Source organism: Gilliamella bombi (assembly GCF_900103255.1).
GTDB lineage: Bacteria > Pseudomonadota > Gammaproteobacteria > Enterobacterales > Orbaceae > Gilliamella > Gilliamella bombi.
This window is the reverse complement of record NZ_FMWS01000048.1, coordinates 815-58,485: the sequence shown is the minus strand read 5'-3', so window position 1 is coordinate 58,485 and position 57,671 is coordinate 815. Positions and strand designations below refer to the sequence as shown.

The window sequence follows — 57,671 nt, the reverse complement described above, 5'->3', positions numbered from 1 at the left end:
AATTATAAATATGTAATTGATAGTTCAAAAGATGAGGTATCAATTCCTGATACTCAAAAAATGACGACAGAAAGTCTAAAAACACTTTATTGTAGTAATAGCTCACAAGTTAAACAACTTAGGGATGCATTCCCAAATGGTGTTAGTCATAATTATTATATAAATGATGAGCAATTATTTAGTGTTAAATTGACGCCAGCTTCTTGTACTGCTAACTAAAGTAGTTTGTTTTAATTTTTGATATAATTTATTAATGTGATATAAAACAGGGTGATTTACCCTGTTTTTTTTGAGTTATTCTAGTTCTTTACCTTTTGTTTCGGGTATTAAAAATACAAATGCAGCCGCTGATAATAAATAAGCAGCAGACAGTAAAGCTAATGCGTAGCTAATTGAATAAACAGTAGCTAAATATGCAATTAAAACTTGCGATATTCCTGCAATTCCTCGACCTACATTGAAAATAATATTTTCAGCACTTGAACGGGCATCTGTTGGGTAATGTTCAGCAAGCAATGCACCATATCCGCCCATCATGCCATTTACAAAAAAGCCAATTGCTGAACCAAATATGATTAATATAAACATATCAGTTTGATGAAAATAAAACCAAATTGAAACTGCCGAAACGAATAAAAATAGGATATAAGAAGGACGGCGACCAAATTTATCACATAACCAACCAAAAATTAAGATCCCTAATGACATACCAATTGTTGTTGAAATGGTCCAGAACATTGTATTTTTGAATGGCAATTTGAGTTCAGTTGCAATCATATTTGGCATCCAAACCATGAGCCCATAAAAACCAAAATTTTGTACTGCACAGGCAATAGTTAACCCTATTGTAGTTGCTACGGTTCGAGGATTTTTAAATAATTTGCCAATGGCTATTTTATTTTTATTTTGGGCTTTTAAATTTTGCCAGATTTCTGGCTCTTTTAGGCCTTTACGTGTCCAAGCAACAAATAGCGCTGGTAGTACTCCCATGGCAAAAGCCCAGCGCCAACCATAAATTTCACCAATAAAATTAACGGTCAATGCGGCTAAAATGATACCTACTTGAAAGCCTAATGCTACAATAGATGTTGCTCTTGAGCGTTTATTTTTAGGCCAGCTTTCAGAAACTAAAGTCATACCAATTCCAAATTCACCACCAAGACCAAGACCACTTAAAAAGCGAAATATTAAAAAGCATTCATAGTTAGGTGAAATTGCACATAACCCAGTGAAAAGAGAAAATATTAAAATAGTCCATGAAAAGACTCTTACTCGACCATATTTATCGGCAAGGATACCAAATAAAATACCGCCTAATACGGCGCCAAGTAAGGTTACTGATGTTAAGGTTCCTAAATCAGCTTTAGTTAGGTTAAAGCTGGTCGAGATTAGACTAAAACATACACCTAAAATCATCATATCCATGCCATCAAGTGCGTAACCGACAGTGGATGCAAAAAGGGTTCTTTTTTGATACGGGGTTGTGTGTTCGTTTTCACTTTCTGCTTGCAAGGCTGTGTTTGCTTCAGTTTTCATGTATACCTCTAGTTTTTAAAAATAGATGTTACTTAAAATTTGCGTTTTATGATGTTTAATTTGTGATTAAACGGAGGGTAAATTAAAGCGGGGCAAGTATATACTTAAAACTAGTAAAAAGCCAAGCTTAATGCCCTAGACAATCGTTTTATCTGCCGATTTTGTTATCGGCAGTTGATTTATTTAATCTTCAGCAAAGTGCCAATAACCTTTGTTGACAAGATCAAGCATGACTTTAAGTGTGTTTTTATCCTGCAACTGTTCGTAATTAAGTGTTTCAGTTTCACAAAGTAGATCAATGATAGGCATTGGTAAGTCAATTTTTTCACCATGAATATAGCCAAAATTGCCTACTTTAAAAATTCGAATGCTTAGTACACGGTTTAGTTCTGCACCAGCTTTTAGTAATAATTCAAATTCTTCATAATTGTATGGTGGTTCAACTGGTACAATATTTAGATCGTGCATTGGTAGAGTAATGTATTTGCCAAACCAATCGTTAAATAATGTAGGTGTTTTGATTAGGTTGATAATTTGATTTTGTACTTTTGTTAGTTCATAAGGTTGAATGCGATGAGGATCATTAGGTAGCTTTAAATCTGGATCTTGATAAAAAACACTAATTGGTAGGTTATCAATGACATAATCAGCAAAGCTACTTAATAGTTGTTGTGATGTTTGTGTCATAAAGCCAACGGAATAACTTAATGATTCTCCAATGGATATACCATTATGCGGACAACCTGTTGGAATGTATAGAATGTCGCCTGTGGTGAGCTCTTCGTCAATGATTGGTTGATATTCTTCGACATGTAATAATGCTTTGTGTGCATTAAATTGTTTATAATTTGGATCGCCATTGCCTACTTGCCAACGCCTGCTACCCATGCCTTGAATAATAAATACATCATAATTATCAATATGAGGTCCAACTCCAGCGCCTTGGGTTGCGTAAGAAATCATTAGATCATCAAATTGCCATTGTGGAAGGCATTTAAACGGCTTAAGTAAGGTCGCTGCTTGTTCATGCCAATGGTCAACAGCTTGTACTAGCAAACTCCAATGATCTTCACCTAAGTTATCGTATTGAGTAAATGGTCCGAATTTAGCATCCCAAACACCATCTTTATTAGAAACAATTCGGCTATCAATTTCTTCTTCCATCGCTAAACCAGCTAATTCGTCTGGTGTTATGGGATCGATAAAATTAACAAATGCTTTGCGTAAGATTACCGGTTTTTTTTGCCAATAGTTTGTTAAAAAATCATCCCAATCAATAGTTAATTTATAATTCATTTAATTTTCCTTGAAGATTGAATAACTGGCAAAAATTATGGGTGGTTTTTTGGGCTATATCCTCTAAAGAAACACCTTTTAAAGCAGATAAATATTGCGCAACTACACGAACATACGCTGGTTGGTTTTCTTTACCTCGATATGGCACGGGGGCAAGATAAGGTGAGTCAGTTTCGACCAAAATACGATCAAGTGGAACATATTTAGCAACTTCGCGTAAGGCCTCGGCATTTTTAAAGGTGATAATCCCTGAAAAGGAAATATAAAAACCAAGATCCAATAGTTGTTTTGCTGTTTCGATATCTTCTGTAAAACAGTGCAAAACACCAGAGTGGACATGCTCTTCTTTTAAAATTCTTAAAGTGTCTTCTTTAGCATTACGTGTATGGACAATAATGGGTTTGCTTAGCTTTCGCCCTAATCGGATATGTTCTTTAAATATAGTTTGTTGTAATTCTAAGTTGTCTTGTTGGTAGTAATAATCAAGTCCTGTTTCACCAAGGGCAATGACATTATCTTCTTGTGCTAAGGTTTGAAAGCGTTCAGCATCGTAGGTTTCGTCATCAAGATTAAGTGGATGAATCCCACATGAGAAAGAGCATTGAGTTTGATAAGGTGTAAGCTTATGTTTCATCGATTCATAGCCAGATAGTGTTGTTGCCACGCTTAGGCAATGTTTAACGCTATTGTTGATAGCTTCTTGTAAAACATCTTTGATGGATTTAGTACTAAAGTCTAAACTATCTAAATGACAGTGAGAATCAATTAAAAACATAAAAATCTCTTCTTTATTTATCTTAATGTTGTTCAAAATCACGAACAGGTTTTATTGTTGACCATGAACGGCAAGCAGGGCATAACCAGTAGAGTGAGTTAACTGTGAATCCACATTTTTGGCATCGATAATTGGGTACCGCTTTTATTTGTTCGCCAACCATGTTGCGTAAAAGTAAAAGGCTTTCTTTAGCTTTACCTTGTTCTGCATCAGCAACATGATAGTTCATTAATCGATAAAAACCTTTTAAATTAGGGTGTTTCAGTAATTCTCGATACATATAGTATTGTGCAGTGTCTAGACCTTTTTCTTTTTCGATAACATCAGCAAGCATTAATTCAGCAACATTACCTGTATCTTGATCGACACATATTTGTAAAAATTCTTGAAATTCATATTGATTATTTAGCTTTAGGTAACACTCTTTTAATGCAGGTAATGCTTCGCCAATAAAAGCTTTGTCCTGCTGTAATATTTGCTGAAAAGATTTGATAGCTTGCTCAGTTTTGTTTTGTACCATAAGAACTTGCCCCAACATGAGTGAAGTACGAGCACATTTAGTGTCTGCCATTGCTGATTTTTGTAATAGACTATTGGCTTTATCGAGATCATCATTATCAATCGCTATTGACGCCAATTCACAATAAAATTGTGCAATATCGGTTTTGTATTTTACATTACCAAGTTTGACCAATTTAGTTGCCATGTTGATGGCATTTATCCATTCACTGGTTGATTGATATATGATGATAAGTTGCTGTAATGCATGCTGTTGAAAGTCTTCTTCATCAATTAATTGTAAAAATGTCTCTTCAGCACGATCGTAAAATCCTGCAACCATGTAATCTCGACCTAGTTGTTGAATAGCTAATAGTCTCTGTTCGAATGTTAAAGATGAACTTTCTAATAGCGCTTGATGAATACGGATAGCACGATCAACTTCGCCTCGAGAGCGAAATAAATTGCCCAATGTTAAATGGGCCTCAAGTGTGCCATCATCTTCTTTTAACATGTCTAAGAAAAGATCGACAGCTTTGTCTTTTTGATTTGATAAAAGAAAATTCAAACCATCAACATATTCACGAGATAGCCGATTAGATTGATTTAGATGTTTCTGTTTTGCATTTCTGTCACCCATATACCAACCGTATGCGGCGGCAATAGGAAGTAACAAAAATAACAGTTCAAACATAGTAACCTATTCTTAATTAGTTTTAGTTGTGTTTATTTGCTGATTATTAGCCATGCCTTCATCATATTTTTTTTGTAATTTATTTAGTTTACGTTTTGTTGATGAGTGCTGTAATTTAGATTTTAGAAAGAAAATACCGGTTAATATCCAACCAACAATAAACCCCGAACCAAATAAAATAGCTAATAAGACTGATAAGCGGGTTTCAGTTTTAGCCACCAAATAATTGAATGTTACTATTTGATCATTAGCCGATCCTATTGCTATTGAGATGGCAAAGATGATAATTATCAATAAAATTGATATAACAAATTTCATAATGTTGACCTTTCTTTTTTTTGTTTTAGTTAAATTTTGTTTTAGTTAAACTCTTTCGTTTATTATACTCTTCTATTCTTATAATTTCTTTTTGCATTTGGTTAATTAGATTATTAACTATATTGCCTAAAAATAATATTGTTTGTTGTAAATGTTACTTTCTCAAAATATTTAATAATCATTTGTCTACTATATGCCATTTTCTAGCATAAAAATAGCAAATTAATGAGATTATCCATGCGATTAATATACTTGTTATTAGATCAATAGGACTATGCATGCCTAATAATAACCGGCTTAATTCAATTAATATTGACCAAATAATGATAGAAGATACTATCACATAATGCTGTCTAAATTTTAGTAATATTAAGGCCAATAGTGCCCAAGTTACAGCTAACAAGGTATGCCCAGAAGGAAAAGCATATCCCGTTTCATTTTGCCAGTGGCCTGATAACCAACTAGGGATTGTTGATGAATTGTTAAATAATTGATGAATAATTTTTTTTCTTTCTGAACCTGATTTCGAATAAAATTGTTGATCACTAATATTATATTCCTGAGCCATCCAAAGTACATAAGGCCGTGATTCAGCGGTTTGTGATTTTAAAAGGCTTTTAATTATTTGCCCACTTAATATTGCACTCACAAGAAGTAACCATAATAATATGATTCTTTTTTTTGTTTTTTGGGGTAATAGCAGACAAAATACAATGAATAAAATTGTTGAGGTGATAATTCCCCAAGGAAAACTTGCTGTTTCAGTTATTAAAAATAAACATTTAGATGTATTATTTAAGGTTGCTGGTTGCCAATGCCAATTTATGGCTATAATAGTAAAAGGAACAGCTAAGAAAATAGCCAATAAGACTATTGTTTTTTTTATTACTAACCTCATTTATAAACTCAATTAAGTATAAATTGCTTTTGCTTAATATTTTAGCATAGAAGATAAATTTATTTTTATAAAATCTTATTTATCGTTATTGAAAACGGAGATAATAATGCAATTAAAACGTGTTGCACAAGCGAAATTGCCGACGCCTTGGGGGTGTTTCATTATTGTTGGATTTGAAGAAATTGCAACAAAAAAGGATCATGCCGCATTAGTATTTGGTGATATATCTGGCGATACACCAGTTCTCACAAGAATTCATTCTGAATGCTTAACAGGCGATGCGCTTTTTAGCTTACGCTGTGATTGTGGTTTTCAGTTAGAAGCAGCCTTAAAACAAATTGCAAAGGAGGGTAAAGGGATTTTAATTTATCACCGGCAAGAAGGACGCAATATTGGTTTATTGAATAAAATCAGAGCTTATGCGCTACAAGATCAAGGCTTGGACACGGTTGAAGCTAATGAGCAATTGGGGTTTGCGGCAGATGAACGAGATTTTACTCTATGCGCAGATATGCTAACTTTATTAGGTGTATCACAAATTCGCTTATTAACCAACAATCCCGAGAAAATACGAGTGCTTGAACAATCAGGAATTAGAATTATACAACGGGTGCCATTGGAAGTTGGTGGAAATCCAAACAATGAGCATTATCTAGAAACAAAAGCAAATAAAATGGGACACTTACTTCATTTGCATCACTATAATTGCAATCACTAAAAATTTAAGTTAACTAAGAGAACTTATTGGTTTGTAATTGAATTTATCCAAAATAGTAAAAATGTTTAAATAAAAACTCAAAATAGAAAATATTATTTTGAGTTTTTATTACTTGATAATAAGAGAAAAATTTCAATTTAGGTTTATGTGATAATTGTCAATTGTTTGGCACCTTTAAAATCAATTTTTATCGCTGCGTAGCACACCACCATTAGCAATCTGATCTTTAGATAATTCGTGCATTATGATTTGTACTGCTTCTGGTTTACAGTTAAGGGTTTCAACGATGGCATTAGTTACCCGTTTTGCCATTTCTCTTTTTTGCTCTACAGTGCGACCTTCTAAAAAGTCTATAACGACATTAGGCATAGATACCTCCTAGTGATTATTAATTTGGGCAAGTTGCTCATCAGTTAATGCAATTTCATCATTATGGCATATGCTAATGCCAGATTTTATAATTTGTTCAGCAATGGCCTTAGCTTCATCTAATGAGTGCATTTTATAGGTACCACATTGATACTCATTCAATTCAGGAATCTGATTTTGTGATTTAACATTTAATACGTTATGCATTGATTTTAGCCATGCATCGACAACTAATGCCTCATTAGGATTACCAATTAAGCTCATATAAAAGCCTGTACGACATCCCATTGGTGAAATATCGATTATTTCAACTTTATCACTGTTAAGATGATCGCGCATAAAACCAGCAAATAAATGTTCTAATGTATGATTTCCTTTTTCTGGAAGGTTGTTTTTATTTGGAATGGTAAAGCGTAGATCAAACACAGTAATGCTGTCACCTTTTGGGGTCACCATTGTTTTTGCAATTCGCACAAAGGGTGCTTTCATTTTTGTGTGATCAACTTTAAAACTGTCTAGTAAAGGCATAATGTCCTCCTTGTTATTTGATAATTGTTATTCTAATCAATTTACTAATAAGTACCAGTAGATTTGATATTTACTGATCAAGTAAATTTATTAATTCTTGCTCATCAATAACTTTTATTCCTAGTTCTTGAGCCTTATTAAGTTTAGAGCCTGCTGCTTCTCCTGCAATGACTAGATCAGTATTTTTCGAAACACTGCCTGTTACTTTGGCTCCTAGTTGCTTTAATTTATCTTTGGCTTCATCTCGTGTTAAAACCGACAATGTACCAGTTAATACTACAGTTTTTCCTGAAAAAGGTGAGTTAATGGCGATCTCTTGTACCTGTGGAATGACATCTTGCCAGTGAATGCCTACTTCATTACTGGTTAGTTGTTCAATTACATTGCGATTATGTGGTTCTTGAAAAAAGTCAATAATGCTTTCTGCAATGACGGCACCAATTTCGTTTACTGATTGTAGTTTTTCTAGTGAGGCATTCTCAATTGCTGATAAACTACCAAGTTGGTTAACAAGATTTTCGGCAGTAACTTCACCAACATTCGGGATTCCAAGCGCAAATATAAAGCGGCTTAATGTAGTATTTTTAGATAATTCTAGTGCATTTAATAAGTTATTGGCAGATTTTTCCCCAATTTTATCTAAACTACATAGTGTTGGTAGATTTAGTTTATATAAATCTGCAGGTGTTTTGACATATTCTTTATCAACCAGTTGTTCAATAATTTTTTCGCCCATACCATCAACATTCATTGCTCGCCGTGAAACAAAATGCTTTAAGGCTTCTTTTCGTTGTGCAGGGCAAATCAAACCTCCAGCACAGCGTGATATCGCTGCACCTTCGTCTCGAACTATTTGCGAGCCACAAATAGGGCAGTGTATCGGGAAGATGATTTCTTTTGTGTCGGCGGGTCTTCTATCTACTATGACGGCTACTATTTTAGGAATAACGTCACCAGCTCGGCGTATTGTTACATAGTCACCCTCACGGATACCTAATCGGATTATTTCATCGCTATTATGTAATGTCGCATTGCTCACAATAACGCCAGCAACTGATACAGGTTCAAGCCTTGCTACAGGAGTAATTGCACCTGTTCGCCCAACTTGAAAGTCTACTTTATTTAATTTTGTAACTTCTTCTTGTGCTGGAAATTTAAATGCTGTGGCCCATCTTGGTGCTCGAGCAACAAAACCAAGCTCGTTTTGTAGTTCAATACTATTAACTTTAATTACTACACCATCGATATCAAAATCTAATGACATACGCTGTTCACCAATTAGTTTAAAATAATCTAGAGCGGCTTGCACCCCTTGGCGTTTTTGTACTTTATTACTAACTGGTAACCCCCAAGCTTTAAATTGCATTAAACGATCGTAATGAGTGTCAGGTAATGTGGTACCTTCGACAATACCAACACCATAACAAAAAAATGCTAATGGTCTTTTTGCTGTAATTTTAGGATCTAATTGTCTTAATGAACCAGCGGCTGCATTACGTGGATTGGCAAATACTCTTTCGTTATGCTTTTCTGCATCTGCGTTGAGTTTTTCGAAGCCTTTATGTGTCATAAAGACTTCTCCTCGAACTTCTAATCTAGAAGGGATGTTATCGCCTCTTAGAACTAGTGGAATTGTTTTGATAGTCTTTACATTGGCTGTTATGTCTTCTCCTGTTGTACCATCTCCTCGCGTTGCTGCTTGTATAAAACGACCATTTTCATAAAGAAGACTGACAGCAAGTCCGTCAAGTTTGAGCTCACAACAATATTCAACCTGTTCAGCATCGTTTAAATGAAGACGATCTTTAACTCGTTTGTTAAATGCAATAAAGCTAGCATCATCAAAGACATTATCTAGTGATAGCATAGGTATTTCATGTTTAATGGATGCAAATTGGGCTAATGGGGAACCACCAACTCGTTGGGTTGGTGAGTCGGGAGTAATAAGATCTGGGTTTTGCTGTTCTAATGTTTGTAGTTGCTTTATTAATTTATCATATTCAACATCGGGAATTTCTGGTGTATCAAGGACATAATAACAGTATTCATGATGTCTAATTAGGTTGCGTAGTGAAGTCAATTGCTTCGCTATGTCTTTATTCAATTCAGGTGTATTTACTGAATTTTTTGTTTCATTATGTAGCGACATGGTTATATGCTCTTATTAAAACGAAGGTTTGGGAAAATATTATAAATAGGTTATATTCATTTTTATCCACCAATCCAAGTTGGTGGAATTTTTTAAAAGATTTGCTGAAAAGACTACGGTTAAATTTCGTTACTGACCTTTTTAATTCGTTCTTTATAACTGTCTATTTTTTGAGGGGTTAGCATATGATGTTCATCATCTAATACTACACCGTTGACATCGTCAGCTATGCGTTGTGCTGTTTGCAACATTAATTTGAAGTTTTGCTGATTGTTACCCTCTGTAGGCGCAACCATAAAAATAGACACACCAGGTGTGGTAAATTCATGCATTGTATCGGGATCCAAATATCCAGGTGTCACCATATTGGCTAAACTAAATAATATTGCTCCATTACCCGCAGGATCTACATGGCGGTGAAAAATTCTCATATCACCGAACTGAAAACCAGATTGCATAATGCTAGCGAGTAACACATCACCTTGTAATAATTTTCCGTTAATGCCTGTGATATTTAATACAATAATTTCGGTTGTGGATTGTTCAGTGTCAATATTTATTTTTTTGGGTTCTTCGTTATGGTTAATTTCATTATTAGTATCTGATGGTTTTTCTTTCGTTGTAAGAATTAAATCAGGTTGTTGTTCATCTTCAAAAAGATCAAGTTCAACATTGATAGCTGGTTCTTTTGTTGTTTCAGCATTAATCTCTTGTTTGTCGTCATTATCAACAAATAAATCTTCTTGTTGAGGTATTTTTTCTTGCTCTTTTGTGAGTTCATTAATAATTACATCGTTTTCAACGGTTTCACTGCTTTTTGTTGTTTTAGGTTTGAGTAAGATAACATCATCATCTTCTTCTATGTCATTCATAGAATAGTTTTGATATTGTTGAGTATTTTTTTCAAATTTTCCTTTTTTATTTGAACTAAAAAGCGAAGAACGTTCTTTTTTATTGATCCAAAACCCATGGATGAGCAATGCAATAATGACCAAGGATGCAACAACAACTAGAACAATACGTAAATTATCCATAATAACCATCTCTGTATTAAATTAAATATAGACTCAAATTATTCAATCATCTTTTGAAAAAGTGATTGCGGAGTACAGTAATGTAAATTTTTTATTCTTTATTAGCAATATGAATTAATATTCATTAAAGCAACCATATTTGATATTTGTAGTATAACATTTTATTTAAGATACTTTATAGCACAAAAAATCAATTACTCTATATTACTTTATTTCTAGCAATAATCCTAATTAGCAATACTTTTTTAGTATCATAATCTAACTAGCTATTTTTTAGAACTCTGTGCTATTAACTTGTAAAGATACTTACAATCTGTGCATATTTTTTGTAAAATCGCCGATTACTTTTAACTAAGATCAATTATTAAAAATTAAAATAATTATTAAGTTTACTGAGGTCATTTTTATATGAGATTTAACAAGCTATTATTAGCCTTGCCTGTGGCGTGTGCTAGCCTACTTTTATTAACAAGTTGTGATAATGGCAATTCAAAAAATGGTAATAATAAATTACCGAAGGTAACTGTATTTAAAGTGGAACCATTGAATTATACATTAAAAATTGGTTTACCAGGTAGGGTTGTTGCATCTCAAATTGCTGAAATTAGGCCTCAAGTAGGTGGTATCGTCTTAAAACGCGAGTTTGATGAAAGTTCGAATGTTAAGGCCGGACAATCTCTTTATCAAATAGATCCAGCTATTTATCAAGCTAATTATGATAGTGCGGTAGCAAGTGTTGCTAGCGCTAAAGCGAATGCAAATATTGCTCAACTTACTCTTAAGCGTTACGCTGGATTATTAAATACTAAATCAATCAGCCAACAAGATTACGATAAAGCAGCTGCAGATGCTAAACAGGCTGAAGCTGCAGTATTAGTTGCACAAGCAGCTGAGCATACAGCTAAAGTCAATTTAGAATATACAAAAGTGTATTCACCAATTGATGGGTATATAGGTAAATCAAGTGTGACTGAAGGGGCATTAGTGTCGGCAGGTCAATCGACACCACTTGCACTAGTTCAACAACTAGACCCAATTTATGTCGATATGACAGAAGCGGCTACCCGTTATAATAAATATATTCAGGATGAAAACGTAATTTATGAACCAGTAAAAGGTAATAATGTCGAATTATACTTTAATGATGGTTCTAAATACGCTTATCCAGGTAGTGTAAAATTTTCTGATATGACTGTAAATGAAACAACGGGTACAGTAACTTTGCGGTCACAATTTACAAATAGTGAAGGGAAAATTTTACCCGGCATGTTTGTTAAGCCTCAGTTGACATTAGGCTATATCAAAAATGCAGTGCTTGTTCCACAGCAAGGAATTACCAGCAATAAGTTAGGGCAATATACTGCAAAAATTTTGAAACCTGATAATACAGTAGAGTATCGACAAGATATTCAAGTATACACAGGAGTTGGTGGTTATTGGGTTGTAACAAAGGGAATTAACATTGGTGAAGAGGTTATTATTACTGGATTACTTAATTTAACTTCTGTTGAAAACCCTCAAAAAGATGATCCACCTATGAAAGTAGAAAAAGTCGGAGATCCTAATACACTTTCACAAGAACAATTAGACAGTATCATAAAAAACAGTATGAAATAAAACAGGAGTAGGTGAATTATGGCTAAGTTTTTTATTGATAGACCTGTTTTTGCATGGGTAATTGCTATCATGATGATGCTAGGAGGTGCTTTATGTATCAAGCTACTAGCTGTTGAGCAGTATCCTGACATTGCCCCTCCTGCTGTAACTGTTAGTGCTGTTTACCCAGGTGCCGATGCACAGACCATCGAAAATACTGTTACTCAGTTGATTGAACAGAATTTAACTGGATTGGATAATCTAATTTATATGAAATCGACCAGTAGTGCACAAGGTGTTGTTCAAACGACGTTAACCTTTGCTCCTGGAACTAATCCCGATTTTGCTCAAGTACAAGTGTTAAATAAAGTAGAGAGTATTAAATCAAGGCTACCAGAAAGTGTGCAAAAAAATGGTGTTTCTGTTGCAAAAAATAACACCAACTTTTTAAAGGTTGTGGGTTTTTATTCAACAAATCCTAAAAAAACACAGGCAGATATTGCTGATTTTGTTTATTCAACTGTGCAAGATCAGATTAGACGTGTACAGGGTGTAGGTGATACTCAATTGTTTGGTTCTGAATATGCAATGCGTATTTGGCTTGATCCAAATAAATTGACCTATTTTAATTTATCAATTGAAGAAATCATTGCGGCTATTCAAGCACAAAATGCACAAGTAACAGCAGGGCAATTAGGTGCCTTACCATCAACAGATGGACAAGAACTCAATGCGACAATTACAGCTCAATCACGTTTAAAAACACCCGAACAATTCCAAAATATTTTAGTGCGTGTGAATACTGATGGTTCTAATCTTTTATTAAAAGATGTTGCAACAGTTGAAATTGGCGCATCTGATTATAATTTTATTTCTTATTATGATGGTAAAGCATCTGCAGGTCTTGGTATTTATTTGGCAACAGGAGCTAACCAATTAGATACGTCAGATAAGGTAGATAAAAAACTAGAAGAATTATCTAAAATCTTTCCAGAAGATATTAAATATGATTTTCCATACGATACAACTCCATTTGTTAAATTGTCGATTAGTAATGTAATTCATACGTTAATTGAAGCAATTATTTTGGTTGTTATTGTAATGTATGTGTTTTTACAAAATCTTCGTTCGACACTTATACCTACGATTACCGTACCTGTGGTATTGCTAGGAACTTTTGCTGTTTTGTATATCTGTGGGTTTACGATTAATACATTATCTATGTTTGCAATGGTGCTTGCCATTGGCTTGTTGGTAGATGACGCCATTGTTGTTATCGAAAACGTTGAGCGTATTATGCATGATGAAGGATTATCGCCTTATAATGCAACCGTTAAGTCGATGGAGCAAATTACTTCGGCATTAATAGGTATTGCGGTTGTATTATCTGCTGTATTTGTGCCGATGGCATTTTATGGTGGTGCTGCAGGTGGAATTTACCGCCAGTTTTCAATTACCATCGTAACAGCAATGGGGTTATCAGTATTGATGGCTATTGTATTAACACCTGCTCTTTGTGTGCAGATTTTGAAAGCTCCATCTAAAAGTAAAATTAGAAAAATTTCATTGGGCGAAAAATTAGAATCAGTACCGCCATTTAGTTGGAGTTCAAAAGGAACTAAAGCTTTCTTTAAATGGTTTAATAGTTTTTATGATAAAAGTTTACGTTCTTATGAAAAGGGTGTTATTAAAGTTATTCGTAACCCAATCATTGCTTTTGTTTGTTATGCTTTAATATTGGTTGCGGTATTATTCGGATTTAATCGTTTACCTACTGGCTTTTTACCAAATGAAGATCAGGGGGTTCTTTTTGTTATTGTTGAATTGCCATCAGGTTCGACATTAGAAGAAACGAAGTCAGTGTTAAATAAGACAGCTGATTATTATACAAAAGAAAAAGCTGATTCTGTTAAAGAAATTTTTACCGTTTCCGGCTATAGCCCTATTGGTCGTGGGCAAAATATGGGGATGGGTTTTATTCGATTAAACGATTGGAATAAGCGTAAACGAGCTGATCAAAAAATTAATTCGTTAGTTAAAAGTGGTAAGGAATTTGCTTCTACTATAACTGAAGGACGAGTAATTATTGCCAATTTGCCTGCGGTACCTGCATTAGGCATGACTGATGGTTTTTCTTATGTACTGAAAGATACGGCTAGTTATGGGCATGATGCTTTGGTTGGTGCATTTTTCCAAATGTTGGGTCAAGCTTCTCATCATCCTAAACTGCAACAAGTTAGACCGGGAAGTATGCTAGATGTTCCGCAGTACAAAATTAATGTTGATTTTGAAGCAGCACAAGCATTAGGCGTTTCGGTAAATTCAGTAAATACTGTATTGTCCACAGCTTTAGGTTCTGCTTATATTGACGATTTTGTTTATAATAACCGAGTTAAAAAAGTATACCTACAATCAGATGCACCATATCGCATGTTGCCAGATGATTTTAGTTACTGGCATGTTAAAAATAAAAATGGTGAAATGGTTCCATATGATGCGTTTGCTACTACGACAAAAACTTATGGATCTCCTTCACTGGTTCGTTATGATGGTGTGGCAGCAATGGAGATAAGTGGTTCAGCTGCTCCAGGTCTGAGTTCTGGGCAAGCAATGGCTGTAATGGAGGAATTATCGAAAAATTTGCCTAAAGGATTTACTTTTGACTGGACTGATATTTCTTATCAAGAACGTCAAACAGGTTCACAAACAACAACTCTTTACATTATTTCGATTATTGTTGTATTTTTATCATTAGCAGCATTGTATGAAAGTTGGACGGTACCGATTTCGATTTTATTCGTTATTCCTCTTGGAATTTTAGGTACAGTATTTGCAACTATGTTTAGAGGGCTTGATAACGATATTTACTTTATTGTAGGACTATTAACGACAATGGGGTTATCTGCTAAAAATGCTATATTGATTGTAGAATTTGCCAAAGATGCCTTGGAAAAAGAGGGTAAATCATTGATTGATGCTACACTTGAAGCTTGTCGTCTGCGCCTACGCCCGATTTTAATGACTTCGTTTGCCTTTATTTTAGGGGTATTACCACTAGCATTAAATAGTGGTGCTGGTTCCGCTAGCCAAAATGCGGTAGGTACTGGTGTAATTGGTGGTATGTTGACAGCAACATTTTTAGCAATATTTTATGTTCCCTTGTTCTTTTTATTTGTAACAAAACTATTTACAAAACATAAAAATAAAGCAGTGTTACCTGTTAACCGTTCTTAAAAGCAATAACTAAATAGCTAGTTTTGGTACATATATGGCCTTGATGTATAGTTCTATAGGTCATATATAACTTAAGCGAGCTATTAAAATAACGAAATGCGCCGTTTTTTGGCGCATTTTTTATTTATATAGTTGCGTATACGTAAATTGAATTTTGTTATATTTACTTGCGATGCTTTAGTAACTGCTGACTTGTATGGGCGTGGGTGATTGCTATAGCTAAGGCATCAGCGGCATCTGCTTGAGGGCTAGCTGGTAACTTTAATAATAATTTTACCATATGTTGCACTTGCTTTTTATCGGCTGCGCCTGTTCCTACTACACTCTGCTTAACTAAACGAGCTGCGTATTCAAAAACAGGTAAATTATTATTTACAGCAGCAACAATTGCAGCTCCCCTTGCTTGACCTAACTTTAATGCGGAATCGGCATTATGAGCCATAAAAACTTGTTCAATAGCAAACATATCAGGTTGGAATTGTAAAATAATTTCACTAACACCGGCGTATACTCGTTTTAGACGAGTAGGTAAATCATCAACAGCAGTACGAATACATCCGCTACCAAGGTAGGTAAGTTGTCGTCCCGTTTGATGGATTACACCGTAACCCGTCAAACGAGATCCAGGATCGATGCCAAGAATAATGGCCATTAGAGTGTTGCAGCAACCTCGTCAGAAACTTCACCATTATGATAAACTTCTTGAACATCATCACAATCTTCAAGCATATCAATTAAACGTAATAATTTTGGTGCAGATTCAATATCAAGATCGACTTTTGTTGCTGGAATCATTGATACTTCAGCGGCTTCGGCAACTAGCCCAGCAGCATCAAGCGCATCTTTTACTTCACCAAATGATTCTGGTGTAGTAAATACATCAATTGCGCCGTCATCATAAGTCACAACGTCGTCTGCCCCTGCTTCAAGCGCTGCATCCATAACTTGGTCTTCATCAGTACCAGTTGGGTATGAAATAACGCCTTTTTTAGTGAACAAATATGAAACTGAACCATCAGTACCTAAGTTACCACCTGTTTTAGTAAATGCATGGCGTACTTCGGACACAGTTCGATTACGATTATCACTCAGGCATTCAACCATTACAGCTGTGCCAGCAGGACCATAACCTTCATAGATGATCGTTTCCATGTTGCTATCATCTTCCCCACCAACACCCCGCGCAACAGCTCGGTTCATGGTATCACGGGTCATATTATTAGATAACGCTTTATCCATTGCAGCTCGTAATCGAGGGTTTGACGCTGGATCGCCACCACCTAATTTTGCCGCAGTTACTAATTCACGAATAATTTTGGTAAAGATTTTACCCCGTTTTGCATCTTGTGCAGCTTTACGGTGTTTCGTATTGGCCCATTTACTATGACCTGCCATAAAATTCTCCAGATAATAATTAAAAAATCGCTATATTTTAGCAAACATTTACTTAAAATTCATTACTAATATACCGATAAGTTTTTATGTTCTGTAAATTATTCTTTATTAGGAATGATTTAATTTTTACTTATATGTAGGAATCGTGTTGTTCACAGTTGTTAGAGAAGCTACTATAATGAATATACATAAAAAAGCACTAACCTTGTATCACAAATATCCGATATGGCTCCTATATCATCAAGAAAAAATAATTGTCACCGATTCAGCAAACATTTAAAAACGGATAAGGCATCTTTCTACATATTAGGTATACTGAACACTTGCATTTTAAGCACTTCGTCACGCCTAACAATTAATTAAAATATCAAATACAGCTAAAAGCAGTTGCTCTTTCAATAAAAGGAAATAGAAAGACGCTATTAAAGATGGTGTTATAATATAATTTTGTCAAAATGCTAATAATAACAATTTGTTATGCTCTGGAGGTTGTTAACAGATAATCACTGAAAAATGAAACATTATTGAATGTAGTAACACGTTACAATAAGTTGGCAAGAAATTATATCAGTATGATTGCATTAGTACATTGCATGATGTGACTAAGAATGTAAAGGATGCTTATGATTAATACAAAAGATCAACAGCTCCTAACCAATGTGGTAATATAAACATTAAATACGATAGATCCCAAACTATAAAAATAACCTAAGAAATTGATTGATTTTTGGGCATCTATTTTCACCAAAAATTAAAGGTAGTTATCAATGAAACAAAAAATTCCTAATACATTTGGTTTAACTGTTTTTGCGCAAAACGTTGTTACTGTAACCAGTCCCGAACAATTACAACAAGTTTGGCAAGATAACTACCAAAATTTACCAATTATGATTATTGGCGAAGGTAGTAACACTCTTTTTACCTGTGATTTTGATGGTATTATTATTGTTAATCGTATCAAAGGTATTACCATTAGCGAAACAGAACAAGCATGGCATTTAAAAGTTGGTGCTGGTGAAACTTGGCATGATCTAGTATCAACAACAATCAAGCAGAACATACCAGGACTTGAAAATCTAGCATTAATTCCTGGATGTGTAGGTTCGGCACCGATTCAAAACATTGGTGCTTATGGTGTTGAGTTTCAAAAAGTTGCTGATTATGTGGAGCTACTTGAACTAGCTACAGGCAAAATCATCACTGTAACTGATGGCCAATATGGATATCGTGAAAGTATCTTCAAAAAAGCGTATTTGCAAGGTTATGCTGTTATCAATGTTGGTATAAAATTACCAAAACAGTGGCAGCCAGTTTTAACTTATGGGGAATTGCGAAACTTTGATCCCAAAATTGTTACTGCAAAAATGATATTTGATAAAGTGTGCGAAATTCGTTGTAGTAAATTGCCAGATCCAAAGGTTTTAGGCAATGGTGGAAGTTTTTTTAAAAACCCTGTGATCGATAAAATTGTGGCGGACAAGCTACTTGAAATTTATCCAAACATGCCAATATATCCACAAGCTAATCATCAAACAAAATTAGCCGCAGGTTGGCTTATTGATCAGTGTGGTCTTAAAGGCTACCAAATAGGCGGAGCGGCTGTGCATCAACAACAAGCATTGGTTTTAGTTAATAAAGACCAAGCAACAGCACAGGATGTGGTTGAATTAGCTCGATATATAAAAAAATGTGTATTACAAAAATTCTCGGTGAATTTATCACCCGAAATCCGATTTATCGGCAACTCAGGCGAAATAGATGCAGACAATTATTTATAATTAGCACCAAATTATAATTGCCCGCAAATTTTAACCCATAATTATACGCGATAACATTATGAAACATTCGTATTCATTCCCTATTTTATTAACGAGTTTGCTCTTTGTAACAATCTCGTTGTCAGCATTAAACACACAGGTACCATTGTGGTTAGTGCGTAATGAGTTTTCGCTTGGGCAAATTGGTCTTGTCGGATCAAGTTATTTTACTGGTAACTTGCTAGGTACCATTTTCGCCAATTGGTTTATTAATAAATTCAATGCTCGGCACACATACACCTATAGTTGCATTATTTTTGCCATCGCAACCATTGGATTAAGTTTTTCAATGAATTTTTATAGCTGGATAATGTGGCGATTTTTTATAGGTATAGCTTGTGCGGTCACTTGGGTGGTTATAGAAAGTTGTATATTACTCACTGGTCCTGTACGCACGCGAGGAAAAATGCTGGCAGTTTATTTAACCACTTATTACCTAGGTACGGTTTTAGGGCAAGCTTTGTTGCAGTATTTTCCGCAAAACATATTATATTTTGGATTAGTTATTATGTTACTGATGGGATTAGCAATTTTATTTATTTTGCTGACCCATTATAAATTACCAAAAAGGAAAAAAAGCAGCTTTAACATCATGCCAATGATATTAAATAAACCCTCTCGACTTGGGTTAACTGGTTGTGTTATTGCAGGTATGTTAATTGGATCGTTATATTCACTTTTACCAGCCTATTACTCACATTTAGGATATAGTGATATTCAGGTGGCTAATTGGATGATTTTACTGATTTTATCAGGAGTGATTGCACAAATGCCTGCTAACTGGTGTGCAGACAAATTTGGACGGCAACTTATATTATTAATTGAATCGTTACTAATGTTAATTGCATGTATTATGCTGATATTCAATTGGTTTAATGCGTTGGCGATTATTTTATTAGGCGCCACTATTTACACCATTTATCCCATATCCATGGCTTGGGCTTGCTCGTGTGTTAGAAAGCAAGATATTGTAGCGATGAATCAAGCAATGCTATTAACCAACACATTAGGGAGTTTAGTTGCTCCTGCGGTGATAGCATTTATTATGGATAAAACAAGTAATACCTATTTATTTGTTAGTTTTGCTATAATTTCGTTATACTTCATTATATTATTAGCCCAAAAAAGAGGAACGGATGCGCAGCTACAAAAATCCGCTTAAATTAATTGAAATACTAGCCGATGGTCAATTCCATTCAGGGGAAGAATTGGCAACAATTTTTGGCATAACTCGTGCTGGCATTAATAAATACATCAAACAACTGCGTGAGTGGGGGATTGAGTTAACCTCAATACAGGGTAAAGGCTATTGCTTGGCAGCGCCTCTTAATTTGCTTAATAAAACCAAAATTAACCAGCATTATCAATCGAATAGTCGATGTGAAATATTACCTATTATTGATTCAACTAACCAATATCTACTGGATCGAATTGATCAACTAACATCGGGCGATTGCTGTGTGGCCGAATTTCAATCCAAAGCACGGGGAAGGCGAGGGCGAAAATGGTTTTCACCTTTTGGCACTAATCTATACTTTTCAATGTATTGGCGACTAGAACAAGGCGTAGCGGCGGCAATGGGATTGAGTTTAGTTGTTGGTATTGTTATTGCTGACACCTTACGTGCATTATCTGGTCAAGACATCAAAGTTAAATGGCCAAACGATCTATATCTTAACGATCAAAAACTAGCTGGTATTTTAGTTGAGCTTGCAGGTAAAACTGGCGACTGTGCTCATGTTGTGATTGGTGTTGGCGTCAATTTAACCATGACAAACCCGGATACCAACATAGTTAACCAAAAATGGGCTAATTTAGGCAATGTTGATCGTAATTTATTAGTTGCGCAGGTTGCCAAAACTTTAAAAAGTCAATTAATAGAATTTGAAAAACATGGTTTAGTGCCATTTATTAATGATTGGAATAGACTAGATAACTTTGTTAACCGTCCTGTAAAACTATTAATTGGCGATAACATTATTCGAGGAATAGCAAAAGGTATAAATGACCAAGGAGCCTTATTGTTAGAACAAAATGGTAAAATTGAAGCTCATATTGGTGGCGAAATCTCATTAAGAAGTGATGAATAATAACCTAACAATCATTTAAAGAACCTATTCCACTTGCTACAAGTGAAATAGGTTAATTAAACCAATTTTAACTTTTATTCTTAAATTTCAAAACTCGAAGCGCATTAGCTGTCACAATCGCAGTCGTACCTGAATCAGCTAGCACAGCCAGCCACAGTCCAGTAAAGCCAAATAAGCTGGTAATTAAAAATACTAACTTAATTCCCAACGCAATTGTAACATTTTGTTTAATATTACGAGAGGCAAAACGAGTTAAACCAATTAGCTTAGGCAAACTTAACAAGCTATTTTTAGTTAATGCGGCATCAGCGGCTTCTAGCGCAACATCAGTACCACTACCCATAGCAATACTTACGGTTGCCGCTTTCATGGCTGGAGAATCGTTAATTCCATCGCCCACCATAGCAATCGTCGTTGAGATACGCATCTTTTCAATTTCTGCTAATTTATCGGCAGGTAACAACTCCGCACGGTAATCCATACCTAATTGCGAGGCAATGGCTTTGGCCGCTCGCGCATTATCGCCTGTCAGCATCAAAGTCTTAACGCCAAGCTTATTAAGCTCATTCATTGTAGTAATTGCATCAGCCCGCAACACATCTTGCAATGCAATAATGCCCATCAATTGTTGACTTGTTACTGCAACTACTACAGTTTTACCAGCGTTTTCAAGCTCCTCAATAATTTTGGTATGTTCATCTTTCAATGGTGATGAAACTGCCACAACCTTACTTGGTGACACAATATAAAAAGTCTGATTATCTACCTCACCTTGAACGCCAACCCCCGCAATCGCTTTACGATTATCGGCCTCATTAATATTTAATTGATTCTGCAATGCATAATCAACAATAGCCTTAGCAATGGGGTGATGCGAACCGCTTTCAATAGCGGCAACTAATGTCAATAATTGCTCTTTTGAAATATCTTGACTAATCACATCGGTGACTTGCGGTTTACCTTCGGTTAACGTACCAGTCTTATCAAATGCAACCACTTTAACTGAACCAATATGTTCTAGCGCCGCACCGCCTTTAATTAGCACGCCTTGTTTTGCCGCATTAGACAAGGCCGACGTTATTACCGCAGGCGTTGAAATAACCAATGCACAAGGGCAACCAATTAACAATAGAGTTAAACCTCGATAAAACCAAGTATACCAATCAGCATTGAACAACAAAGGTGGCGCAATAATCACTAACAGAGCAAATAAAGCAATTGCTGGCGTATAATAACGACTAAATTTATCAATAAATCGTTCAATAGGTGCTTTACGCTCCTCGGCATCTTCAATCAACTGTAAAATACGATCTACCGCATTTTGCCCAACTTCTGATACCACTTTTAATTGGATTGTATTATCAACCACGAGTGAACCAGCCAAAATCTTATCGCCAGAAAGATAATTAACAGGGATCGACTCACCAGTTAGTGCACTTTCATCAATATTGGCTTGCTCACTTATCAAAATCACATCAGCAGGCAAACGACCACCAGACGAAATTTCAATAATATCATTGGGTTTCAAGCTATGACTGGCAACCGTTTTTCGCTCCCCATTAATGATTATCACTGTTTCTTGGGGCATCAGCTCAGCGAGCGACGAAATACCTTTTTTAGCTTTACTTGTAGCAACACTTTCTAGCATTTCGCCTATCATAAATAAAAATAAGACCATGGTTGCTTCTTCGGACGCACCAATAAACAAAGCTCCAATAGCTGACACACTCATTAACGACTCAATTGCAAATGGTGTACCACGGCGCATTAAAATTAACGCTTCTTTTAAAATAGGTATTAACCCAACAATTGCAGTTATCATAAAGGCATATTCGCCAACGGTTTGATTCCATAACAAAAGGATATAACTCACCACAATTAAAGTGCCTAATACCACTAAAGGAATTAGTTCTTTTTTATCAAAACTGTGGGAATGATCATGATGATGAGAATGTTCTGGAGATGATTCAAAAATAGGTTTATAGCCTAGCTCGATAACTTTATTTTCTATTAATTTAATGGTTTTTTCATTATGTTGGGGAACAAATACCACCAACTTTTCGGTAGAAAAAACAATCTTAATTTGGTTAATATTGGGTAACACTTTTAGGCTATTTTCAATTTGTTGAGCACAGTGCGCACAATCCATGCCTTTTATTTTCCAAGTTAATTTAATTTGCTCGTTTAGCCTGTTGGGATCATCAGGGGGATCGTCAAACTCATTTTTAGACGTAGTATGAGTATCGCCCCCACAGCTATGTGTTGATTCTTGATGACAAGTTATATCGTGAGATAAATGAACATGATTATGTGCCATATTTAAACAATTGCCATGACAACACTCATGGTGATGAAGTTCATGATGTATATATTTGTTATTATATAACATAACGTTACCTCTATTTATGGGTGATTTTGATTGTACGCCAAAAAATAAAAAAGAAAATCATTTTTACTTTTAGTAGCAAAAAAAGTAAAAATCACTTCAAAACTGACCTGTAACACTTTTCAAAAAATAAAGAACTAACTAATTAATTCGCTTTAATTATTAGCATGTGCAAGGCACAAAAAACACAGCAAAAACATTGTAATAAAAACAGAAATTAGCTAATAATTACTTAAATTAAGTGAAATAAAAACTTTAATAAAATCAATATTCTACCTGAGCTATTTTAGAGAAAACACACAACACGGCAAGGTCAATCCACCTATCTTTTAACTGTGTTGTAGTGCTTTGCTAACAGAGTGAGGCTGCACGAAAAATTGGACTGCTTGGCGAGTTTGTGCTTTGTTAGGGATGCCAATTTATCAGGAACAATTTGGCACTTCTGAGCAAAGCAAATAGGCTTAAAAAAGGCGAATATCATAATGATTCGAGTAAATCATACCGATGGTTAAGAGCGAGAGCGTTGGGTACCGTAGTTCATATTTTGTATCTCATGTGAGTTGTAAGATGTTACGCTCAAAATTCTTAAATTAAACGTTATCACCAATATCAGTTATTTCGACAAAACTCAAAAGCTATAAAGCTAACAGCATATTTTAATTATAAAATTAACCTATCTATAAAGTCGAATTGTTTTATCTTTACATTTCTTTACAAAAAATCTGCTAAAAAACTAGCCAACTATTTTTTTATGGTTATACTTTTATCGCTATAGGAAAACAAGCTTATTAAATAAGCAAATAATTATAAAAAATCTAAATAAAACAAATCATTACTTGACAGGTAAACCATAATGCATTATCATTTTAGACACCAGCACTGGCTAACCTATGTCTTAAATTTATTAAATAATCCTATTCGACGAGTTTTTACACGAAACTTATTTATATCTTCCAAATTATCTCTCAACGTATTATCGAAATTGTTTCCAAAAAGCCTATTGGTGTTGGGGGTGTTATTACTGTCATCTTCATGGAGTTTACAGGCATTAACTAGTAAAAGTGGTCGTGTAAATAATCATCGTAGTGATGCAATAATGCTACCACAGTCGGTAGTTATCAATTATGCAAGGCCGAATCTGCTATTTGGTAAAAATGGTGTGGATATTAGTGGAGTCAACTTCGCAGGTCCAGCTGATATATGGAATCCTGATGAGGGCTTTTTAGTTCAATCAACCAATCCTGCATCATACGGCCTTAATTTTCCGACTACAGGCGCTGATGGATTATATTTTGATTTAGTTATAGAGGAAATTGATGCACGCCAATTGGTATGGGAGCCAGTTACACATGGGGGAATAACAGCCACAGTGACATGAATATGGGCTGAAGATGATTGGCTTACATCTGGAGGAGAAATTATAGCGCGCGTTACGCTAAAAGGTCCTGAGGCAAGCGCTCAAATAAATAATCATTATCCTAATCGAATTGCTGTGCCAAGGTTACCGCAGATTTTTGAGTTAGTGGGTAGAGATATTAGTACTGGTAATGAGCTGGTAAAATATGGATTTGTATTACAGAAGTGGTTCGTGAACCGTAAAGATAAACAAGATAACTATTCTAATACAGAAGCGTGGTGTAGATATTTAGGCTATCGAGTGCCGCAAGTAAAGGATCTAACGAACGCAATCTGTTTGGGTACATGGGAAGGTGATTGGTGTAAAGGCTCTGTCGGCGCTACGCCATCATCAAGTGGTAATTATTATCAGCGTCGAATAGGAGCAGGATTTTTCACTGAGTGGGGCGGTACGTACCTTTATGCTGGAGCAGGTTTCGTCTATGACTACCAATACTGGACAAGCGACACGGCTGGAAATACTCAGTTTGATGTGGACTCAGATGTTGGTGATGTGTACTTCAACCAATCGAGTAATAGCCCGCGGGGTCTTTGCGTTACTCCTTAGCTTTTAATCTTTGGAATGTGGTTAAGTTTATGGTGCTAATAAGGAACAAGCATTAAAAAAGTTTCCATGTAAGGTAAAGCCCCCTAGTTTGCGTATTTACTATTAGATAGTAAATACGTTTATTTGAAAAAATTCCAATAAAATAAGTTGTCTGTCTGAAATGTTTTAAGGTGAAAATCCTACATATTGTAAAATTAATATGCCTGTCTTTTCACGACGTTAGAATATATCGAAAACTGAAAACTAAGTTATTGGTTTGTTATTTAGTTTTGGGACGGTTTTTGATTATAGTACGGCTTACTACGTCAGGTTATTTTTTACAATATCATGATTTTATTTATAATAATTAATATAAATTACATTCAGTTTAATCTATTTAATCAATTCGTGTTTAATTATTAGGAATCTTCTTGAATAAATCTTTAAAATTTGATAGTTTACAGGAAAGATTTTTAACATTAAAAACACTAAAAAGAAGGTAATTGTTATGACAATCAAAGTAGGTATTAATGGCTTTGGCCGTATTGGCCGTATTGTTTTCCGTGCTGCTCAAAAACGTTCAGACATTGAAATCGTTGCTATCAACGATTTATTAGATGTTGAGTATATGGCTTATATGCTTAAATATGATTCAACACATGGTCGTTTTGACGGTACAGTTGAAGTTAAAGATGGTAAATTAGTCGTTAATGGTAAAGCAATTCGTGTTACTGCTGAACGTGATCCTGCAAACTTAAAATGGAATGAAGTTGGTGTTGATGTTGTCGCTGAAGCAACTGGTTTATTCTTAACTGATGAAACTGCTCGTAAACACATCCAAGCTGGTGCTAAGAAAGTTGTTTTAACTGGCCCTTCTAAAGACAGCACTCCAATGTTTGTTATCGGTGTTAATGATAAAGATTATGCTGGTCAAGATATCGTTTCTAATGCTTCTTGTACAACTAACTGTTTAGCGCCTTTAGCTAAAGTTATCAACGATAACTTTGGTATTGTTGAAGCATTAATGACAACTGTTCATGCAACAACTGCAACTCAAAAAACTGTAGATGGTCCATCTCATAAAGATTGGCGTGGTGGTCGTGGTGCTGCTCAAAACATCATCCCTTCATCAACTGGTGCTGCTAAGGCGGTAGGTAAAGTTATCCCTGAATTAAACGGTAAATTAACTGGTATGGCTTTCCGAGTTCCTACTCCAGATGTTTCTGTTGTTGACTTAACTGCTCGTTTAGAAAAACCAGCTAAATATGAAGATATCTGTAAAGCAATCAAAGCCGCTGCTGAAGGCCCAATGAAAGGCGTTCTTGGCTATACCGAAGATGATGTTGTTTCTACTGATTTCTTAGGTGAAGTTTGTACTTCAGTATTTGATGCTAAAGCTGGTATTCAATTAAGTGATAACTTTGTTAAACTTGTTTCTTGGTATGACAACGAAGTAGGTTATTCAAACAAAGTATTAGATTTAATCGCAGTTATTTCTAAAAAATAATTGATATTTAACTTTGTTTATAAGGCGACCTTAGGGTCGCTTTTTTTATGCTCTCATTTTAGAGAGATTTTTAGTTTTTTTAGAGACAAAAAAAAACGCTCACTTTGTGAGTGAGCGTTTTTCTAATATGAAATTCTAAAGTTTCAATTAGATTACAACGACTTCAGCAGCTGCAGGTCCACGAGGGCTATCTTGGATAGCAAATTCAACTTGTTGTCCTTCAGCTAATGTTTTAAAACCATCACCTGAAATAGCTGAAAAGTGAACAAATACATCTTTACTTCCATCCGCAGGGGTAATAAAACCAAAACCTTTACTTTCATTAAACCATTTTACTTGGCCTGTTTTTTTATTCATTTACTAGACATCCTAACAATAATTAATAATTAGCCATTACGGCCGTATGGGTTTTAACATCGTGTTAATAATGTAACTAAAAGCCAAGATAATGTGCTTAAAAATACATTATTGTGGTTCATTGTTATTCACTATTTTGTACTTTGTTGTTTACCCAGTGATATTACCGCATAAATTATAATCAAAAGCAAGATGTGAATAATAATTTTTTTTTTATAAAAAAAAAGTTTTATTGAATTTTCAGGAAATTATTTTTTAATTGATAAAAGTCAAATTTTGAACGTTGAAATTTTAATTGATTTTTAAAGTCACTAAAAAATTATGAAAAATAAAAAAGCCATAAAATAATATTTATGGCTTTGATAAAAATATTTTTTATTGAACTTTATTTGTTTTTTGCTCGTTCAAATGACTCAATAATTTCTTTACGGGCGGCATCTGCGTTATCCCATCCGTCAACTTTCACCCATTTACCTTTCTCTAATGCTTTGTATTGTTCAAAAAAGTGTTTGATTTGTGATTTGAGTAATTCAGGTAAATCATCAACATCTTTAATGTGATCATATTCTTTTGATAGTTTGCTGTGAGGTACTGCAACTAGTTTTGCATCTTGGCCTGCTTCGTCTGTCATTTTTAATACACCAACTGGGCGGCAACGAATAACTGAGCCTGGTTGTAATGGGTATGGCGTTGGGACTAATACATCAACTGGATCGCCATCTAATGATAATGTGTGATTAATATAACCATAGTTACATGGATAAAACATTGCTGTAGCCATAAAACGGTCAACAAATACAGCGCCAGTGTCTTTATCAACTTCATATTTAATTGGATCTGCATTGGCTGGAATTTCAATCACAACGTAAATATCATCTGGTAATTCTTTACCTGCTGGTACATTTAAAAGTCCCATTTTTGTATCCTCTATCTAAGTTTATATAGTGTTTGTGAATAATAATAAGCGCACCTTATAAAGATTATTCAGTGTCGCTCAATTCTTTTAAATATTGAAAAATTTGTCTTGCCGTTTTGGTTGGCTTGTTTGTTTCTTGCTCTTTTTTTGCTAAACGGGCTAAGGTTCGTAATTGCTGACGATCGGCAGTTGGGTACAAACCGATAATAGTTTCGGCATCGCCAGTTGCAATCAATTCATCACGAAGTTTTTCAAGTTTGTGAAATAGGGCGATTTGCTGATTATGGCGATTTTTAAGTTTATCAAGTGCTTGACTAATTGGGTCAATATCTCGGTTACGCAGCAGTTTACCAATGTATTGAATTTGGCGGCGATACCCTTCTTTTTTTATTTTCTGCGCAAGTCCAATTGCATAAGTGAGATCTTCATCGAGAGGAATTTTTTCAAGTTCGTTTTTGCTTAGCTTGACAAGTTCAATCCCTAATTTTTTTAAAGCTTCAGCATCACGTTTAATTTCACTTTTACTAACGTAGATGATTTCGTCATCTTCAGTGTCAATAGCGAAGTTGGGTTCTAGATTTGTCTCTTGATTGTGATTCATGTTATTTCTTTTGTTAACTATTGTGTAATTCTAGCTTATTATAGCGTATCGCTAGCAGAATTGTAGAAAATAATAAAATGAGTATTGAACAGATTAAAAAAGAAGCTTTAAATCAAAAAGAAACTTTATCGGCAATTGTTGCTAATGCTATTGAGCAAGCAAAGTCACGTGTTGATGAAGTTGAGGTATCGATTAATAAGTCAACAGGTATTAATGTTAGCACTCGCATGGGTGAAACCGAGAATGTTGAATTTAATAGTGATGGTGCGTTATCTATTACTGTTTATCAAAATAAACGTAAAGGGAGTGCTTCTACCAATGATTTGTCTTCTCAGGCTATTTTGCAAACGGTGAATATGGCGATTGATATTATGCAATATACTTCGCCAGATCCTTGTTCAGGTTTGGGTGATGTGAGTCAAATGGCATTTAATCCACCCGATTTAGATTTATTTCATCCTAGTGATTTGAACGTTGATAATGCCATTGAGCAGGCTAAACAAGCCGAATTAACTGCGTTAAATCATTCCAAATTGATTAATTCTGATGGCGGTTATTTTAGTAGTCGCTATGGTGTTTATGTTTATGGTAATAGTTTGGGGATGTTGCAAGGTTATTGCGCAAGTTCACATTCACTTTCATGCTCAGTTATTGCTCAACAAGCAGGGCAGATGGAAAGTAATTATGCTTATACTTCATCACGTGATTATAGTCAGCTCAAGTCCGCTGATTGGGTTGGTGTGCAGGCGGCTGATAGGGCGATCTCACATTTAGGCGCTAAACAGATTTCAACAATGCAAACTCCTGTGTTATTTAGTGCAGAAGTTGCCGTTGGACTCATTAGGCATTTAGTGGGTGCTATAAGTGGTGGTGCCATTTATCGTAAATCTTCTTTTCTTTTAGATAGTGTAGGGAAGGAGATTTTTCCTAATTGGTTAACTATTTATGAGGATCCTTTTATTTTAAAAGGCGTTGGATCATCGCCTTTTGATAGTGAAGGGACAAAAACGGTTAAGCGCAATATTGTTGAGCAAGGTGTGTTGCAAACTTATTTGTTAGGCAATTATTCAGCACGTAAATTGGGCTTAACATCGACTGGGCATGCAGGTGGAATTCATAATTGGTTTGTATCACCAAGCCAAGCAAATGCTAGTTTTGATGAGATGTTAAAGAAATTGAATAAAGGTGTTTTGGTGACTTCGTTAATGGGGCAAGGTGTTAATAGTGTGACTGGTGATTATTCGCGTGGAGCAGCAGGATTTTGGGTTGAGAATGGAAAAATCCAATATCCAGTTAGTGAAATAACCATTGCAGGTAACCTAAAAGATATGTATAAAAATATTGTGGAAATTGGAAATGATATCGAAACAAGAACGAGTATTCAATGCGGCTCGATTTTGATTGATAATATGAGTATAGCCGGAAAATAAGGATTAGTATGGGTCGTTTGTTACACAGTACTTTTTTTCAAAAACTAATTTCATGGATGCCTGGATTAGGCAGTTTATTACAGTATAAACGAGAATATCTTAATTTTGATATTAAGGCTGGTTTATCAGTTGCTGCTGTTTCGTTACCTGTGTCAATTGCTTATGCTGAATTGACTGGTGTTGGCGCTATAGCTGGACTGTATTCGACCATTTTGCCGTTAATTGTGTATGCGCTTTTTGGTTCTTCTAAACAACTGATTGTTGGACCTGATACAGCAACTTGTGCTGTGGTTGCCGCGGTTGTGTTTCCTTTAGCGGCTAATGATCCAATATTGCGCTGGCAATTAGTTATTATATTAACAATAATGATAGGCATTTGGTGTATCATTGCTGGAAAGTTGCATCTTGGTGCTTTAGCCGACTTACTTAGTCAGCCTATTTTAATTGGTTTGCTTAATGGCATATCAATTACCATTATGGTCGATCAGTTAGCCAAAACTTTAGGTTTTAGCTACGATTATTCTTATTTGATTGAGCGAATTGTCTATTTCCCTTTTAAATTGTCTGAAATCCATATAGGCACTGCGCTAGTTTCTTTTTTTACTTTGTCTATTTTAATTGCTTTAAAGCGATTAAAGCCCCTGTATCCTGCTCCTTTATTAGCTGTTATTGTCATGACGTTTTTTTCGTGGGTGTTTAATTTTGAATATTTTAATATTCGTATTATTGGTAATGTTAGCAGTGATTTTATTCCTACCGAGTCATGGCTTGATTTTGATAAAGGATTAATGCGTGATTTAGTTGTTCCTTCACTTAATATTGCTATCATCTGTTTTGTTAGTATGATGATAACTGTACGCAGTTTTGCATCAAAAAATAACTATGAAACCAATGCCGATGTTGAATTTAAAGCGTTAGGTATAGCTAATATTGTAGCAGGGTTATCACAAGGCTTTGTTGTTAGTGGTACATCATCAAGAACGGCTGTAAATGATGCAAATGGAGGTAAAACGCAACTGGTTTCGATTATTGCAGCAATATTAATTGGTATTGTGGTATTGTTTTTCCTTTCGCCTTTACAATATATTCCAACTTGTGTGTTAGGGGTTATTTTAATATATTCTTCAATTTCACTCATTAATTTTCAAACCATCGTTCGCTTTTTTAAATTTGATCGAGATGCTTTTTATTTGAGTTTGATAACACTTATTTCAGTACTTGTTATAGGGATTATTCCTGGTATGGCGTTAGCAGTACTACTGGGGTTATTTTTATTTTTACGTCGAGTATTTAGACCTAAAGATCAGTTATTAGGTGTTGATGAAAGTGGTCGGATTCATTCCATAAGCCAAAATGTGCAACCGATCAGTAATACAATGATTTATCGATTTAATTCTCCGCTAACTTATTTCAATATCGCTTATTTTAAACGAAGAATTATCAGTTATATTGATGAGTCTAGTGATCCAATAAGCTATGTTATTGTCGATGCAATCCCTTGTTTTACTTATAAAGATGTGAGTGTGCTGTCGGGAATTGATGAATTAGTGAAGTCTTTAAAAGTAAGAAATGTTACCCTAATTTTATCTGGTCGACGTAAAACACTTAAAAATTGGTTTAAACAGATGAATATTAAGCTTGATGATGAGTATATCGAGTTTGCTTATGATCTTTATTTTGCAGTTAAGTTAGCTCAAAGTAAGGGCCATATGGATAATAAAACTGATGATGAATCTGAACATTTATCATGACTATTCATCAAATATGTAGGATCTGTTTTAATTATCTGACATTTCTCAATTATTGACAGATAAAGTAATATTAATATAGACAATCGCCTACAAATTTAAGTACAATATTAGATCTTTCAAATAAAGTATTTTAGTAAAAAATTAGAGGTAAAAATGGCACGTGTAACTGTTCAGGATGCAGTAGAAAAAATTGGTAATCGCTTTGATCTCGTTCTTGTAGCAGCGAGACGCGCTCGTCAATTACAAGTGGAAAATAAATCACCACATGTTCCTGAAGAGAACGACAAAGAAACTGTTATTGCTTTACGTGAAATTGAAGATGGTCTTGTTAATAAACAGATTCTTGATATTGCTGATTTTCAAGCTCGTCAAAACAAAGAGGAAGAAACACGAGCAACACTTCATGAGTCGATTCTTCTCGAAAACACACCATCATACGAATAAGCTTTACAGGAATTGCTTATGCAATATTTTGATGGCTTAAAAGAGGTTGTAGCATCTTATCTTCCGTCTAAACAAGTCGAATTGATACAAGATGCTTATCTTTTTGCTAAAAATGCACATGAAGGGCAATTCCGATGTAGTGGTGAACCTTATATTACTCACCCAGTTGCAGTTGCAACATATCTAGCTGAGATGCGGCTTGATTATGAAACAGTTATTGCCGCACTTTTACACGATACTATTGAAGACACTCCTGTCACTTTTCAAGATATTACTGACAAATTTGGTAAACATGTTGCCATTTTAGTCGAAGGTGTCTCTAAACTTGATAAATTAAAATTCCGTAACAGGCAAGAAGCACAAGCTGAAAATTTTCGGAAAATGGTGCTTGCTATGACTGAGGATGTGCGTGTAATTTTAATTAAACTTGCTGATCGTACGCATAACATGCGTACACTTAGTGCTTTAAGACCTGATAAACGTCGTCGCATTGCTAAAGAAACACTTGAAATTTACGCACCTTTGGCTCATCGTTTAGGTATCAATCACATCAAAACAGAACTTGAGATTTTGGGCTTTACAGCAATGCATCCAAATCGAGCTAAAGTGATTGAAAAAGTCGTTAAAACAGCGCGAAATACGCGAAAAGAGCTAATTCAACAAATTTTGTCTGAAATCCGTGGGCGATTACATGACGCTCATATTGATGCAGAAGTTACTGGTATCGAGAAAAATATCTATGTTATTTACCAAAAGATGAAACTACGTGAACAACATTTTCATTCTATCATGGATATTTACACTTTTAGAATTGTGGTAAAAGATGTTGATGGTTGTTATCGTGCTCTTGGACTGGTACATAATTTGTATAAACCACGTCTTAATCGTTTTAAAGATTATATCGCTATTCCCAAAGCAAATGGCTACCAATCATTGCATTCATCGTTAATAGGCCCTCACGGTACACCAGTTGAAGTCCAAATTCGTACCGAAGATATGGATCAAATGGCTGAAATGGGTGTTGCTGCTCATTGGGCGTATAATGCAGTTGATGAATTAAACAATACTACTGCGCAAATTAAAGCTCAGCGCTGGATGCAAAGCCTGTTAGAATTGCAACAAAGCGTAGGGAATTCTTTCGAATTTATCGAAAACGTTAAATCTGATTTGTTTCCTAAAGAGATTTACGTTTTTACTCCCAAAGGACGTATTGTGCAATTACCAGAAGGAGCAACAGCAGTTGATCTTGCTTATGCAGTCCATTCTGATATTGGTTATCAATGCATTGGCGCAATTGTTGATCGTAAACCTTATCCTTTATCACAACCATTAAGCAGTGGGCAAACAGTTGAAATTATTACCTCTCCTGAAGGCCATCCTAATGCTAGTTGGTTAAATTTTGTGGTTAGTGCTAGAGCGAAGTCGCGTATTCGTCAGGCGCTTAAAACTCTTAAGCGTGAAGATGCAATTGAATTGGGTCGACGTTTATTGAATCTTTCGTTAGTTAAATCTGGCGGTATTAATGGACTGTCAGAAAGCCAAAAGGCTAGAGTGGTTGAGTTAGCCAAATTGTCCAATTTTGATGATGTCTTAGTCGAAATCGGATTAGGTAATATTATGAGCCATTTTATTGCCAAAGGTTTAGAACATAAAGCGCTGCTGCAAAATAAATCAGAGTCAAATAAAACTCTTGTTATTACTGGCAGTGAAGGCGTTTCTGTTACATTTTCTAAGTGTTGTCATCCGATTCCTAATGATCCTATTGTTGGGCATGTTAGTCCAGAGAAGGGGTTAATTGTGCATCATGAATCTTGTCGAAATGTTACTGGTTATCAAAATAATCCAGAAAAATATATTTCACTTAAATGGGCTCCGGATATTTCTCAACGTTTTGTTGCTGAAATTTGGCTCGATATTTTAAATACTCAAGGTTCTTTGGCGCATATACTGTCAATTATTAATGATGAAAATACTCGCTTGCAATGGTTAAATACCGAAGAAAAAGATAGGCAGATTTATACTGTTATTCTACAGATAGAAGTAAAAAATACCCAGCAACTTAATGAATTAATTCGTAAAATGTTACTACAACCTGATGTAGTAAGTGTTAAACGAAATATAAATTAGTCATTATGATAAATCGTTTTTTTGACCATTTACCGTTGATAAAACTAACGGGAATTGGTGAAAGTCTAGAAAAAAAGTTCAATACATTAGGTATCTATACCGCTAAAGATCTGTTATTGCATTTCCCTTTACGTTATGAAGATCGTACTTCATCTTGCGCTATTGCTGACGCCAATATTGGTGAATTTACGACAATTGAAGGTGTTATTATTAAAAGCGAAATTGCTTTTGGTCGTAAACAAATGCTAGTTTGTTACGTTCAAGATGATTCTGGTATTGCAATATTACGATTTATGCATTTTACTGCCAGCATGAAGGCTTCGCTAATTAAAGGTAAGTGGATCAGTGCTTATGGTGAAATAAAACGTGGTAAAAATTATCTTGAAATAATTCATCCACAATTTAAATTAAAAACAAGTCGAGACGAAAAATCTACTACGTTAGAAGATGATCAAGAAAGATACACACCTATTTATTCAACTACTTATGGATTAACTCAGGCTGTGATTCGACGGTCAATTATGGCTGCGCTAATTTTGCTGAAAAATAATCCTTCAGAAGAAGTTTTACCTCCACAGCTAGCTTGTCAGTTTTTGTCGGCTTTTGATTCTTTAAATATTATTCACAATCCACCCATTGATACTGAGATTGAACAGTTGGAGTCGGGTGATCACCCAGCTATTAAGCGGTTTATTTTTGAGGAATTGATTGCTTATCATTTGAGTATGTTAATGATAAAAAAACATAATCAAAGACAGCAGGCACACTTGTTTTCCCCGACTCAACACTTGATTAACCCGTTTTTATCATCATTACCTTTCACGCCAACCCATGCTCAACAGCGAGTTGTGCAAGAGATTTATCTCGATATGGCAAAACCAGTACCTATGATGCGATTAATTCAAGGTGATGTTGGTTCTGGTAAAACATTAGTAGCAGCTTTAGCAGCGTTGAATGCAATTGAAAATGGTTGCCAAGTGGTTTTGATGGCACCAACAGAAATATTAGCCGAGCAACATTATAATAATTTTAGTACTTGGTTTGAGCCGTTGGGAATTAGTGTTGATTGGTTGTCAGGAAGATTAACCGCCAAAAATAAGCGACAGCGTTATGAACGCCTTCAAAAGGGTGAAATTACTATGTTAATTGGTACTCATGCAGTATTTGTTGATAAAGTAGAATTCACCTCGTTAGGTCTTGTCATCATTGATGAACAGCATCGATTTGGTGTTCATCAGCGCCTAAGTCTTTGGGAAAAAGGAATTAAAGATCATCTTTATCCGCATCAATTAATTATGACAGCAACGCCTATTCCAAGAACATTAGCCATGACAGTCTATGCTGATTTAGATGTTTCTGTTATTGATGAATTACCTCCAGGAAGAACACCAATTAACACAGTTGTAATACCTAATAATCGCCGAGATGAAATTATTGAACGTGTAAATCAAGCTTGCTTAGCAAACCGCCAAGTTTATTGGGTGTGTACTTTGGTCGAAGAGTCCGAAATACTTGACGCACAAGCGGCTGAAATGCTGGTTGCAGAATTGCAAATGTGTTTGCCGCATTTAAATATTGCGTTAGTGCATGGTAAAATGAAGTCTGATTTAAAACAATCAGTTATGCAAGAGTTTAAAGCAGGAAAAATTCAACTGCTGGTTGCTACAACAGTTATTGAAGTTGGTGTTGATGTTCCTAATGCTAGTTTAATGATTATCGAAAATGCAGAACGTTTAGGTTTAGCTCAGTTACATCAGTTGCGTGGGCGAGTTGGACGTGGCACGGCAGTATCTCATTGTGTATTAATGTATCAAGCTCCTCTAAGTAAAGTTGCTCAAGCACGCATGAAGGTAATGCGTGAAAGTACTGATGGATTTGTTATTGCCCAAAAAGATCTTGAACTTCGTGGTGGTGGTGAAATTTTAGGGACTCGGCAAATGGGTACAGCTAATTTTAAAGTTGTTGATTTGATTCGCGACCAGCATTTGATTAGTGAAATTCAAAATATATCTTATGACATCCAAAAAAACCATCCACAAAGTGCTGAACAATTAGTTGATTGTTGGCTTCCAAATCGTGAAAAATATATTAATGCATAAAACTTAGCTGATTTTTTCTGATAAGTTTTGAAATTATCAATCTGAATCATATTTACAAATTGTGTAACGGTTTATTGCATAGTAACTTGATGTGTAGAATGTAACCTTGTACCTTTAATTTAATATATTTACTTATTGTATATATCTGTTTATGTCCGCATGATGATTTGCGCTTTGCAGCATTGTGCCTATCGTGTAATATAGATAGTATTATAAAAAATGGAAAGAATATGTGAATATTGTATGAAATCAACTATAAAATTGCTCTCTATCTGTTTTGTTACATTGGTATTAGTAGGATGTGGATTAAAAGGTCCGCTTTATCATCCAGTTGAAAAAACAGCAATGCAACAAGCAAAACTAACAACTGCTTCAATTCAATCTGATTTATTTATTTAAATTGCATAATGGAATAAAATGATGGATTTTTTAAATTATCAACAAAATCGTTTATTTGCCAATCAGATAGCGATAGCGGATCTTGCTAAGCAGTATGGTACACCATTATATGTTTATTCGGCCGAATACATAAGTAAACAGTTTTTAGAGTATGAACATGCTTTGGTTAATAATAAACATTTGGTTTGTTATGCGGTTAAAGCTAATAGTAATTTGGCAGTTTTGAGTTTACTTGCAAAACTGGGTGCTGGTTTTGATATTGTTTCACAAGGTGAGTTAGAACGAGTATTAAAAGCAGGAGCAGATCCTAAAAAAATTGTCTTTTCAGGTGTAGCTAAATCAATAGTTGAAATTGAACGTGCGCTTGAAGTTGGTATTAAGTGCTTTAATGTTGAATCTGAGGCTGAATTATACCGAGTTGATGAAGTTGCTAAAAGATTAGGTAAAATTGCACCGATTTCATTGAGAATCAATCCTGATGTGGATGCTAAAACACATCCTTATATTTCAACAGGTCTTCGCGAAAATAAATTTGGTATTAGCTATGAGTTAGCTTTAGATGTTTATCGAAAGGCAAGCTCATTAGCTAACATTAAAATCGTTGGTATTGATTGTCATATTGGCTCTCAATTAACTCAATTGTCACCATTTCTTGATGCTGCCGATCGTATACTCGCTTTAGTTGATAAATTGCAATCTAATAATATTGTAATTGAACATATTGATTTAGGTGGAGGTTTAGGGGTCTGTTATGATAACGAACAACCACCAACAGCATCGCAACTTGTAACCGAACTTAAGAACAAATTAGTTGATTATCCTGATATTGAAATTTTGTTCGAACCAGGGCGTTCGATTGTTGCTAATTCAGGGTTGCTAATTACTAAGGTGGAATATACCAAACACCAAGATAATAACCATTTTGCAATTGTCGATGCAGGTATGAATGACTTAATTCGTCCCGCTCTTTACGATGCTTGGATGAGAGTGTTACCTGAAAAGCAACCACAAACTGGTGATGAATTTTTGGTCTATAATGTTGTGGGACCTATTTGCGAATCTAGCGATGTGTTGGCTTATCAGCGTGAGCTTTCGGTTAAACAAGATGATTTGTTGGTAATTTGTAGTGCTGGTGCTTATGGCTTTAGTATGGCATCAAATTATAATAGCCATTTACGACCAGCAGAAGTGATGCTTATTGATGATAAACAACATAAATTAATTCGCCAGCGTGAATCCTTCGATGATTTATGGCGAGGTGAAGTAGTTTTATAATATTTAACAGGTTATTGAATGCTTAATTATAATAGCATTCCTCTTTTAGTTGATGTTGGTAACCAGTTTAGACTAAAAGTTAAAAATAAAAACATGTTTGACAACAGAAGGTAAACTAGCGATGAACTTTTCAAAAATGCATGGACTCGGAAATGATTTTATGGTTATTGATGCTGTGACGCAAAATGTTCATCTTTCGACAGAAATGATTAAACGTATGGCAGATCGATATACTGGTGTCGGGTTTGATCAACTTCTTATTGTTGAGCCACCTTATGTACCAGATAGTGATTTTCATTATCGTATTTTTAATTCAGATGGTACTGAAGTTGAGCAATGTGGTAATGGGGCTCGCTGTTTTGCACGTTTTGTTCGTTTAAAAGGCCTTAGCCGAAAACGAGTGTTAAAAGTTAGTACCATGAAAGGCAATATTGTTTTAACCGTAAATGATGATAATACTGTGCGTGTTAATATGGGACAGCCTATTTTTGAACCTAACAAAATTCCTTTCAAAGCTATAAAAGAAGAAAAAACTTATATAATCCGAGCACAAGAACAGACTATATTATGTGGTGTTGCATCTATGGGCAATCCTCATTGTGTTGTTCAAGTCGATAATATTCTAACCGCAGAAGTGGCAACACTAGGTCCATTATTAGAGCAGCATGAACGTTTTCCTGAACGTGCCAATATTGGATTTATGCATATTATTGATCGCAATAACATTAATTTACGTGTATTTGAACGTGGGGTTGGCGAAACACAAGCTTGTGGTACTGGTGCCTGTGCCGCAGTAGCAGTAGGCATCAATCAAGGACTATTAAACCAACAAGTTAATGTCAATTTACCTGGTGGCAAATTATTAATTGAATGGAAAGGTGGAAATCAACCACTTTATATGACTGGACCTGCTACACATGTATATGATGGTTTTATTGCTACTTAACTTTAACATCATCCTCCCAATAGATTCTAAAACTTGTTGACAGAAAATAACAAGGCAAAAAACCTTCAGGTTGGGTATTGATTTTATTGAAGTTTTTATCTTTAACCGAAAAAAACAGTAGAAACATGAGATAACACGGTAATACAATAGACGCTAATTATGGTTGGTAAAAATACACAAAATTTAAGAGTAAAAAAAGCTCGGCGATCGTCTTCATCATTAAAATTAAATGATGAAATCGTTTGTCAATATATTATTGATAATCCAGATTTTTTTATGAGAAATGCCCGGTATGTTGAGTGTATGCAAGTGCCTCATCCTGTCAGGGGAATGATTTCTTTACCAGAATGGAACATGGCGCGTCAGCGCAATAAAATTAACCAATTAGAGTGCGAAATTTCATTATTATTGGAACATGCCAGTGCCAACGAATTGTTGTTTAATCAGCTAATGGATCTGCAAATTGAATTAATTAAAGCACAGGATCTAAATCAACTTATTGTTTTATTAAACACATGGGCTAAATCATTAGGACTTAGTGGTGCTTATTTATATCTTTTTGGTGACAAATGGTTGCTTAATGCGCCATCAAATTACCATCATATAGCTTTAGATTCATCACAATTTGATTTTATTCGTGTTAGACATTTCCAGTACAGTCAACAATATTTAGGTACATTAAATTCAACTGAGCTTGATTTTTTATTACCTGATGAACACGGTTATGTTGGCTCAGTGGCATTATCTTTGTTAGGTCGATTTGGTGATTTGGGGCTTTTAATGTTTACTAGTGCTAATCCCGAACATTATCAAGCAGGACAAGGTACATTATTACTTGAAAAAATGAGTGAAATTTTACCAATTTTAATTAGCAGATGGATTATGCGAACAAAATAAGGACATAGCATGATGCAGCCTAATAAAAATGATAATACGGCATTAAAGCTGCCTGTTGATCAATTTTTAAATTATCTAAAGTCAGAAAAGCAACTAAGCTTAAATACTCAGATTAATTATCGACGTCAACTTTATGCGCTTATTTCGTTGGCAAGTGAAGTTGAAATCTCGAACTGGCAAAATTTGGATTCATCCGCAGTTAGATTGTTAATCAGTCGTAGCAAACAGACGGGCTTACAAGCAAGAAGCTTATCATTAAGACTTTCTGCTTTGCGTAGTTTTTGTGATTGGATGGTAAAAAACGAGCAGCTTACCACTAATCCAGCTCGAGGCGTGCTAAATCCAAAATTAGGTCAACACTTACCCAAAAATATTGATATTGACGAAATTAATCAACTGCTTGATATTGATCATAATGATCCGCTTTCTGTTCGTGATAGAACTATGCTTGAAGTTATGTATGGTTCAGGGTTACGCCTTTCTGAATTAGTCGGTCTTAACTGTCAAGAATTGAATCTTGTTGATGGTGAAATTCGCGTAATGGGTAAGGGGAATAAAGAGCGAAAATTGCCATTAGGTCGAGAATCTATCAAATGGATTAAACACTGGTTGTCAATGCGGAATTTTTTAACACCACAAGATGATGCTTTATTTATTTCCAAATTGGGTAAGCGTATTTCACCGCGAAATGTTGAAAAACGGTTTGCTCAGTGGGGAATCAAACAAGGGTTAAGCAGTCATGTTCACCCTCACAAATTACGTCATTCATTTGCAACTCATATGCTAGAATCAAGTGGTGATTTGCGTGCAGTACAAGAATTGTTAGGGCATGCTGATTTATCAACGACCCAAGTCTATACGCATTTAGATTTTTCGCATTTATCTGAAGTTTATGATTCAGCCCATCCACGCGCTAAAAGGGGAAAATAACGATGCACTTTTATCGATCTATTAATAAGATTAAAGCGTTTACTTTTGATCTAGATGATACGTTATACAATAACAGCATGATCGTTGAAAAAGCGGAAGACGAAATGATCAAAACTCTTCAAGGTTATGAACAATTACGCACACTTACTTTACCCGAATATTTTGCTGAAAAGCGTGCTGTACTTGCATCTGACCCTGAAATTTATCACGATGTTATTGTTTGGCGAATTCAAACCATTACATCGCTATTAAATAAAACTAATATACCAGCATCAAAATTTGCTGATGTCATCGATGAAGCAATGAGTTGTTTTAATGTTTGGCGGCACAAGATGAACGTTCCTGAATCAACGCATACACTATTAACTAAATTAGCCACTAAATATCCTTTGGCTGTTATTACTAATGGTAACGTTGATATTAACAAAATTGGCATAGGTGATTATTTTCAATTTTCACTACGTGGTGGTGAACATGGCCGTTCTAAACCTTTTCCTGAAATTTTTGATTTAGCATCTCACAAACTTAATATTCCATCACACTCTATTTTACATGTGGGTGACAATTTATTAACGGATGTTAATGGAGCTATTGATAACGGCTTTTTAGCTTGCTTTATTAATATTTATAATCAGGATATTTTTCAGCTTAATGATACTAGATGTTTACCTCACATCGAAATAACACAATTGCCAGAATTAGAGAATCTGCTATAATTAACCTCCTTATCTGTACAAATAAACAGTAAAATAAATGTAAAGATACGTTTCTTTAGTAGCAATGAAAATTTTTACCTAAGAAGCTTTGTCTTTATTTATGTTCTGTTAGATCACAGTGGACAAACGTATTCGGAATATGATGAAAATATTAATAACGCTTTCAACATTAATGCTACTTGGCGGTTTCTATTATCAAAATAGGTTTGCATATAATGGAAATTAATAAATTATTATTAGATGGCCTAAACACAGAGCAACAAAAAGCAGTTACTACCGATAGTCAATATTCAATTGTTCTTGCAGGTGCAGGGAGTGGCAAAACGCGTGTTTTAGTTCATCGTATTGCTTGGCTTTGTATTGAAAAGAATTATTCACCTGGCTCAATTTTTGCGGTTACTTTTACCAATAAAGCGGCTATTCAAATGCAAGAACGTATTCAAGCATTAGTAGGCGAGGGTTATTTTAATGGTATGTGGGTGGGTACATTTCATGGGCTTACTCATCGTTTGTTACGCATGTTTCCTGAGCAAGCTAAGTTACCTCCTAATTTTCAACTTATTGATACTGAAGATCAAATTCGGCTTATTAAGCGAATTTTTCACGAGCTAAAAATCGACGAAAAACAATGGTCGCCAAAACAGTGTGCTGCTTTTATTTCTACTCAAAAGGAAAAAGGATTCCGAGCGGAAGATATTGTTCCTGAAGATCCTAAACAAGTGATGTGGCAGGCGATTTATCGAGACTACCAAACTATTTGTGATAGAGTTGGATACGTTGATTTTTCAGAATTAATTTTAAGAACGTATGAGCTGCTTTGCCATAATCAAGACGTTTTAAATTATTGTCATCATCGTTTTTGTAATATCTTAATTGATGAATTTCAAGACACTAATAAGATCCAATATCGTTTGGTACAAAAACTGGCAGGTAATACAGCCAATGTAATGATTGTAGGCGATGACGATCAATCTATTTACAGTTGGCGTGGTGCTAATGCGGATAATCTCCAATTATTTATGAACGATTACCCTGAAACTGAAATTATTAGGTTGGAACAAAATTATCGTTCAACTGGTAACATTTTAGATGTAGCTAATAATTTAATATCTAAAAATCAGAACCGATTGGGTAAAAATTTATGGACAGATATAGGCGGCGGTGAACTGATTACGCTTTATATTGGTTTTAATGATATTGATGAGGCAAGATTTGTTGTCAGTCAAATAAAAAAGTTCCATGACGAAGGTGGAAAGTACGCAGATTGTGCGATATTGTACCGTAATAATGCACAATCACGTATATTTGAAGATACATTGTTGCAAGCGGGTTTACCTTATCAAATTTATGGATCTATTCGTTTTTATGAACGACAAGAAGTCAAATTAGCGCTTGCTTATTTACGGCTATTACATGACCACAATAATGACATGGCGTTTGAAGCTACAATCAATACCCCAACTCGAGGTATTGGTAATGTCACGCTAGATAAAATTAGATTGACTGCAAAGCAGTATAATATTTCATTATGGGATGCATGTATAATGCTAATCCAAACCAATGCTTTTACTGAACGGCAAAGCTCTGGGATTGGTCGTTTTTTGGAATTAATAGAATCAATTTTCGATAAAGTAGAGCTTAAACCATTTTATAAACAACTTGATATTATTATCAAATTATCTGGCATATTGCAAATGTATGAGCAAGAGCCTGGTATTAAAGGACAATCAAAGCTGGAAAATCTTGAAGAATTGGTATCGGCCGCTGAGCAGTTTTATCGCTTTAATGAAAATAACCTTATTCAAGATAAAGAAACGGGTAAGGCATTAACTGTGTTAGAATCATTTTTAGCATATACGTCATTAGAAAGCCGAGATGTAATTAGTGAACAAGATACAGTTCAACTAATGACTCTACATTCTGCCAAAGGTCTTGAATTTGATAATGTTTTTATTGTAGGACTAGAAGAGGGCATATTCCCAGACTTAAGATCTTCTCAAGACTTCGATAAACTTGAAGAAGAGCGTCGTCTTGCCTATGTTGGCATTACTCGAGCACGTAAGTATCTAACATTATCATTAGCTCAAATAAGGCGTCTATATGGTCGTGAAGAACGTAATTTACCTTCACGCTTTTTATCTGAATTACCCATTGATAAATTAAATGAAATTAGTTATCAAGGAACAATGTCGCCTGAAAAAATAAAGTCTCCTCCTAAAAAGAAGCCTCAATGTGATGGTTACAAATTAGGTCGTAAAGTGTTACATAAACGTTTTGGTGAAGGAACTATTGTTAATCTTGATGGCGAAGGTGATCATAAGCGAGTACAAATAGCTTTTGTTAATGAAGGTATAAAATGGCTAGTAGTTAAATTAGCAAATCTTACTTTATTGTAGATTTCTTTTAAGTAAAATTTGTGACTACTTTCTTGAACGGGAATTAATTGTTAAACTAATTCCCATTTTTTATATATTATAGCTCAGCTTGTTCTTTTACAGATTCAGAAAAAATTTGATCAAACGACTTGTCGGTGCGATTACAAATCCAATTCTTATCGATATAATCAAAATGATAGCCTTGTTTTTGAGTGGCTAGCCATACCTGAAAGAGTGGTTCTTGGGTATTAATAATGATTTTACTACCATTGGGAAAACTAATGGTGATGACATTGCCGTTTGTTTCATAGTCTAAATCGATGTCATGCTCATTTACATAATTATCCAAGAATAATTCGATTTTGCTGAATAACTGCTCGGTAATGGTATGGAATTGTGTGATATTCATAAAGGGATATTCATTCAAATAAATAATAGAGCGATATTAACATAAATGGATATACTCCGCCACAGCAAGGTGGCAAGAGTAAAAGTAGGTACTGATTTACTATTTAGCAAGTGGTAAGGAACAGGCAATAGCAAGTAATTTGTATTGCTCGTTATCATGAGTGATAGCTATCCAACGGTTTGCTATCTCAATTGTGTTGACTAATTTTCCATCACCAAAATTATTTTCGATTGTTCTAAGTTTTCCTTTTGCTAACTCCATTTTGTCGCAATTGGCATAATATTCGATCTTTATGGAATGATAGGGTGTCTCTGTACCATCATCATTTTTTTGTATCAATGCTGGGCTGTAATTAGTCACTTCACTAAATACACGAATTTTGGAGTTGAAAGGGTGAAGGTTGATCGATTTTCTATCTAAAAATGAATAGCCAATAGTATTATTGTCGTTAGTTTTTGATGTTGGAATGAATTGTTCTCCTACTCTTGGATCTTTTAAACTTTCAACAGCAGTATTTTCATTTGCTTTCGTATCAATATTAGCTTTTTCCCCTGAGGCATGGCTGAATGCTGCAAAAGAAAAGAGAATTAAAAATAAATTGACCTTTTTCATTTAAATTTTTTCTCCATCTTTTGAGTTAGTATCTGTAGGATTAGCTTGTGATTGAGTTTGTTGTTTTTCTTTTTGCATTTTTTCTTGATTTGCTTTAATTCGCTCTTGCAGTTCAGCTTCTTGTTTTTCGATGATTGGTTTTAGATCTGGGCGAGTCGTAAGAATTGTTTCTTTTTCTAAATCGCCTTGAATAGAACAAAAAATACTACTTTGATTATTAGCAGAAGATTCTAAATAAAGCGCTTTATTAATTGTACCAAACCTTGGAATAACACCATCGATGGCATAAATATCATCTTCCCATGTTTTAGATTTTGATTTTCTATCATAAATTTTGGCGTTTGCTATGTAAGTATTTTGGCTATAGTGTAACCAATTAATATGGCTTAAAGCACTTTTAATTTCATCTTGCTTGTTATCAAAGATAAATCCCCAATAAAGAAACTGACCAGATAAAGTAGTTGAAATATAAATATTTTGATAGCCAACAATTTCTAAATCATGATACTTAAGTGGTTTTTTAAACATAACTTTATTTTTGTCGGTTTTTTGAATAGATTCAACAGGAATATAAGTTACATTATCGGGAGTGGTTGCTAAATCAACGTATTGATTTATTGACTCTTGGTGTTTAGATAATTGTTCAAAAAACTGATTATCACATTGCAAAAATGTATCAATTACCTTATCTGTTTCATCCTGTATATTATTTGTTTGGGCAAAAACACAAGAAACGAAAGATGCGCAAACTAGCACAGAAAGTTTTTTGAGAAGCATGGCGAATTTCCTTGAACCACAATTATATTTCTTCTTTTGTAAAGGAAGATTGTAAAGTAATGTAAATATAAATGTCAATTGACATTATTTCAATTCTCAACGAAGACCATTAAATCACCGTTTTTAAAGGATATTTTAATCAAATCACTAATCGCTTTGTTTCTTAAACTCACAACTCCTCCTAGCGATAATGTGGCATCAATTAAGGGGTATTGAAAGCCTGTAATGGTTACACCAGTTACTTTCGAAAATGGCATTAGTGAAATAATATGATCTTTTACATTGGTTATTTCTTGATGATGTTTTGCAAAAAAGAAATGACAATAATTATCATAAAAGGTAATTTGATACTGATGATAATATCTTATTGCAACAGAAATATTCCCCAAAAAGTGATCGCTAGCATGACCACTAGCACCATAAACATCAAATGTTTTCACCCCTTTACCTGCTAAAAACAAAATTGCTTTTTCAAAATCAGTTTTATTTTGGTCAGGTGTATGAATAATTTTAGTTTTAGGTGGAATTGCTTTGTTAGGATTATAGCTATCTAAATCGCCAATAATAAAGTTTGGTTCGATTGACAAAGTCGACAGATAATTATGATAAGCCCCATCTGTGCAAGCAATATAAGTATAATTATCCAAATGTTGAAAGTCATGTTGTGGTGGCTCGCCATTAATAAAAAGTAAAGCTCTATTTTGTGACATTACACTTTTTTCCTTTTGCTCATTTTATTGGTAAATCATAAAGCCAAAGTATATGCCATGATAATAGCGTCTTCTTGTTTACCATTAGTTGTTGGGTAATAATTTTTTCTAATCGTTATTTGGTTAAATCCCAGCGTGTGATAAAGCTTAAGTGCTGCCGTATTTGATTGTCTGACTTCAAGCCAAAGGGTTGAGATTGGATAGGGCGATTTTATCGTTATTAACGCATCTATTAAATGATTGAGCAGCTCTCTTGCTAGTCCTTGCTTTCTGAAATCGGGATGTATTGCAATGTTAAATAAATTTGCTTCATCTGCTACATGTTGGCAAATACAAAACCCAACTATTTGGTTATTAATCGTTATTTTAAAATTGAGATAACGTTCACCTTGGTTTGAAAAGAATGTTTGTTTTGACCAAGGAATTGCATGGCAAATCTTTTCTAATTCAAAAGCTTTTTTTAAATCATGTTCGGTGAGGATGGAAATAGTTTTCATATTGACATAATTGTTGCCATAGTAGGCGTTTTTGTTGTGGTGCTTTTGCAAGCTGATTTAAACTGGTTGTTTGAATAGTTAATGGGTTAATCCAAGACTCATCCAAGGTAATATCAATAAACCAAATTACTGTATTAATTTCATCAGCAGGAATAATTAATTGTTGTGGCGTTAAAAACAATACTTGTTTTTCAGTTAGATGGATAGCATTTAAAATATCATAATAGATTTTTTGTGTTGGTTTTTGTTCTGCAACTACAATCAATCTAATTTCTTCACTTATTTGTGTCGCTATTTCACCTTTGAAAACATTAGCATTCCTCAAAACGTATTGAGTTATGTTGCACTGTTTTAGATACCAATCTTGTAGTGTCATTATTGACTTACTGTTTTTTATTAGAGATTAAAGATAGTTAATTGTATAATCAATGCATCAATTTATAAAGGTTTTTCATTGAGGAAATATGGCAACATCTGCTTTTACCCCAGCAAGTCAAGTACTTGAGCGTCACCAAACATTTTTTAACGATAAAAATGTGCTGATAGCTGGTGATATTCAGGATAGTTATCCATCTATTATGTCGGCAAATCAAGTTAAGATTCATTGCACACAATTTCATACTTATTTACGTCTAAAAGCTAGTGCACGAGGCAATCACACCTATTTTTCATTATTGCCAGAAGCGGATTTTTACGTAGGAATGAATACACTGATTTACTATTGGCCAAAAACTAAAAGCGAAGCACAATTTCAGCTTTCTTATTTATTGCATAATATGCCAAAAGGTAGTGATATTTTTATCATAGGTGAAAATAAAACAGGTGTAAAAAGCGTGGAAGCTTTATTGAATGATTTTGGTACAATTCAAAAAATCGATAGCGCAAGACGTTGTGGTTTATATCATTTTCAGGCAGATAGCCGTTTAGTATTTAATCTTGATGAATGGTGGTTAAGTTATCATTTAACTATTGAAAATCAGAATATTGAAATAAAAAGCTTACCTGGTGTTTTTAGCCAAAAAGGCTTAGATGCTGGTAGTGAATTATTGTTAAATGCATTGATGGATCGTACTGATATTATTAAAGGTAATGTATTAGATGTGGGATGTGGTTCGGGCATTTTGTCCACGGTGCTAGGTAAATTAAATCCTGATATAGCACTAACGTTATCTGATGTAAGCTGTGCAGCAATTGAATCAAGTAAAGCCACGTTAAACCGTAATCATGTTAATGCCACAGTTGTAGCGAGTGACGTTTTTTCAAATCTAAATGATAAATATCATCTTATTGTTTCGAATCCACCTTTTCATGATGGTAAACAGACTAATTACACGGCCGTTAATACGTTAATCAAAGAAGCAAAAAAACACCTAAAATTAAATGGTTATTTGTGCATTGTGGCAAATTCATTTTTACCGTATCAAACCATTTTAGATGAAACATTCAAAAGCGTTGAAGTGATTGCCCAAACGACGAAATTTAAGGTTTATCTAGCAAGCCATTAATAAGTGCTGTTTATTTTGTTTAAAAAAATAGGGCGATGTTATCGCCCTAGGTATAAAATTTAAATATTTAATAACAAACTGATTTCACTATTCTTGATATCATATCTGGATTAAGAGAGAGCTTCTTTTAATGCCTGCATTTCATTATAGGTAAAATCACAGCGCATAAATTCTTGGTCAAGAAGAATAGGAACAGAGTTGCTTTCTCCAACTACGGCCAACACATTACATTTATTTCTAATCTTATCACCTATAATGATTGGTCCACCGTTTGAGTCTTTATTAAAATTGGCTGCATATTTAGCATTTATTCCTTGTGCATTGCTTGCACGATATAAGGCAGTTATTATTTTACCATAAGAGACTAGTTTAACTGGTACAATAACAGGTGTTAATTTTTGCCCGTTAATTTCCTTGATAACTTTTATCATTTTATGTGTTCTTAAGAAACATCCTAAACTCATCCATGTAACCAACAACAACAAAAGAATAAGACCAGTAGTAGCCACAAATACAGTCCGCATATTATCAATAGCTAAATTGATTGTTACTAGTGATGGATCATCGGCCGAAGCGACAGTTACAACTTGATAATTTCCTTTTTTCCCCCCAATGAAAGTATAATCACGCTTAATAACTTGTCCTGTATCAGTAGTAATTTTCACTGAACAGTTATCAACCATACGTCTTGCACGACATGTTCCTTCTACATCATAGTCAACCACAACAGGATTCTGTGATATTTTATAATCATCAATTAATCCAGGATAATTTCTTATGGCCATAAATAAAGCTAACGCAAAGAGAATTATTGCTGCAAGTAATCTTCTTATTTGATGCATTGAGCCTTCTTGCTTTAAATTCATGACTTTTAAAGGGCGAGTTGGAAATACTTCTACTAATTTATTCATCAATGCCATTTTATCAATATACTCCTTATTAAAAATAAAAATTTCATGTCTAAGGCTAAAATTGTGAATTTAAAAGCTAACCTTTAATCACAATAAAATAAATAATTTATTTATTATTTTTTATTAAATTAGAATAAATATTATCATAATATTTACTTTGTAGGAATTACTCATATTGTTTACGGCAATTTGACAAACGACTTCAAATTAAATAACCCTAGAAAACTGCTGCTGCCTTGCCATTTTTCGCATATAAATATCAAAGCACATACAAATATTGCGTATCAATAAATGTCCTTTAGGTTGGACTTCGATTATATTGTTATTGATTGTCACTAATCCATCTTTTTGCAATGGAGCTAGTAATTTTAAATCTTCGGAAAAATAATCATCAAATTGAATTTGGTATTGCTGTTCAATGACATTTTTATCTAAATGAAAATGGCAGATAAGCTGTTTTATCACATCACGACGAATCTTATCGTCACGATTTAAGGTGAATCCTTTCCATAATCCATGTCCTTTTTGCTCAACCTGAGTTTGATAGATTTTTATATCTTTCTGATTTTGCGCATAACTATCACCTAACATACTAATGGCCGACACACCAAGTCCAAGTAAATCAGCATCGCCTTGAGTTGTATACCCCTGAAAATTACGATGCAATTTATTTTCTTGTTGAGCAATAGCTAATTCATCAGAGGGCTTAGCAAAATGATCCATACCGATAAAGTGATAACCAGCTTCGGTTAACTTTTTAATGCTAGTTTGTAGGATCTGCAATTTTTGATTGGCATTAGGCAAATCATCATCTTTAATTTTTCGTTGGGCAGCAAAACGGCTTGGTAAGTGGGCATAATTAAATACACTTAAACGATCGGGAGAAATCTCAATCACTTTATTAAGCGTTTCGGCAAAACTTTCAATGGTTTGTTTTGGTAGGCCATAAATTAAATCTAAACTAATTGAGTGAAAATTATTTTTACGTGCTTGATTAATAAGAGACCGTATTAATGTTTCATCTTGTTCACGATTAATTAGGCTTTGGATTTCGTGATTAAAATCTTGAATTCCCATACTTAGCCTATTAAAACCAACACTTGCTAAATGGTCAATTGTTTGTGGTGTAATTTCACGCGGATCAATTTCGATGGATAGTTCGGCATTAGCAACAAAATTAAAATGCTTTTTTAACGAGGTAATCAATCGAGTAATTTCAGCATCGTTTAAAAAAGTTGGTGTACCACCACCCCAGTGCATTTGTGTTACCGTGCGATGTTTAAATAATTTTGCACGTTCGGCAATTTCAATATCTAAAATATCAAGGTATTTGGTAACTTTTTGTGTTTGGCGAGTAATAAGTTTATTACAACCACAAAAATAACAAAGCTTATGACAAAACGGAATATGTACATAAAGCGACAACGGCTTTGTAGGATAACGAGTTGCTACCGATAAAAATTCCTGCTCATTAAATTTTTCGTTAAATTCAAGTGCAGTAGGGTAAGAGGTATATCTTGGGCCAGAATAATTATATTTTTCAATTATCGCTTGATCCCATAATTGCGTATCAGTCATGCTTTTTACTTCCACTTATGTCTATCTTTAGTGTTGTTATTTTTATGAATTTTTACTATTGCTTTTTGTTGGTTCTTGATTTTGGTTTTAATTTTGATTCGATTAGTTTTATTTAAATATAACAATGTGCAAATCAACAACCCAAAATATAAACTTAACATAATTAATATTGGCACTATGATTTGCTCACTGTTAATTATTAATTGACTGAATAAAAATAATGGATTCTAAGCTTAAATTATCAGTAGGAATATAATCCAATAGATTATATTCCTACTGATATCAAGACACACACTATCACGATTGCCGATTATATTTTACTATCATTAGTTTCGTTTTAATAAACTAACAATATCTTCTTTCTTTTCGTCTAATTCTTCAAAATCATCAAAGTCTTCATCAGTATAACCAAGCTTTTGCATCAGTTCATCGATACGATTCAATTTTCTATCAAGATAAATTTGTTGATCTTTAGTGAGTTTGACATTTTGCTCGACTAGATCAAGTAACATATCTAATTTTGGATCATTCTCTAACTGTTCTAATTCTTGTTGTGGCGATAAAATCGTTTTAATTGGTTTAGATTGTTTAACAGGTTTTTCTATATTGTTAGAATCTTCAACAATTAAAGAAATAGGTTTTTTGCTACCCACTCTTGGATCTTTGGTTGTTTTTGTCGAATTTTTATTTTTATTATTATCTAGCTTATTAAAGCGAGAGCCACTTGGTAAACCTTTGTGTTTGCGTTTACGCTTCAGTTCCCGAGATTCTTCATTAATCTCTTGACGGCTTTTTTTAGCTTTCTGTTTTGATTTATTTTTTAACATAAAATCTCTGTCTAATATTAGGGTTAATCATTTTACAAACGTATTTTATCAGTAAGTCCAGAATATAGCTATGATGATGACGTCATGCTAATTTAAGATTGTAAAAAAAGAAATTTATGTATAATCTGAGTCAAATAAATTTGTTAGATCGAATTAGAGAACAATATAAAATGAAAAATCACTTAAGCCCTTATCTGAAATTTAATCGTCAAGAATGGGCTAGCTTACGTAATACTGTACCAATGACTTTAACTGCAGATGAATTAGTTTCGTTACAAGGTATTAATGAAGATTTATCCATGGATGAAGTGAGTGAAATTTATTTACCTTTATCTAGATTACTTAATTATTACATCAGCAATAATTTTAATCGGCAAGCTGTTTTATCTAAATTCTTAGGTAAAAGTCAAAAAACACCTTACATTATTGGCATTGCAGGCAGTGTTGCTGTAGGTAAAAGTACTACCGCTAGAGTACTACAAGCATTATTAACCCGTTGGCCTGAACATCGCAAAGTATCTTTGGTAACAACTGATGGTTTTTTATATCCAAATAGATATCTTGAAGAACATGGAATAATGAATAAAAAAGGGTTTCCTCAGTCTTACGATATAAAAAAATTGCTTAATTTTGTTGCTGATATAAAATCAGGACAGGCACAAGTTAAAGCACCCGTTTATTCTCATTTAGTTTATGATATTGTCGAAGATGAAGAAATCGTTATTGATAGTCCTGACATTTTGATTCTTGAAGGTTTGAATGTACTGCAAAGTACACTGAATTATCCACAAGCGAATAACCGAGTTTTTGTTTCGGATTATGTCGATTTTTCAATTTATGTTGATGCTGATATGTCATTATTACATGATTGGTATGTAAATCGGTTTTTAAAATTTAGGGAGGGTGCATTTAGCGATCCTAACTCTTATTTTAATCACTACTCAAAACTTCCAGAACATGAAGCTACAAATATTGCCAATCGTATTTGGCGAGAAATTAATGAATTAAATTTAGTTGAAAATATTTTACCTACAAAAGAACGAGCGAACCTTATTCTAACTAAAGGTAAAGATCATAAAGTCAATTGTGTTCAATTAAGAAAATAAAATTAAGGAAAAATTCGTATGAAATCAGTAATTCGGTTAATAAGTAAATTGAGTGTCATTACATTAGCTATCTCATTATCATTTGGTGCTTATGCTTCAAATGAACAACTAAAGGGACTTACGTGTGAAAGCAAAAAACAGGCTATTGAAAAACAGATTGATTATGCTAAAAAAAATAATAATTCTCATCAAATCCAAGGGCTTGAAAAATCATTACGTAACTTAAATAAGCATTGTTCAAATGATGATTTAGAAGCCAAATATAAAAAAGAGATTAACGAAAAATCAAATAAAGTGGCTGAAAGAACTAAAGAATTAGAACAAGCAAAATCAAAATCAAAATCAAAAGCGAAAGATAAAGATAATGAACAGAAAATTGTCAAACAACAAACAAAATTAGCTGATGCTGAAAAAGAACTTAATGAAGCTAAAACTAAATTATCTGATTTTTATAAAGAATTGGGAGCGAAATAAACGATATCAGGCAGAGTATTTCCCGATTCTTGATTTATTTGCTCTTCAACGATATTTTATTATTAACACCATCAATAGTTATTGTTGACGGTGTTAGTTTTACATTTTTTATAAATCTATTGTCATACTAGACTTTTTAAAGCAAAAAGAGTATGGTGTGCGCCTTGTTACGTGGTTCGTGAACCTCCCACGCTAAAAAACTAAGGAAAAATAATGAGTAAAATTACACTACTAGGCGATCAGTCTGTTCGCTATCCAACAACCTATTGTCCTGAAATACTCGAAACGTTCGCTAATAAACATCCGAATAACGATTATTTTGTTAAATTTAATTGCCCAGAATTTACTAGTCTTTGTCCTATCACAGGGCAACCTGATTTTGCGACAATTTATATTTCATACGTGCCCAATATTAAAATGGTCGAAAGTAAATCGTTAAAACTTTATCTGTTCAGCTTTCGTAATCATGGCGATTACCATGAAGATTGCATTAATATCATTATGAAAGATCTGATTAAATTAATGGATCCTAAATATATCGAAGTCTGGGGAAAATTCACTCCGCGAGGTGGCATTTCGATTGATCCTTATGCCAATTATGGCAAATCGGATACTCATTGGGAACAAGTTGCGGCTAATCGATTAGCCAATCACGACATGTATCCAGAAAAAGTGGATAATCGCTAATCTAATCTATCCAAACAGGAACAGTTAATGCAAACTCGTAAAGCACTAGTTATATTTTCTGGTGGGCAAGACTCAACCACTTGCTTACTGCAAGCCATTGCTGATTATGGACGTGAAAACGTTCAGGCAATCAGTTTTCGCTATGGTCAACGCCACGCAATAGAGCTTGAAAAAGCCAAATGGATCGCAGATGATCTTGGTATTGAGCAAACTGTCATTGATACATCAGTTATCAAACAAACTACAAATAATGCGTTGATTGATGACGCTCAAGAAATTAAAGCCGCTCAAGATGGCGATTACCCTAATACCTTCGTTGATGGGCGTAATATGCTTTTTTTACTTTTGGCTGGCTGTCATGCTAAGCAACAAGGAATTTCTGACATTATTATTGGAGTTTGTGAAACCGATTTTAGTGGTTATCCAGATTGCCGTGATGTCTTTATTAAATCAATGAATGTATCAATGAATTTAGCCATGGACTATGCGTTTAATCTCATCACGCCACTGATGTATTTAACCAAAGCGCAAATGTGGGAAATGGCTGATAAACTAGGTTATCTTGATTATGTTCAAAAACATACCCATACCTGTTATTACGGTGTTGAAGGGGGATGTGGTAAGTGTCCTAGTTGCTTGCTGCGTGATAAGGGCTTAAAAGAATATATGGCTCAAAGTAAATAGATTAACCAACAACTGGGTTCTCTCACCCCATTAAAAAGGAAAAAAGATGTATTTGAACACTCATTCAGAATCGATAGAAACAAACTTTACCCGTAAACAACAGCAAAAAGCCCTTTACTGGTTGGCCTTTTTTCATATTTTAGTTATTGCTTCAAGTAATTATTTAGTCCAAATCCCGTTTGATATTTTTGGTTTTCACACCACATGGGGGGCATTCACTTTTCCGTTTATTTTTTTAACTACCGATCTGACTATTCGAATTTATGGTGCTAGTTTAGCCAGAAAAATCATTTTTGTTGTAATGATTCCTGCATTGTTATTTTCATACCTGATTTCGGTACTATTTTTTGAAACCCATTGGGTTGGATTATCAGCATTGACGGAATTTAATAGCTTCGTATTTAGAATTGCATTGGCAAGTTTTGCCGCTTATTTAGTTGGTCAACTAATGGATATTACTGTTTTTAACTATTTAAGAAAAAACAGATCATGGTGGGTTGCCCCAACAGCATCGGCAATATTTGGTAATGGTATTGATACTATTGTTTTTTTTGCTATCGCATTTTATCAAAGTAACGATGAATTTATGGCAAATCATTGGATCGAAATTTCGTTAATGGACTATAGTTTTAAAATTCTAATTTGCGGATTATTCTTTTTGCCACTTTATGGTGTCATTCTCAATTTTATCCTAAAAAAGTTAGTTGCAATGCCTAAAAACAATTAATCATTAAAATCTAAATTTTAGTTACTCACCTAAATAAACATAAACTCATTTATTTTTTTGATGAGTTTTATGTTTAATATTGAAAAATACACTAATATTTCACAACACTCAAAGGTCAATATAGCCTTTTATCCTGCGTCGGGCAGCCGAAGGCTTCATTCTGCATCCTGTGCTAGGTTTTTAGAAAATTTCGCCAAAAACTAGCGCTTTAGTATTTAGTTAGCTATAATTTTGATTATTTTATGGCAAAACGCAGCTCATTAAAAAATAAACAACTATAAAAATAAAACACAAATTAACAGGAGGTTAGATATTGTGTGCTATAATAATAACAGGCATTGGCAGTGCTATACCTTAAATCTATTTAAGTTTTACCGTAATCAAAAACAAACTCCATTTTGCTTTTTATTATCAAATCTAGCGAAATCGCCAAGATTGCCGTCGATTTCCAACTTGTTATCCAAATTAGCCATAGTTTTTGCACCATTGTTGTTATTGCCATATTCAGTGAGTTCGCAGGCGTTGTTAGCTCGGACCTCACAGGTTATTAACGGCTCTGCGCCGTATTTGACGCTTGATGGTGGCGTCACTAAATTAACTACAACTGATGATTTAATAAGTATTAAGTTATCGGACGGTCAAGTTTTCACTCCACAAAATAATAACTCAGCGATGACGCCAATTCATTTACCTAATGCAGGTGATACGCTTGCTAATATTGAAATGATAGTTCCACCATCAACCGACTCTGTGAGTATAAGTAGCTTGGTAACACAAGGTAATTGGGGAGATGATGATGGAGATGGACAGGGAGCTAATAGTGTCACTGCGACAGGGAATATATCAGTATCGTTTACTGATAAAAATAGTAATGCCGTTAGTCGCAGTGATATATTAGATATTTGTAATGCACCTTATAGGATAACATTAAGTAGTACGGATGCTACTTTAGAAACAAAGTATGGTGTGCCAAATAGAAGTACTTTAAATGGAAATACGGTGTCATATTATATCAACCCAAATTCACAGCAGCCTAAAGTTTGCTATGTAAGGCCTCGTTTGATATTTGGTGGTACTAATTTTGCTGGAGATAATCCTCGCTTTGCGGGTCCATCTAGTATATGGGATCCTACTAAAGGTTTTTTAACACAGTCAATTAATCCATCTTCTTATAGCCTTAATTTTCCCACTACGGGGGCAGATGGATTATATTTTGATTTGGATATAGGCGGGGTAGATGCAAGTCAGTTGACCTGGTCTTCAAAAACTCAAGGAGAGATAACTGCAACAGTGAATTGGGTAAAACCTCGTTCAGACTCATTCACCATTCCATGCCGATGGTGCACGGGCACTACTACATATGATGATTGGATTATAGATAAATCCAAAAACGTAACGCGAGTAACGTTAAATGGCCCTAGGGCGAATAATACCCAAATACAATCGAGTAATCCTAGTCGACTTACTGTGCCATTTTTGCCGCAACTATTTGTGTTGGAAGGGAAGAATAGTAGTGGTGTGGTTGTTAAATATGGATTTGAGCTAAAGCAGTGGTTTGTCCATCGGGGAGAAAAATATACTACTGTTCCTGAGCAAGCAACTTGGTGTAGTAGTTTGGGTTATCGTTTTTCGAAGATAAGAGATTTAAGCAATGCGAAATGTGGTGTGAATAATGCTTATTTTCCATGTATAAGCGACATAGATGGCTCCACGCCGTCGTCCGGTAGTTTATATTACCAACGTCAAATAGGGGCAGGATTTTTAAGTGAATGGAGTGATGTATCCTATTACGGTGATGTGGCAGGTTTTGGTCGTGGTGATATTTGGACGAATGATGCGGTATCAAATACAACTCACTTATATATTCACCGTAATGGTTATGTGGATCAGTGGGGCACCTCTGGAGGTGGCTATGCTGTTTGCACCGTACCTTAGTGTTTAGTTCTTAATCCTTGAACTGTGGGAAGTTTATATGTAAATAGAGAATAATCAACCAAAGAACTGTAAATCCCCCAAACTTAGTACACAACTCACGTAGAAAATTAAGCTGCTTGTTTTAATGTTTTATATTCGAGCAGTGTCATGTTATTTAACGCCTCATGTGGTCTTTCGGTGTTATAAATC

55 protein-coding genes and 1 riboswitch (1 of these 56 cut by a window edge) are annotated in these 57,671 nt (G+C 34.4%); of the genes, 30 read left to right on the top strand and 25 right to left on the bottom strand.

Translation table 11 applies throughout. The features are described from left to right. On the top strand, positions 1 to 219 hold the 3' end of the coding sequence (locus B9N71_RS09335; protein ID WP_085165721.1) for a hypothetical protein. The gene continues 222 nt to the left of window position 1, outside the view; 219 of the gene's 441 nt are visible here — the last part of the coding sequence; the start codon falls outside the window, past its left edge; it ends in the stop codon at positions 217 to 219. A gap of 75 nt (positions 220 to 294) precedes the next feature. On the opposite strand, the gene B9N71_RS09330 is transcribed toward B9N71_RS09335, so the two are convergent. The 6 genes from B9N71_RS09330 to B9N71_RS09305 all read right to left on the bottom strand — a co-directional run bounded on the left by B9N71_RS09330 (position 295) and on the right by B9N71_RS09305 (position 5,766). Beyond that, positions 295 to 1,536, bottom strand: a complete 1,242-nt coding sequence (locus B9N71_RS09330) for an MFS transporter (protein ID WP_051634280.1) — start codon at positions 1,534 to 1,536, stop codon at positions 295 to 297. A 183-nt stretch (positions 1,537 to 1,719) separates the two neighbouring features. Beyond that, the gene (locus tag B9N71_RS09325) at positions 1,720 to 2,832 is read right to left on the bottom strand and encodes a ribosomal protein uL16 3-hydroxylase (protein ID WP_085165720.1); all 1,113 of its coding nucleotides are present in this window, start codon (positions 2,830 to 2,832) and stop codon (positions 1,720 to 1,722) included. After that, a complete protein-coding gene (locus B9N71_RS09320) occupies positions 2,822 to 3,607 on the bottom strand; it encodes a YchF/TatD family DNA exonuclease (protein ID WP_085165718.1) in 786 nt (261 codons plus the stop codon). The genes B9N71_RS09325 and B9N71_RS09320 overlap by 11 nt, the downstream gene beginning before the upstream one ends. Before the next feature lie 22 nt (positions 3,608 to 3,629). Next, the gene (gene lapB, locus B9N71_RS09315; protein WP_085165716.1) at positions 3,630 to 4,799 is read right to left on the bottom strand and encodes a lipopolysaccharide assembly protein LapB; all 1,170 of its coding nucleotides are present in this window, start codon (positions 4,797 to 4,799) and stop codon (positions 3,630 to 3,632) included. Positions 4,800 to 4,811: 12 nt separating this feature from the next. Then, positions 4,812 to 5,117, bottom strand: coding sequence for a LapA family protein (locus B9N71_RS09310; RefSeq protein ID WP_034914045.1), 306 nt, complete (start codon positions 5,115 to 5,117; stop codon positions 4,812 to 4,814). 178 nt (positions 5,118 to 5,295) lie between these two features. Beyond that, positions 5,296 to 5,766 (bottom strand): phosphatase PAP2 family protein, encoded by a 471-nt coding sequence (locus tag B9N71_RS09305; protein ID WP_370738310.1) that lies wholly within the window; start codon positions 5,764 to 5,766, stop codon positions 5,296 to 5,298. 64 nt (positions 5,767 to 5,830) lie between these two features. Here B9N71_RS09305 and B9N71_RS13355 point away from each other — a divergent pair, with 64 nt between their 5' ends. Both B9N71_RS13355 and ribA read left to right on the top strand, forming a co-directional pair. Beyond that, positions 5,831 to 6,031, top strand: coding sequence for a hypothetical protein (locus B9N71_RS13355; protein WP_244178544.1), 201 nt, complete (start codon positions 5,831 to 5,833; stop codon positions 6,029 to 6,031). 90 nt (positions 6,032 to 6,121) lie between these two features. Next, on the top strand, positions 6,122 to 6,733 hold the full coding sequence (ribA, locus tag B9N71_RS09300) for a GTP cyclohydrolase II (RefSeq protein ID WP_085165715.1): 612 nt from the start codon (positions 6,122 to 6,124) through the stop codon (positions 6,731 to 6,733). A 180-nt stretch (positions 6,734 to 6,913) separates the two neighbouring features. Here the strand turns inward: ribA and thmT are convergent, their stop codons facing one another. The 4 genes from thmT to zipA all read right to left on the bottom strand — a co-directional run bounded on the left by thmT (position 6,914) and on the right by zipA (position 10,813). Next, positions 6,914 to 7,102: a 2-hydroxymuconate tautomerase gene (gene thmT / locus B9N71_RS09295; RefSeq protein WP_085165713.1), complete on the bottom strand. Its 189-nt coding sequence runs from the start codon at positions 7,100 to 7,102 to the stop codon at positions 6,914 to 6,916. A 9-nt stretch (positions 7,103 to 7,111) separates the two neighbouring features. Further along, positions 7,112 to 7,630 carry an S-ribosylhomocysteine lyase gene (gene luxS / locus B9N71_RS09290; protein WP_085165711.1) on the bottom strand — a complete coding sequence of 173 codons (519 nt, stop codon included), beginning with the start codon at positions 7,628 to 7,630 and terminating at the stop codon, positions 7,112 to 7,114. Between the two features lie 70 nt (positions 7,631 to 7,700). Next, positions 7,701 to 9,779 carry an NAD-dependent DNA ligase LigA gene (gene ligA / locus B9N71_RS09285; RefSeq protein ID WP_085165709.1) on the bottom strand — a complete coding sequence of 693 codons (2,079 nt, stop codon included), beginning with the start codon at positions 9,777 to 9,779 and terminating at the stop codon, positions 7,701 to 7,703. A 119-nt stretch (positions 9,780 to 9,898) separates the two neighbouring features. Next, positions 9,899 to 10,813, bottom strand: coding sequence for a cell division protein ZipA (zipA, locus tag B9N71_RS09280; RefSeq protein ID WP_167370088.1), 915 nt, complete (start codon positions 10,811 to 10,813; stop codon positions 9,899 to 9,901). 408 nt (positions 10,814 to 11,221) lie between these two features. Between zipA and B9N71_RS09275 the strand changes: the two genes are divergently transcribed. Both B9N71_RS09275 and B9N71_RS09270 read left to right on the top strand, forming a co-directional pair. After that, positions 11,222 to 12,430, top strand: coding sequence for an efflux RND transporter periplasmic adaptor subunit (locus B9N71_RS09275; RefSeq protein ID WP_085165704.1), 1,209 nt, complete (start codon positions 11,222 to 11,224; stop codon positions 12,428 to 12,430). 18 nt (positions 12,431 to 12,448) lie between these two features. Continuing rightward, a complete protein-coding gene (locus tag B9N71_RS09270) occupies positions 12,449 to 15,643 on the top strand; it encodes an efflux RND transporter permease subunit (RefSeq protein WP_085165702.1) in 3,195 nt (1,064 codons plus the stop codon). A gap of 163 nt (positions 15,644 to 15,806) precedes the next feature. Here the strand turns inward: B9N71_RS09270 and ruvC are convergent, their stop codons facing one another. Together ruvC and B9N71_RS09260 are read right to left on the bottom strand one after the other, a co-directional pair. Beyond that, entirely contained in the window at positions 15,807 to 16,295 is a 489-nt protein-coding gene (ruvC, locus tag B9N71_RS09265) for a crossover junction endodeoxyribonuclease RuvC (protein ID WP_034914152.1), read from the bottom strand. Continuing rightward, entirely contained in the window at positions 16,295 to 17,038 is a 744-nt protein-coding gene (locus B9N71_RS09260) for a YebC/PmpR family DNA-binding transcriptional regulator (RefSeq protein ID WP_065560314.1), read from the bottom strand. The genes ruvC and B9N71_RS09260 overlap by 1 nt, the downstream gene beginning before the upstream one ends. A gap of 767 nt (positions 17,039 to 17,805) precedes the next feature. Between B9N71_RS09260 and murB the strand changes: the two genes are divergently transcribed. From murB to birA, 3 genes are read left to right on the top strand one after another with little or no spacing between them, the layout of a single operon-like run. Further along, positions 17,806 to 18,816, top strand: coding sequence for a UDP-N-acetylmuramate dehydrogenase (murB, locus tag B9N71_RS09255; RefSeq protein ID WP_085165700.1), 1,011 nt, complete (start codon positions 17,806 to 17,808; stop codon positions 18,814 to 18,816). Positions 18,817 to 18,874: 58 nt separating this feature from the next. Next, positions 18,875 to 20,017 (top strand): MFS transporter, encoded by a 1,143-nt coding sequence (locus B9N71_RS09250; RefSeq protein WP_065560337.1) that lies wholly within the window; start codon positions 18,875 to 18,877, stop codon positions 20,015 to 20,017. Next, positions 19,992 to 20,945, top strand: coding sequence for a bifunctional biotin--[acetyl-CoA-carboxylase] ligase/biotin operon repressor BirA (gene birA, locus B9N71_RS09245; RefSeq protein ID WP_065589294.1), 954 nt, complete (start codon positions 19,992 to 19,994; stop codon positions 20,943 to 20,945). Before B9N71_RS09250 ends, birA begins: the two co-directional genes overlap by 26 nt. Positions 20,946 to 21,012: 67 nt before the next feature. Here the strand turns inward: birA and B9N71_RS09240 are convergent, their stop codons facing one another. Beyond that, a complete protein-coding gene (locus tag B9N71_RS09240) occupies positions 21,013 to 23,334 on the bottom strand; it encodes a zinc/cadmium/mercury/lead-transporting ATPase (RefSeq protein WP_085165698.1) in 2,322 nt (773 codons plus the stop codon). Positions 23,335 to 24,184: 850 nt separating this feature from the next. On the opposite strand from B9N71_RS09240, the gene B9N71_RS09235 reads away from it, so the two are divergent. The 3 genes from B9N71_RS09235 (at position 24,185) to gapA (ending at position 26,780) form a co-directional block, all read left to right on the top strand. Then, complete coding sequence (locus B9N71_RS09235) at positions 24,185 to 24,709, top strand: hypothetical protein (RefSeq protein WP_085165696.1); 525 nt, start codon at positions 24,185 to 24,187, stop codon at positions 24,707 to 24,709. A gap of 114 nt (positions 24,710 to 24,823) precedes the next feature. Continuing rightward, positions 24,824 to 25,294, top strand: coding sequence for a hypothetical protein (locus B9N71_RS09230; protein WP_085165694.1), 471 nt, complete (start codon positions 24,824 to 24,826; stop codon positions 25,292 to 25,294). Between the two features lie 487 nt (positions 25,295 to 25,781). Next, entirely contained in the window at positions 25,782 to 26,780 is a 999-nt protein-coding gene (gapA, locus tag B9N71_RS09225) for a glyceraldehyde-3-phosphate dehydrogenase (protein WP_034912538.1), read from the top strand. 147 nt (positions 26,781 to 26,927) lie between these two features. Here gapA and cspE read toward each other — a convergent pair whose 3' ends face one another. The 3 genes from cspE to yjgA form a co-directional block, all read right to left on the bottom strand. Next, positions 26,928 to 27,137, bottom strand: a complete 210-nt coding sequence (cspE, locus tag B9N71_RS09220; RefSeq protein WP_025315032.1) for a transcription antiterminator/RNA stability regulator CspE — start codon at positions 27,135 to 27,137, stop codon at positions 26,928 to 26,930. 385 nt (positions 27,138 to 27,522) lie between these two features. After that, the gene (gene ppa, locus B9N71_RS09215; RefSeq protein ID WP_065589290.1) at positions 27,523 to 28,053 is read right to left on the bottom strand and encodes an inorganic diphosphatase; all 531 of its coding nucleotides are present in this window, start codon (positions 28,051 to 28,053) and stop codon (positions 27,523 to 27,525) included. 64 nt (positions 28,054 to 28,117) lie between these two features. Then, positions 28,118 to 28,654, bottom strand: coding sequence for a ribosome biogenesis factor YjgA (yjgA, locus tag B9N71_RS09210; protein WP_085165692.1), 537 nt, complete (start codon positions 28,652 to 28,654; stop codon positions 28,118 to 28,120). A gap of 77 nt (positions 28,655 to 28,731) precedes the next feature. Between yjgA and pmbA the strand changes: the two genes are divergently transcribed. From pmbA to uvrD, 12 genes are all read left to right on the top strand, one after another. Further along, on the top strand, positions 28,732 to 30,084 hold the full coding sequence (gene pmbA / locus B9N71_RS09205) for a metalloprotease PmbA (protein ID WP_085165690.1): 1,353 nt from the start codon (positions 28,732 to 28,734) through the stop codon (positions 30,082 to 30,084). An 8-nt stretch (positions 30,085 to 30,092) separates the two neighbouring features. Continuing rightward, the gene (locus B9N71_RS09200; protein WP_208610476.1) at positions 30,093 to 31,835 is read left to right on the top strand and encodes a SulP family inorganic anion transporter; all 1,743 of its coding nucleotides are present in this window, start codon (positions 30,093 to 30,095) and stop codon (positions 31,833 to 31,835) included. Between the two features lie 153 nt (positions 31,836 to 31,988). Beyond that, entirely contained in the window at positions 31,989 to 32,279 is a 291-nt protein-coding gene (rpoZ, locus tag B9N71_RS09195; RefSeq protein WP_034912518.1) for a DNA-directed RNA polymerase subunit omega, read from the top strand. Positions 32,280 to 32,297: 18 nt separating this feature from the next. Beyond that, positions 32,298 to 34,406: a bifunctional GTP diphosphokinase/guanosine-3',5'-bis pyrophosphate 3'-pyrophosphohydrolase gene (spoT, locus tag B9N71_RS09190; RefSeq protein WP_065589287.1), complete on the top strand. Its 2,109-nt coding sequence runs from the start codon at positions 32,298 to 32,300 to the stop codon at positions 34,404 to 34,406. Positions 34,407 to 34,411: 5 nt separating this feature from the next. Continuing rightward, positions 34,412 to 36,505, top strand: a complete 2,094-nt coding sequence (recG, locus tag B9N71_RS09185; protein WP_085165688.1) for an ATP-dependent DNA helicase RecG — start codon at positions 34,412 to 34,414, stop codon at positions 36,503 to 36,505. Positions 36,506 to 36,748: 243 nt separating this feature from the next. Next, positions 36,749 to 36,904, top strand: coding sequence for an LPS translocon maturation chaperone LptM (gene lptM / locus B9N71_RS09180; RefSeq protein WP_167370087.1), 156 nt, complete (start codon positions 36,749 to 36,751; stop codon positions 36,902 to 36,904). 21 nt (positions 36,905 to 36,925) lie between these two features. After that, positions 36,926 to 38,179, top strand: a complete 1,254-nt coding sequence (lysA, locus tag B9N71_RS09175; RefSeq protein WP_034912509.1) for a diaminopimelate decarboxylase — start codon at positions 36,926 to 36,928, stop codon at positions 38,177 to 38,179. 121 nt (positions 38,180 to 38,300) lie between these two features. Then, positions 38,301 to 39,125, top strand: a complete 825-nt coding sequence (gene dapF / locus B9N71_RS09170; protein ID WP_085165684.1) for a diaminopimelate epimerase — start codon at positions 38,301 to 38,303, stop codon at positions 39,123 to 39,125. A gap of 159 nt (positions 39,126 to 39,284) precedes the next feature. Beyond that, positions 39,285 to 40,022, top strand: coding sequence for a DUF484 family protein (locus tag B9N71_RS09165; RefSeq protein WP_085165682.1), 738 nt, complete (start codon positions 39,285 to 39,287; stop codon positions 40,020 to 40,022). 9 nt (positions 40,023 to 40,031) lie between these two features. After that, positions 40,032 to 40,952, top strand: coding sequence for a tyrosine recombinase XerC (gene xerC / locus B9N71_RS09160; RefSeq protein WP_370738309.1), 921 nt, complete (start codon positions 40,032 to 40,034; stop codon positions 40,950 to 40,952). 2 nt (positions 40,953 to 40,954) lie between these two features. Further along, positions 40,955 to 41,668: a 5-amino-6-(5-phospho-D-ribitylamino)uracil phosphatase YigB gene (yigB, locus tag B9N71_RS09155; protein ID WP_034912504.1), complete on the top strand. Its 714-nt coding sequence runs from the start codon at positions 40,955 to 40,957 to the stop codon at positions 41,666 to 41,668. Positions 41,669 to 41,883: 215 nt separating this feature from the next. After that, positions 41,884 to 44,064 carry a DNA helicase II gene (uvrD, locus tag B9N71_RS09150; RefSeq protein WP_143422102.1) on the top strand — a complete coding sequence of 727 codons (2,181 nt, stop codon included), beginning with the start codon at positions 41,884 to 41,886 and terminating at the stop codon, positions 44,062 to 44,064. Between the two features lie 76 nt (positions 44,065 to 44,140). Here uvrD and cyaY read toward each other — a convergent pair whose 3' ends face one another. From cyaY to B9N71_RS09120, 6 genes are all read right to left on the bottom strand, one after another. After that, positions 44,141 to 44,452, bottom strand: coding sequence for an iron donor protein CyaY (cyaY, locus tag B9N71_RS09145; RefSeq protein WP_085165680.1), 312 nt, complete (start codon positions 44,450 to 44,452; stop codon positions 44,141 to 44,143). Between the two features lie 99 nt (positions 44,453 to 44,551). Next, complete coding sequence (locus B9N71_RS09140) at positions 44,552 to 45,064, bottom strand: surface-adhesin E family protein (protein ID WP_085165678.1); 513 nt, start codon at positions 45,062 to 45,064, stop codon at positions 44,552 to 44,554. After that, positions 45,065 to 45,841 (bottom strand): hypothetical protein, encoded by a 777-nt coding sequence (locus B9N71_RS09135; RefSeq protein ID WP_085165676.1) that lies wholly within the window; start codon positions 45,839 to 45,841, stop codon positions 45,065 to 45,067. It abuts the gene before it with no gap. Positions 45,842 to 45,930: 89 nt separating this feature from the next. Further along, positions 45,931 to 46,551, bottom strand: a complete 621-nt coding sequence (locus tag B9N71_RS09130; RefSeq protein WP_085165674.1) for a thiamine diphosphokinase — start codon at positions 46,549 to 46,551, stop codon at positions 45,931 to 45,933. A 35-nt stretch (positions 46,552 to 46,586) separates the two neighbouring features. Continuing rightward, on the bottom strand, positions 46,587 to 47,048 hold the full coding sequence (gene rimI, locus B9N71_RS09125; protein WP_085165672.1) for a ribosomal protein S18-alanine N-acetyltransferase: 462 nt from the start codon (positions 47,046 to 47,048) through the stop codon (positions 46,587 to 46,589). Beyond that, on the bottom strand, positions 47,017 to 47,424 hold the full coding sequence (locus tag B9N71_RS09120; RefSeq protein WP_085165670.1) for a DNA polymerase III subunit psi: 408 nt from the start codon (positions 47,422 to 47,424) through the stop codon (positions 47,017 to 47,019). Before B9N71_RS09120 ends, rimI begins: the two co-directional genes overlap by 32 nt. A gap of 88 nt (positions 47,425 to 47,512) precedes the next feature. On the opposite strand from B9N71_RS09120, the gene rsmC reads away from it, so the two are divergent. Then, entirely contained in the window at positions 47,513 to 48,553 is a 1,041-nt protein-coding gene (rsmC, locus tag B9N71_RS09115) for a 16S rRNA (guanine(1207)-N(2))-methyltransferase RsmC (RefSeq protein ID WP_085165668.1), read from the top strand. A 110-nt stretch (positions 48,554 to 48,663) separates the two neighbouring features. Here rsmC and B9N71_RS09110 read toward each other — a convergent pair whose 3' ends face one another. The 3 genes from B9N71_RS09110 to yihI form a co-directional block, all read right to left on the bottom strand. Further along, complete coding sequence (locus tag B9N71_RS09110; protein WP_085165666.1) at positions 48,664 to 49,473, bottom strand: hypothetical protein; 810 nt, start codon at positions 49,471 to 49,473, stop codon at positions 48,664 to 48,666. Positions 49,474 to 49,671: 198 nt separating this feature from the next. Next, a complete protein-coding gene (hemN, locus tag B9N71_RS09105; RefSeq protein WP_085165664.1) occupies positions 49,672 to 51,042 on the bottom strand; it encodes an oxygen-independent coproporphyrinogen III oxidase in 1,371 nt (456 codons plus the stop codon). A 326-nt stretch (positions 51,043 to 51,368) separates the two neighbouring features. Further along, complete coding sequence (gene yihI / locus B9N71_RS09100; RefSeq protein WP_085165662.1) at positions 51,369 to 51,869, bottom strand: Der GTPase-activating protein YihI; 501 nt, start codon at positions 51,867 to 51,869, stop codon at positions 51,369 to 51,371. Between the two features lie 170 nt (positions 51,870 to 52,039). Between yihI and coaA the strand changes: the two genes are divergently transcribed. From coaA to B9N71_RS09070, 6 genes are all read left to right on the top strand, one after another. After that, the gene (gene coaA / locus B9N71_RS09095; protein WP_085165730.1) at positions 52,040 to 52,975 is read left to right on the top strand and encodes a type I pantothenate kinase; all 936 of its coding nucleotides are present in this window, start codon (positions 52,040 to 52,042) and stop codon (positions 52,973 to 52,975) included. Positions 52,976 to 52,993: 18 nt separating this feature from the next. Then, positions 52,994 to 53,449 (top strand): DUF1090 domain-containing protein, encoded by a 456-nt coding sequence (locus tag B9N71_RS09090; protein WP_085165660.1) that lies wholly within the window; start codon positions 52,994 to 52,996, stop codon positions 53,447 to 53,449. Between the two features lie 165 nt (positions 53,450 to 53,614). Further along, a riboswitch (PreQ1 riboswitch) is annotated at positions 53,615 to 53,659 on the top strand. Positions 53,660 to 53,662: 3 nt separating this feature from the next. Then, complete coding sequence (queF, locus tag B9N71_RS09085; RefSeq protein WP_085165658.1) at positions 53,663 to 54,136, top strand: preQ(1) synthase; 474 nt, start codon at positions 53,663 to 53,665, stop codon at positions 54,134 to 54,136. Positions 54,137 to 54,163: 27 nt separating this feature from the next. Next, the gene (gene queC / locus B9N71_RS09080; protein ID WP_085165657.1) at positions 54,164 to 54,820 is read left to right on the top strand and encodes a 7-cyano-7-deazaguanine synthase QueC; all 657 of its coding nucleotides are present in this window, start codon (positions 54,164 to 54,166) and stop codon (positions 54,818 to 54,820) included. 46 nt (positions 54,821 to 54,866) lie between these two features. Beyond that, positions 54,867 to 55,547 carry a 7-cyano-7-deazaguanine/7-aminomethyl-7-deazaguanine transporter gene (locus B9N71_RS09075; protein WP_085165655.1) on the top strand — a complete coding sequence of 227 codons (681 nt, stop codon included), beginning with the start codon at positions 54,867 to 54,869 and terminating at the stop codon, positions 55,545 to 55,547. 315 nt (positions 55,548 to 55,862) lie between these two features. After that, positions 55,863 to 57,482, top strand: coding sequence for a hypothetical protein (locus B9N71_RS09070; protein WP_085165653.1), 1,620 nt, complete (start codon positions 55,863 to 55,865; stop codon positions 57,480 to 57,482). Positions 57,483 to 57,671: the final 189 nt, after the last annotated feature.

What these genes read in the sequence shown, in the direction of transcription:
- B9N71_RS09330 (WP_051634280.1), bottom strand. Translation starts at nt 1,536, where the DNA reads ATGAAAACTGAAGCAAACACAGCCTTGCAAGCAGAAAGTGAAAACGAA.
- B9N71_RS09325 (WP_085165720.1), bottom strand. Translation starts at nt 2,832, where the DNA reads ATGAATTATAAATTAACTATTGATTGGGATGATTTTTTAACAAACTAT.
- B9N71_RS09320 (WP_085165718.1), bottom strand. Translation starts at nt 3,607, where the DNA reads ATGTTTTTAATTGATTCTCACTGTCATTTAGATAGTTTAGACTTTAGT.
- lapB (WP_085165716.1), bottom strand. Translation starts at nt 4,799, where the DNA reads ATGTTTGAACTGTTATTTTTGTTACTTCCTATTGCCGCCGCATACGGT.
- B9N71_RS09310 (WP_034914045.1), bottom strand. Translation starts at nt 5,117, where the DNA reads ATGAAATTTGTTATATCAATTTTATTGATAATTATCATCTTTGCCATC.
- B9N71_RS13355 (WP_244178544.1), top strand. Translation starts at nt 5,831, where the DNA reads ATGAATAAAATTGTTGAGGTGATAATTCCCCAAGGAAAACTTGCTGTT.
- ribA (WP_085165715.1), top strand. Translation starts at nt 6,122, where the DNA reads ATGCAATTAAAACGTGTTGCACAAGCGAAATTGCCGACGCCTTGGGGG.
- thmT (WP_085165713.1), bottom strand. Translation starts at nt 7,102, where the DNA reads ATGCCTAATGTCGTTATAGACTTTTTAGAAGGTCGCACTGTAGAGCAA.
- luxS (WP_085165711.1), bottom strand. Translation starts at nt 7,630, where the DNA reads ATGCCTTTACTAGACAGTTTTAAAGTTGATCACACAAAAATGAAAGCA.
- ligA (WP_085165709.1), bottom strand. Translation starts at nt 9,779, where the DNA reads ATGTCGCTACATAATGAAACAAAAAATTCAGTAAATACACCTGAATTG.
- zipA (WP_167370088.1), bottom strand. Translation starts at nt 10,813, where the DNA reads ATGGATAATTTACGTATTGTTCTAGTTGTTGTTGCATCCTTGGTCATT.
- B9N71_RS09275 (WP_085165704.1), top strand. Translation starts at nt 11,222, where the DNA reads ATGAGATTTAACAAGCTATTATTAGCCTTGCCTGTGGCGTGTGCTAGC.
- B9N71_RS09270 (WP_085165702.1), top strand. Translation starts at nt 12,449, where the DNA reads ATGGCTAAGTTTTTTATTGATAGACCTGTTTTTGCATGGGTAATTGCT.
- ruvC (WP_034914152.1), bottom strand. Translation starts at nt 16,295, where the DNA reads ATGGCCATTATTCTTGGCATCGATCCTGGATCTCGTTTGACGGGTTAC.
- B9N71_RS09260 (WP_065560314.1), bottom strand. Translation starts at nt 17,038, where the DNA reads ATGGCAGGTCATAGTAAATGGGCCAATACGAAACACCGTAAAGCTGCA.
- murB (WP_085165700.1), top strand. Translation starts at nt 17,806, where the DNA reads ATGAAACAAAAAATTCCTAATACATTTGGTTTAACTGTTTTTGCGCAA.
- B9N71_RS09250 (WP_065560337.1), top strand. Translation starts at nt 18,875, where the DNA reads ATGAAACATTCGTATTCATTCCCTATTTTATTAACGAGTTTGCTCTTT.
- birA (WP_065589294.1), top strand. Translation starts at nt 19,992, where the DNA reads ATGCGCAGCTACAAAAATCCGCTTAAATTAATTGAAATACTAGCCGAT.
- B9N71_RS09240 (WP_085165698.1), bottom strand. Translation starts at nt 23,334, where the DNA reads ATGTTATATAATAACAAATATATACATCATGAACTTCATCACCATGAG.
- B9N71_RS09235 (WP_085165696.1), top strand. Translation starts at nt 24,185, where the DNA reads ATGCATTATCATTTTAGACACCAGCACTGGCTAACCTATGTCTTAAAT.
- gapA (WP_034912538.1), top strand. Translation starts at nt 25,782, where the DNA reads ATGACAATCAAAGTAGGTATTAATGGCTTTGGCCGTATTGGCCGTATT.
- cspE (WP_025315032.1), bottom strand. Translation starts at nt 27,137, where the DNA reads ATGAATAAAAAAACAGGCCAAGTAAAATGGTTTAATGAAAGTAAAGGT.
- ppa (WP_065589290.1), bottom strand. Translation starts at nt 28,053, where the DNA reads ATGGGACTTTTAAATGTACCAGCAGGTAAAGAATTACCAGATGATATT.
- yjgA (WP_085165692.1), bottom strand. Translation starts at nt 28,654, where the DNA reads ATGAATCACAATCAAGAGACAAATCTAGAACCCAACTTCGCTATTGAC.
- pmbA (WP_085165690.1), top strand. Translation starts at nt 28,732, where the DNA reads ATGAGTATTGAACAGATTAAAAAAGAAGCTTTAAATCAAAAAGAAACT.
- B9N71_RS09200 (WP_208610476.1), top strand. Translation starts at nt 30,093, where the DNA reads ATGGGTCGTTTGTTACACAGTACTTTTTTTCAAAAACTAATTTCATGG.
- rpoZ (WP_034912518.1), top strand. Translation starts at nt 31,989, where the DNA reads ATGGCACGTGTAACTGTTCAGGATGCAGTAGAAAAAATTGGTAATCGC.
- spoT (WP_065589287.1), top strand. Translation starts at nt 32,298, where the DNA reads ATGCAATATTTTGATGGCTTAAAAGAGGTTGTAGCATCTTATCTTCCG.
- recG (WP_085165688.1), top strand. Translation starts at nt 34,412, where the DNA reads ATGATAAATCGTTTTTTTGACCATTTACCGTTGATAAAACTAACGGGA.
- lptM (WP_167370087.1), top strand. Translation starts at nt 36,749, where the DNA reads ATGAAATCAACTATAAAATTGCTCTCTATCTGTTTTGTTACATTGGTA.
- lysA (WP_034912509.1), top strand. Translation starts at nt 36,926, where the DNA reads ATGGATTTTTTAAATTATCAACAAAATCGTTTATTTGCCAATCAGATA.
- dapF (WP_085165684.1), top strand. Translation starts at nt 38,301, where the DNA reads ATGAACTTTTCAAAAATGCATGGACTCGGAAATGATTTTATGGTTATT.
- B9N71_RS09165 (WP_085165682.1), top strand. Translation starts at nt 39,285, where the DNA reads ATGGTTGGTAAAAATACACAAAATTTAAGAGTAAAAAAAGCTCGGCGA.
- xerC (WP_370738309.1), top strand. Translation starts at nt 40,032, where the DNA reads ATGATGCAGCCTAATAAAAATGATAATACGGCATTAAAGCTGCCTGTT.
- yigB (WP_034912504.1), top strand. Translation starts at nt 40,955, where the DNA reads ATGCACTTTTATCGATCTATTAATAAGATTAAAGCGTTTACTTTTGAT.
- uvrD (WP_143422102.1), top strand. Translation starts at nt 41,884, where the DNA reads ATGGAAATTAATAAATTATTATTAGATGGCCTAAACACAGAGCAACAA.
- cyaY (WP_085165680.1), bottom strand. Translation starts at nt 44,452, where the DNA reads ATGAATATCACACAATTCCATACCATTACCGAGCAGTTATTCAGCAAA.
- B9N71_RS09140 (WP_085165678.1), bottom strand. Translation starts at nt 45,064, where the DNA reads ATGAAAAAGGTCAATTTATTTTTAATTCTCTTTTCTTTTGCAGCATTC.
- B9N71_RS09135 (WP_085165676.1), bottom strand. Translation starts at nt 45,841, where the DNA reads ATGCTTCTCAAAAAACTTTCTGTGCTAGTTTGCGCATCTTTCGTTTCT.
- B9N71_RS09130 (WP_085165674.1), bottom strand. Translation starts at nt 46,551, where the DNA reads ATGTCACAAAATAGAGCTTTACTTTTTATTAATGGCGAGCCACCACAA.
- rimI (WP_085165672.1), bottom strand. Translation starts at nt 47,048, where the DNA reads ATGAAAACTATTTCCATCCTCACCGAACATGATTTAAAAAAAGCTTTT.
- B9N71_RS09120 (WP_085165670.1), bottom strand. Translation starts at nt 47,424, where the DNA reads ATGACACTACAAGATTGGTATCTAAAACAGTGCAACATAACTCAATAC.
- rsmC (WP_085165668.1), top strand. Translation starts at nt 47,513, where the DNA reads ATGGCAACATCTGCTTTTACCCCAGCAAGTCAAGTACTTGAGCGTCAC.
- B9N71_RS09110 (WP_085165666.1), bottom strand. Translation starts at nt 49,473, where the DNA reads ATGGCATTGATGAATAAATTAGTAGAAGTATTTCCAACTCGCCCTTTA.
- hemN (WP_085165664.1), bottom strand. Translation starts at nt 51,042, where the DNA reads ATGACTGATACGCAATTATGGGATCAAGCGATAATTGAAAAATATAAT.
- yihI (WP_085165662.1), bottom strand. Translation starts at nt 51,869, where the DNA reads ATGTTAAAAAATAAATCAAAACAGAAAGCTAAAAAAAGCCGTCAAGAG.
- coaA (WP_085165730.1), top strand. Translation starts at nt 52,040, where the DNA reads ATGAAAAATCACTTAAGCCCTTATCTGAAATTTAATCGTCAAGAATGG.
- B9N71_RS09090 (WP_085165660.1), top strand. Translation starts at nt 52,994, where the DNA reads ATGAAATCAGTAATTCGGTTAATAAGTAAATTGAGTGTCATTACATTA.
- queF (WP_085165658.1), top strand. Translation starts at nt 53,663, where the DNA reads ATGAGTAAAATTACACTACTAGGCGATCAGTCTGTTCGCTATCCAACA.
- queC (WP_085165657.1), top strand. Translation starts at nt 54,164, where the DNA reads ATGCAAACTCGTAAAGCACTAGTTATATTTTCTGGTGGGCAAGACTCA.
- B9N71_RS09075 (WP_085165655.1), top strand. Translation starts at nt 54,867, where the DNA reads ATGTATTTGAACACTCATTCAGAATCGATAGAAACAAACTTTACCCGT.